The organism is Streptomyces sp. NPDC041191 (assembly GCF_055591945.1).
This window is the reverse complement of sequence record NZ_JBVIZC010000004.1, coordinates 112,382-170,052: the sequence shown is the minus strand read 5'-3', so window position 1 is coordinate 170,052 and position 57,671 is coordinate 112,382. Positions and strand designations below refer to the sequence as shown.

Annotated in this window: 41 protein-coding genes (2 of these 41 running past the window's edge); 20 read left to right on the top strand and 21 right to left on the bottom strand. The window is 75.3% G+C overall.

The window, feature by feature from the left end:
• A protein-coding gene (locus tag ACZ6AQ_RS09550; protein ID WP_468758753.1) for a SpoIIE family protein phosphatase crosses the window boundary here: on the bottom strand, positions 1 to 995 show its 5' portion. 1,351 nt of this gene lie to the left of the window's left edge; 995 of the gene's 2,346 nt are visible here — the first part of the coding sequence; the start codon lies at positions 993 to 995; its stop codon lies off the left edge, out of view.
• 357 nt (positions 996 to 1,352) lie between these two features.
• Here ACZ6AQ_RS09550 and ACZ6AQ_RS09545 point away from each other — a divergent pair, with 357 nt between their 5' ends.
• Positions 1,353 to 2,198: a maleylpyruvate isomerase N-terminal domain-containing protein gene (locus ACZ6AQ_RS09545; protein ID WP_468758751.1), complete on the top strand. Its 846-nt coding sequence runs from the start codon at positions 1,353 to 1,355 to the stop codon at positions 2,196 to 2,198.
• Between the two features lie 68 nt (positions 2,199 to 2,266).
• Here the strand turns inward: ACZ6AQ_RS09545 and ACZ6AQ_RS09540 are convergent, their stop codons facing one another.
• From ACZ6AQ_RS09540 to ACZ6AQ_RS09530, 3 genes are all read right to left on the bottom strand, one after another.
• Positions 2,267 to 2,779 (bottom strand): DUF2267 domain-containing protein, encoded by a 513-nt coding sequence (locus tag ACZ6AQ_RS09540; RefSeq protein ID WP_468758749.1) that lies wholly within the window; start codon positions 2,777 to 2,779, stop codon positions 2,267 to 2,269.
• 76 nt (positions 2,780 to 2,855) lie between these two features.
• Positions 2,856 to 3,254 (bottom strand): DUF2267 domain-containing protein, encoded by a 399-nt coding sequence (locus ACZ6AQ_RS09535; RefSeq protein ID WP_468758747.1) that lies wholly within the window; start codon positions 3,252 to 3,254, stop codon positions 2,856 to 2,858.
• 95 nt (positions 3,255 to 3,349) lie between these two features.
• Positions 3,350 to 3,784, bottom strand: coding sequence for an Hsp20/alpha crystallin family protein (locus ACZ6AQ_RS09530; protein WP_468758745.1), 435 nt, complete (start codon positions 3,782 to 3,784; stop codon positions 3,350 to 3,352).
• 157 nt (positions 3,785 to 3,941) lie between these two features.
• Here ACZ6AQ_RS09530 and ACZ6AQ_RS09525 point away from each other — a divergent pair, with 157 nt between their 5' ends.
• On the top strand, positions 3,942 to 4,592 hold the full coding sequence (locus ACZ6AQ_RS09525; RefSeq protein ID WP_468758743.1) for a type III effector protein: 651 nt from the start codon (positions 3,942 to 3,944) through the stop codon (positions 4,590 to 4,592).
• Between the two features lie 150 nt (positions 4,593 to 4,742).
• On the opposite strand, the gene ACZ6AQ_RS09520 is transcribed toward ACZ6AQ_RS09525, so the two are convergent.
• A complete protein-coding gene (locus tag ACZ6AQ_RS09520; RefSeq protein WP_468759253.1) occupies positions 4,743 to 5,411 on the bottom strand; it encodes a VanZ family protein in 669 nt (222 codons plus the stop codon).
• Between the two features lie 241 nt (positions 5,412 to 5,652).
• On the opposite strand from ACZ6AQ_RS09520, the gene ACZ6AQ_RS09515 reads away from it, so the two are divergent.
• Both ACZ6AQ_RS09515 and ACZ6AQ_RS09510 read left to right on the top strand, forming a co-directional pair.
• Positions 5,653 to 6,336 (top strand): DUF4230 domain-containing protein, encoded by a 684-nt coding sequence (locus tag ACZ6AQ_RS09515; protein ID WP_468758741.1) that lies wholly within the window; start codon positions 5,653 to 5,655, stop codon positions 6,334 to 6,336.
• 231 nt (positions 6,337 to 6,567) lie between these two features.
• Entirely contained in the window at positions 6,568 to 7,665 is a 1,098-nt protein-coding gene (locus ACZ6AQ_RS09510; RefSeq protein WP_468758739.1) for a glutamate--cysteine ligase, read from the top strand.
• A gap of 198 nt (positions 7,666 to 7,863) precedes the next feature.
• Here ACZ6AQ_RS09510 and ACZ6AQ_RS09505 read toward each other — a convergent pair whose 3' ends face one another.
• The 3 genes from ACZ6AQ_RS09505 to ACZ6AQ_RS09495 all read right to left on the bottom strand — a co-directional run bounded on the left by ACZ6AQ_RS09505 (position 7,864) and on the right by ACZ6AQ_RS09495 (position 9,839).
• Positions 7,864 to 8,130 (bottom strand): DUF4235 domain-containing protein, encoded by a 267-nt coding sequence (locus ACZ6AQ_RS09505; RefSeq protein WP_388689424.1) that lies wholly within the window; start codon positions 8,128 to 8,130, stop codon positions 7,864 to 7,866.
• Positions 8,131 to 8,258: 128 nt separating this feature from the next.
• Positions 8,259 to 8,786 carry an NUDIX hydrolase family protein gene (locus ACZ6AQ_RS09500; RefSeq protein WP_388689985.1) on the bottom strand — a complete coding sequence of 176 codons (528 nt, stop codon included), beginning with the start codon at positions 8,784 to 8,786 and terminating at the stop codon, positions 8,259 to 8,261.
• A 156-nt stretch (positions 8,787 to 8,942) separates the two neighbouring features.
• On the bottom strand, positions 8,943 to 9,839 hold the full coding sequence (locus ACZ6AQ_RS09495) for an NAD-dependent protein deacetylase (protein WP_468758738.1): 897 nt from the start codon (positions 9,837 to 9,839) through the stop codon (positions 8,943 to 8,945).
• A 353-nt stretch (positions 9,840 to 10,192) separates the two neighbouring features.
• Here ACZ6AQ_RS09495 and ACZ6AQ_RS09490 point away from each other — a divergent pair, with 353 nt between their 5' ends.
• The gene (locus ACZ6AQ_RS09490; RefSeq protein WP_468758737.1) at positions 10,193 to 11,578 is read left to right on the top strand and encodes a cytochrome P450; all 1,386 of its coding nucleotides are present in this window, start codon (positions 10,193 to 10,195) and stop codon (positions 11,576 to 11,578) included.
• Between the two features lie 44 nt (positions 11,579 to 11,622).
• Here the strand turns inward: ACZ6AQ_RS09490 and ACZ6AQ_RS09485 are convergent, their stop codons facing one another.
• Positions 11,623 to 11,871, bottom strand: coding sequence for a hypothetical protein (locus ACZ6AQ_RS09485; RefSeq protein ID WP_468758736.1), 249 nt, complete (start codon positions 11,869 to 11,871; stop codon positions 11,623 to 11,625).
• 53 nt (positions 11,872 to 11,924) lie between these two features.
• The gene (locus ACZ6AQ_RS09480) at positions 11,925 to 12,332 is read right to left on the bottom strand and encodes a VOC family protein (protein ID WP_468758735.1); all 408 of its coding nucleotides are present in this window, start codon (positions 12,330 to 12,332) and stop codon (positions 11,925 to 11,927) included.
• A 327-nt stretch (positions 12,333 to 12,659) separates the two neighbouring features.
• On the opposite strand from ACZ6AQ_RS09480, the gene ACZ6AQ_RS09475 reads away from it, so the two are divergent.
• The 3 genes from ACZ6AQ_RS09475 (at position 12,660) to ACZ6AQ_RS09465 (ending at position 14,721) form a co-directional block, all read left to right on the top strand.
• Positions 12,660 to 14,042: a serine/threonine-protein kinase gene (locus ACZ6AQ_RS09475; protein WP_468758733.1), complete on the top strand. Its 1,383-nt coding sequence runs from the start codon at positions 12,660 to 12,662 to the stop codon at positions 14,040 to 14,042.
• A 127-nt stretch (positions 14,043 to 14,169) separates the two neighbouring features.
• The gene (locus ACZ6AQ_RS09470; protein ID WP_468758732.1) at positions 14,170 to 14,520 is read left to right on the top strand and encodes a PRC-barrel domain containing protein; all 351 of its coding nucleotides are present in this window, start codon (positions 14,170 to 14,172) and stop codon (positions 14,518 to 14,520) included.
• A 54-nt stretch (positions 14,521 to 14,574) separates the two neighbouring features.
• Positions 14,575 to 14,721 (top strand): hypothetical protein, encoded by a 147-nt coding sequence (locus ACZ6AQ_RS09465; protein ID WP_388689410.1) that lies wholly within the window; start codon positions 14,575 to 14,577, stop codon positions 14,719 to 14,721.
• A gap of 181 nt (positions 14,722 to 14,902) precedes the next feature.
• On the opposite strand, the gene ACZ6AQ_RS09460 is transcribed toward ACZ6AQ_RS09465, so the two are convergent.
• Positions 14,903 to 15,325 (bottom strand): SsgA family sporulation/cell division regulator, encoded by a 423-nt coding sequence (locus ACZ6AQ_RS09460; protein ID WP_468758730.1) that lies wholly within the window; start codon positions 15,323 to 15,325, stop codon positions 14,903 to 14,905.
• A gap of 354 nt (positions 15,326 to 15,679) precedes the next feature.
• Here ACZ6AQ_RS09460 and ACZ6AQ_RS09455 point away from each other — a divergent pair, with 354 nt between their 5' ends.
• Positions 15,680 to 16,876 carry a phospholipase D-like domain-containing protein gene (locus ACZ6AQ_RS09455; protein ID WP_468759251.1) on the top strand — a complete coding sequence of 399 codons (1,197 nt, stop codon included), beginning with the start codon at positions 15,680 to 15,682 and terminating at the stop codon, positions 16,874 to 16,876.
• Between the two features lie 174 nt (positions 16,877 to 17,050).
• On the opposite strand, the gene ACZ6AQ_RS09450 is transcribed toward ACZ6AQ_RS09455, so the two are convergent.
• The 3 genes from ACZ6AQ_RS09450 to ACZ6AQ_RS09440 form a co-directional block, all read right to left on the bottom strand.
• Positions 17,051 to 17,980: an anti-sigma factor RsbA family regulatory protein gene (locus ACZ6AQ_RS09450; RefSeq protein ID WP_468758728.1), complete on the bottom strand. Its 930-nt coding sequence runs from the start codon at positions 17,978 to 17,980 to the stop codon at positions 17,051 to 17,053.
• Positions 17,977 to 18,315 (bottom strand): STAS domain-containing protein, encoded by a 339-nt coding sequence (locus ACZ6AQ_RS09445; protein ID WP_468759249.1) that lies wholly within the window; start codon positions 18,313 to 18,315, stop codon positions 17,977 to 17,979. The genes ACZ6AQ_RS09450 and ACZ6AQ_RS09445 overlap by 4 nt, the downstream gene beginning before the upstream one ends.
• Before the next feature lie 251 nt (positions 18,316 to 18,566).
• The gene (locus tag ACZ6AQ_RS09440) at positions 18,567 to 18,824 is read right to left on the bottom strand and encodes a hypothetical protein (RefSeq protein WP_468758727.1); all 258 of its coding nucleotides are present in this window, start codon (positions 18,822 to 18,824) and stop codon (positions 18,567 to 18,569) included.
• Between the two features lie 950 nt (positions 18,825 to 19,774).
• On the opposite strand from ACZ6AQ_RS09440, the gene ACZ6AQ_RS09435 reads away from it, so the two are divergent.
• From ACZ6AQ_RS09435 to ACZ6AQ_RS09425, 3 genes are all read left to right on the top strand, one after another.
• Positions 19,775 to 19,993: an MbtH family protein gene (locus ACZ6AQ_RS09435; RefSeq protein WP_468758726.1), complete on the top strand. Its 219-nt coding sequence runs from the start codon at positions 19,775 to 19,777 to the stop codon at positions 19,991 to 19,993.
• Positions 19,994 to 20,384: 391 nt separating this feature from the next.
• Positions 20,385 to 34,913, top strand: coding sequence for an amino acid adenylation domain-containing protein (locus tag ACZ6AQ_RS09430; protein WP_468758724.1), 14,529 nt, complete (start codon positions 20,385 to 20,387; stop codon positions 34,911 to 34,913).
• Positions 34,910 to 42,526, top strand: coding sequence for an amino acid adenylation domain-containing protein (locus ACZ6AQ_RS09425; RefSeq protein WP_468758723.1), 7,617 nt, complete (start codon positions 34,910 to 34,912; stop codon positions 42,524 to 42,526). The genes ACZ6AQ_RS09430 and ACZ6AQ_RS09425 overlap by 4 nt, the downstream gene beginning before the upstream one ends.
• Positions 42,527 to 42,585: 59 nt before the next feature.
• Here the strand turns inward: ACZ6AQ_RS09425 and ACZ6AQ_RS09420 are convergent, their stop codons facing one another.
• Entirely contained in the window at positions 42,586 to 43,335 is a 750-nt protein-coding gene (locus tag ACZ6AQ_RS09420) for a ZIP family metal transporter (protein WP_468758721.1), read from the bottom strand.
• A 56-nt stretch (positions 43,336 to 43,391) separates the two neighbouring features.
• The gene (locus ACZ6AQ_RS09415; protein WP_468758719.1) at positions 43,392 to 44,675 is read right to left on the bottom strand and encodes a PP2C family protein-serine/threonine phosphatase; all 1,284 of its coding nucleotides are present in this window, start codon (positions 44,673 to 44,675) and stop codon (positions 43,392 to 43,394) included.
• 349 nt (positions 44,676 to 45,024) lie between these two features.
• On the opposite strand from ACZ6AQ_RS09415, the gene ACZ6AQ_RS09410 reads away from it, so the two are divergent.
• Positions 45,025 to 45,399 (top strand): PRC-barrel domain-containing protein, encoded by a 375-nt coding sequence (locus ACZ6AQ_RS09410; protein ID WP_468758717.1) that lies wholly within the window; start codon positions 45,025 to 45,027, stop codon positions 45,397 to 45,399.
• A 101-nt stretch (positions 45,400 to 45,500) separates the two neighbouring features.
• Here the strand turns inward: ACZ6AQ_RS09410 and ACZ6AQ_RS09405 are convergent, their stop codons facing one another.
• The gene (locus ACZ6AQ_RS09405; RefSeq protein ID WP_468758716.1) at positions 45,501 to 45,794 is read right to left on the bottom strand and encodes a YkvA family protein; all 294 of its coding nucleotides are present in this window, start codon (positions 45,792 to 45,794) and stop codon (positions 45,501 to 45,503) included.
• A 78-nt stretch (positions 45,795 to 45,872) separates the two neighbouring features.
• A complete protein-coding gene (locus ACZ6AQ_RS09400; protein ID WP_468758714.1) occupies positions 45,873 to 46,625 on the bottom strand; it encodes a D-Ala-D-Ala carboxypeptidase family metallohydrolase in 753 nt (250 codons plus the stop codon).
• A gap of 396 nt (positions 46,626 to 47,021) precedes the next feature.
• Between ACZ6AQ_RS09400 and ACZ6AQ_RS09395 the strand changes: the two genes are divergently transcribed.
• From ACZ6AQ_RS09395 to ACZ6AQ_RS09370, 6 genes are all read left to right on the top strand, one after another.
• Positions 47,022 to 47,777, top strand: a complete 756-nt coding sequence (locus tag ACZ6AQ_RS09395; RefSeq protein WP_468758713.1) for an alpha/beta fold hydrolase — start codon at positions 47,022 to 47,024, stop codon at positions 47,775 to 47,777.
• Positions 47,774 to 48,400 (top strand): hypothetical protein, encoded by a 627-nt coding sequence (locus ACZ6AQ_RS09390; RefSeq protein ID WP_468758711.1) that lies wholly within the window; start codon positions 47,774 to 47,776, stop codon positions 48,398 to 48,400. The genes ACZ6AQ_RS09395 and ACZ6AQ_RS09390 overlap by 4 nt, the downstream gene beginning before the upstream one ends.
• Positions 48,401 to 48,601: 201 nt before the next feature.
• Positions 48,602 to 50,302 (top strand): glycoside hydrolase family 13 protein, encoded by a 1,701-nt coding sequence (locus ACZ6AQ_RS09385; protein ID WP_468758710.1) that lies wholly within the window; start codon positions 48,602 to 48,604, stop codon positions 50,300 to 50,302.
• An 83-nt stretch (positions 50,303 to 50,385) separates the two neighbouring features.
• Positions 50,386 to 51,384, top strand: coding sequence for a TIGR03885 family FMN-dependent LLM class oxidoreductase (locus ACZ6AQ_RS09380; RefSeq protein ID WP_468758708.1), 999 nt, complete (start codon positions 50,386 to 50,388; stop codon positions 51,382 to 51,384).
• Positions 51,381 to 53,111 (top strand): alpha-amylase family protein, encoded by a 1,731-nt coding sequence (locus ACZ6AQ_RS09375; protein WP_468758706.1) that lies wholly within the window; start codon positions 51,381 to 51,383, stop codon positions 53,109 to 53,111. Before ACZ6AQ_RS09380 ends, ACZ6AQ_RS09375 begins: the two co-directional genes overlap by 4 nt.
• A gap of 77 nt (positions 53,112 to 53,188) precedes the next feature.
• Positions 53,189 to 53,410, top strand: a complete 222-nt coding sequence (locus tag ACZ6AQ_RS09370) for a hypothetical protein (protein WP_468758705.1) — start codon at positions 53,189 to 53,191, stop codon at positions 53,408 to 53,410.
• Positions 53,411 to 53,481: 71 nt separating this feature from the next.
• Here the strand turns inward: ACZ6AQ_RS09370 and ACZ6AQ_RS09365 are convergent, their stop codons facing one another.
• From ACZ6AQ_RS09365 to ACZ6AQ_RS09355, 3 genes are all read right to left on the bottom strand, one after another.
• Positions 53,482 to 54,294 carry a phosphatase PAP2 family protein gene (locus ACZ6AQ_RS09365; protein WP_468758703.1) on the bottom strand — a complete coding sequence of 271 codons (813 nt, stop codon included), beginning with the start codon at positions 54,292 to 54,294 and terminating at the stop codon, positions 53,482 to 53,484.
• Positions 54,295 to 54,391: 97 nt separating this feature from the next.
• Positions 54,392 to 55,369 carry a YihY/virulence factor BrkB family protein gene (locus tag ACZ6AQ_RS09360; protein ID WP_468758701.1) on the bottom strand — a complete coding sequence of 326 codons (978 nt, stop codon included), beginning with the start codon at positions 55,367 to 55,369 and terminating at the stop codon, positions 54,392 to 54,394.
• Complete coding sequence (locus ACZ6AQ_RS09355; RefSeq protein ID WP_468758699.1) at positions 55,335 to 57,068, bottom strand: bifunctional phosphatase PAP2/diacylglycerol kinase family protein; 1,734 nt, start codon at positions 57,066 to 57,068, stop codon at positions 55,335 to 55,337. The genes ACZ6AQ_RS09360 and ACZ6AQ_RS09355 overlap by 35 nt, the downstream gene beginning before the upstream one ends.
• Before the next feature lie 159 nt (positions 57,069 to 57,227).
• Between ACZ6AQ_RS09355 and ppk2 the strand changes: the two genes are divergently transcribed.
• On the top strand, positions 57,228 to 57,671 hold the beginning of the coding sequence (gene ppk2 / locus ACZ6AQ_RS09350; RefSeq protein WP_388700153.1) for a polyphosphate kinase 2. The gene runs 552 nt beyond the window's last position; only the first 444 of its 996 coding nucleotides appear in the window; the start codon lies at positions 57,228 to 57,230; its stop codon lies beyond the right edge, outside the window.

The window sequence follows — 57,671 nt, the reverse complement described above, 5'->3', positions numbered from 1 at the left end:
GGGGCGCCGGGTTCGGCCGGAGCCTCCGCGGCCGCGCGCCCCGCGACGGCGGTACGGCGCAGGGGCATGCCGCCGTCCGGGGCGGGGTCGGGCTCCTCCCCGGTGAACACCGCCTCCGCGATCTCCACCACGGCCAGGTCGGCCACCGCGGGCACGAGCGCCGACGCCAGGTCCTCGGCGGTGCCGGCGACCGACAGCGAACCGCCCACGGCCGCGGTCACGCGGTGCAGCACGGACAGGCGCTCACCGGTGCGGCGCAGTTCGGTGACGTCCGTGAACAGCGCGGTCACGCCGAACACCTGCCCGTCGGGTGCCTGCAGCCGGAACGCCGAGACGGCCATCACCGCTCCGCCCCCCGACTCCCGGAGGGTGCGGACCGTCTCCTCCGCCCGCACCAGCGGCAGCCCCGTCCGCAGCACCTCGCGCAGGTGCCGTTCGAGCACCGCCGCGTCCTCGGCGCGCAGGAAGTCCGTCAGCCGGTGGCCGAGCAGGTCCGGCCCGAGCCCGGTGTACGGAAGGAGGTGCGTGTTGGTCCTGACCAGTCGCAGTTCCGTGTCGAACACGGCCAGGCCCAGCCGGTCCTGGAGGAACAGCTCGGTGGTGAACGCCTGGTCCTGTCTCCAGCGGGCCGCCGTTCCCGCGGGGGCCGCGAGGACGAAGTACCGCCCCGGTCCCGCGCCGTCCCCGGCGTCCGCGAGCGGCAGGACCTGGAAGTCGACCCTCACCTCCTCGCCCCCGCCCGTGCGCACCACGGCCTCGCCGGACCAGGCTTCCGTGCGCCGTCCGGGTGACGGCGCGGGGCGGGGGCCCGCGTCCCCGAGCAGTTCCCGGATGTGACGTCCGCAGACCCGGTCGGCGGGCAGGGAGAGCAGCTTCTCCGCCGCGGGCGTCCAGCCGACGATCCTGCCTCCCGCGTCGAGCAGGGCCCCGGCGGCCTCGCCGGCGAAGGGCAGTCCGCGGTGCTGCGGCGCGAAGGGCGGGATCTCGTCGTCCACCTCGTGCTCTGCCTCCCTCGCGCGTCACGGCGTCCCGGCACGGACTCACCCGGGCGTTTCCCTCACGTCGCGTCCGGCCTCCCACCACGTGGGGCCGGACCCCTCCATCATCCTCCGGCGCGTCCCGCCCGCCAGTCGGGCGGGACGCGCCGGGGAACCGGGGGCGCCCGCGCGCACCGGCCCCTTTCCGGGGGAGGGCCGTCCGTGTCCGGTGGCCCCGGTCGCGTACGGCGCGGGCCGGAGGCGCGCGGAGGGACCCGCGGCCGCCGGGGCGGGGGAGGGCTCTGTCGCAGTTGTGCTACTCGGGGGTAACCTGCGAGCCCATCAGCGATCAGGGGGAGTGCCGTGGGAACCGTCATGACGTTCGATCCCGTCACCGAGCACGAGAAGACCCGTGCCGCGCTGGCCGCCGCGATCCCGCGACTGGTCCGGCTGCTCCGCGCCGTGCCCGACCCGGACGCGGCCTCCGGCGTCCCGGTGTGGTCGGTCGGTGACGTCGGCGCGCACCTGGCGGCCGTCTACCTCGCGTACACCTCCGTCGCCTCTCCCGGCGAGCCGGTGGAGTGGGACGGTGTCCTGCCCCCGGCCGGAGGGACGTTCACCGAGCGGATCACCGCTCTGAACGCCCGGTCGGTCACCCTGTTCGGCGCCGGGGAGGGCGTCCGCCCGGCCGATTTCGTCGCCGAGCGGGGCGAGACGTTCCTGCGCGTCACCCGGGGCCTCGCCCCCGACACCCCCCTCGACGCGCCCTGGTACGGGGGGCTGCCGCTCACCCTGGCGACGGTGACCGGCCTGATGCTGAGCGAGACCCTCGTCCACGGCCTGGACATCGCGCGGGGCGCCGGTCTGCCGTGGTCCGTCGGCCCGGACGAGGCGCGCCTCGTCCTCGGCCAGTCGATGCCCACGATGATGGCGGCGGCCCTGGACGGGGAGAAGGCGCGGGGGGTCCGCATCGCGTTCGACCTCGTGATCAAGGGGGGCCTCCGGCTGGCGGCCGTCGTCGAGGACGGGACCATGACGGTCACCCGTGACGCGCCACCACGGGTCTACGACTGCCGGATCACGGCGGAGCCGTCCACGTTCCTGCTGGTCTCCTTCCGGCGCGTCCCGATCTGGAAGGCCGTCGCCCTCGGCCGGATGCGGGCCGGCGGCCGCAGGCCGTGGCTGGCCACGCGGCTCGGCGGTCTCGTCGCCACCCCCTGAACCGTTCCGTCCGGGAAGGCGCCCGGTGCTCCGGCCGGGCGCCTTCCCGGACGGGCGCGCGGAGGGGCTCAGGCGTCCGTCCGGCGTCCGGCGGCGCTCCGGCCGGTGAGGGAGCGGGCGGTGCGGTCCGGACGGTGGGGCGACGGGAGTTCGACCCTGCCGAAGAGGAGCGCGTAACCGGGAGGAAGCTGGTCGACGATGCGGTCGACCAGGTCGGTCCCGGCCAGCTGGGCGACGGGGGCGAGGACGGCGCCGACGTCCCAGCGGGTGGTGGCGGGACTGCCGCCGGTGCGCCGGGCGAGGTCCTTGACGAACTCCCAGCCGGTGAGGGGGGTGGTGGCGGGCACCTCGGCGGTGAGGGCCAGGGCCGCCTCGACGGGAAGACGGGCGGCGAGATCGACCCGTTCCTCGCCCACGAGCTGCCGGCCCAGGGCGGCCAGCACGGAGCGCACGGACTGCTCGGCGCGTTCGCGGGTGGGGTAGGCACCCTCGTAGCAGACGCGTTCGAGCAGGCTGACGTAGGACGTTCCGCCACGGGCCGGTGCGGGGGCGGAGGGCGTGGTCTCGGTCTGGAGGGTCATGGTGACGGGATCGCCGTTCTCTTCGGGCCCGGTCCGGCCGGGCGGGACGAACAGGTTTCGACGGGACGGGCCGGCGCTACCGGGACGGGTGGGGCCGGCCGAACAGGAGGTCGTAGCCGGGAGGGAGCTGGAGGAGCATCCGGTCGGTGAGTTCCTCTCCGGCGGCGTCGGCGGCGACGCTGAGGACGGCGCTGACGTCCCAGGCCGCGGTCCGTTCGGTGGCCCCTTCGATCCAGGCGGCCGTCGCGCGCACGAAGCGTTCCGGCGAGAGCGGTTCGGCGGCCTGGAGGGGGTTGAGCAGGACGACGGCGAAGGTCTCGGGGAGGCGGGCGGCGAGCGCGGCCCGCACGTCACCGACCAGGTGGGCGCCGAGCAGCGCCAGGACGACGCGGGCGGCGCGTTCGGCTTCCCGGGGCGTGCCGTAGTCACCGCGTTCCCGCACGCGGTCGAGGAACGCGTGCCATCGCAGTCTCATCACGGCCCCTTCCTTCGGGTGGGGGAGGTGGACGGCGGGGAGCGGAGGAGGAAGGGACGGGCTCCCGCCCTCGTCCGCTCCCCGCCCCGGGCGGATCAGCCGCCGATCTGCTTGCGGTCGTCGCTCCGGCCGATGGCGACCTTGCGCGGCTTCGCGCGCTCGGCGATCGGAATGCGCAGCGTGAGGACGCCCGCCTCGTAGTCGGCCGTGATCTTCTCGGTGTCGAGCGTGTCGGCCAGCATCAGCTGCCGGGAGAAGACACCCAGGGGCCGCTCGGACAGCTCCATCTGGACGTCGTCGGACTTCGCGACGGGGCGCCGCTCGGCCTTGACCGTCAGCATGTTCCGTTCGACGTCGATGTCGATGGCGTCCGTCGACACGCCGGGGAGGTCCATGACGATCACGTACGCGTCACCCTCGCGGTAGGCGTCCATCGGGACCGCGGAGGGACGGGACCACGTGCCGTTCGTCCCCAGCATCTGCTGCGTGAGCCGGTCGAGTTCGCGGAACGGATCGGTGCGCATCAACATCGCGAAACACCTCCAGTCGGGTCGGGCAGTGACTGCCAATGCGCTTCACCTGACTCCGTTGTAACATGTCAACGGATGGACGACAACTCCAGAAGCAACGGATGGACGACATCAGCTTTGTCAATGTTTGGACGACAGATGGAGAGGGCGTGATCGCATGACAGGAGCCGGCCACCCCGTCACCTTCCACGCGGCCCTCACGGCCCTCGCCGCGATGAACGAGACCGTGCGGAAGGCCCGGTCCGCTCCGGACGCGCCCCCGGACACGCGTCCCGACACGTCCTCCGAGGAAGCGCTCACGGCCCTCCTGCTCCTGCGCGAACTGCGCGAACAGCTCGCCGGGTGGGAGCCCGGCCTCATCGAGGCCGCCCGCGACGCGGGCGCCAGCTGGGCCGAACTCGCCCACCCCCTGGGCGTCACCAGCCGCCAGGCGGCCGAACGCCGCTACCTGCGGGTGCGCCCCGGCAACCCCGGCACCACCGGGGAACAGCGCGTCCAGGCCACCCGCGACCGCCGCGCGGCCGACCGCACGGTCACCGCCTGGGCGCGGGACAACGCGTTCGACCTGCGCCAGCTCGCCGGACAGATCACCGCCCTCGACACCCTCCCCGCCGCCCTCCGGAACGACCTCGGCGAAGCCCTCGCGGACAGCGACCCCGCACTCCTCCTGAAACCCCTCGCCCGCACCCGGCGCCACCTCGCCCCCCGCCACCCGGACCTGGCCGAGCGCGTCGACACGCTCACCCGGCACACCGAGATCCTCCGCGACGAGAGCGATCAGCGCCGCTCCGGTGTCCCGCAGCCCTGACGGAGCGGGGAGCCGGCGCCGCCGGACCGGTGCCCGATGACCGGCGGACGAAGCGGATGAAGCGGCCGGGGCGGCCGGTCGGCGGACGGGCGGGGCACGCGCGCCCGGAGCGCGTGCCCCGCCCGTCCGCCGGAGTGCCGTTCCGCGCGGTCACCGCGCCGGACGGGGAGCGCGCCGCGACCACCACCGGCGCCGGACGCGCGGGTGCACCGCGCGCCCCAGGCGCCGGCCGACGAGCAGATAGCCGAGCAGGGCGCCGGTCGTGTTCAGCAGGACGTCGTCGATGTCGAAGGCGCGCCCCGTGATGAGGGCGCCCTGCACCAGCTCCACGAGCAGCATCGTCACGACCGTGAGCAGGGCCACGCGCACCAGGCCGCGGGTCTTGGGGGAGAGCAGGGGCAGCAGGACGCCGAACGGCACGCCGAGCAGCACGTTGCCGCCCACCTGCTTCACCGTCTCCAGGAAGACGGGCTGCCCCAGGTACGCGCGGAGGGAGCTGCCCGGCGTCAGGTTGCTGTGGGTGAGGGCGGCGGACGCCGGGGACGCGTTCAGGGTGAGCCGGGCCAGGACGATCGCGAAGGCCACCATGCCCACGAGGGCGGTCAGGGCCACCAGCACCCGCACCACCGGGCCCGGTCCGGGCCGCGCCGCTCCCTCCTCCGCCGGAGCGGGCCGGGGCGGCCGGGGCGACCGCGACCAACGCGCCCACCGCGACGGTTCGGACGGCCGGAGCGGCGGAGGGGGCGGGGGAGGCGGTACGGAAGGCGCGCCGCCGCCCGTCTTCGCCACCTCGTCCCCGTTCCGGCCGCGTCTCCACATCTTCATGTGCCGCCCCCCATCGTCGGGTCTCTTCGGACGAGAAGCACCAGGACTTCTCCGAGGAGGTGCGGCTACCCGGGAAGCGCCGGGACAACCCGGAGCCGGGGCGCCGGCGCGGACGGGCCGGACCGCCCCGGGAGCGGTCGGCGCGACAGGGGGCCCATCTGTCGCGTGCGCTCCAACGCCCGCCTCCGGGAAGGGAGTTCCGAATGACCGGAGGTGTCGCGGGCACGAGACGCGCATGACGGATGACACGGAGAACAGACCCACGCGGGAGAAGCGGCGCCGCGAACGGGCCCCCGGCAGGTGGCCCCTCGCCCTCGCCCTCGTCCTCGCACTGATCCTCGCGCTGGTCCTGGGAGGCCGGTTCTTCCGGCTGCCCGTCCTGGGCGACTTCTTCGGGACGGAGACCAAGGACCGTTCCGGCCCCGTCCTCCTGAAGTCGATCCAGGACATGAACCGCCACGAGGGGGCCGTCGGCACCTATCAGGTCGTGGTCGACCTGGAGAAGGACGCCCGGTTCCTGCCCGACGCGATCCGCGGCACCCGCACCCTGTACTTGGCCGCCGGGACCGTCGGCGCCCACGTCGACCTCGCGGGCCTCGGCCGGGACGCCGTCACCGTCGACGAGGAACGCACCACGGCCACCCTCCGCCTGCCGCACGCGCGGCTCGGCGAACCGTCCCTCGACCCCGAGCGGTCCTACGCCGTGTCCAAACAGCGGGGGCTCCTCGACCGGCTGGGCGACCTCTTCTCCGACAACCCCGGCAGCGAACGCGCCGTCCACGTCCTCGCCGCCCAGCACATCGGACGGGCCGCCGGGGAGAGCGACCTCGCCGCCCGCGCGGAACGCAACACCACCGCCATGCTCCAGGGCCTCCTGCGCGCCCTCGGATTCGAGCGGGTCACCGTCACCTACGGCTGAGGCTCCGCCGGGCCTCCGGTCCGCCGCCGGACGCGGTCGCCGCGTCCGGCGGCGGACCGGGAACACGAGGGCGCCCCGTCAGCGACGAGCCGGAGAGCTTTTAACCCACATCCGGATGCTTCGCAAGCGCGGAACCGGGCATACGCGTGAAAGTTCTGGTCCCGCCCCGTCCGTCTCCTCCTCCCGGAGGACGCCGGAGCGGCGGGGCATTCGCTGAAGCAGGGAGAGTCGATGCGCACGGTAGGAGTCGAGGAAGAGCTGATGCTCGTCAACGCCAGGACGGGCGAGCCGTTCGCCGTGTCGTCGGCGGTACTGGCGTCGGCCGCCCTGCGCGGTGACGAAGCGGGAGAGGTCTTCGAGAAGGAGCTGCACCAGGAGCAGCTGGAGTTCTCCACCCGGCCGCTGACGGAGATGGGGGAGCTGCACAAGGAGATCGTGCGCTGGCGCGGCGAGGCGCTGCGGTACGCCCGGGAGTCCGACGCGGTCGTCGCCGCCCTGGCGACCTCGCCCGTCCCCGTCGAACCGTCCCGGCACCTGGGCGCGAGGTACCGGTGGATGGCGGAACAGTTCGCCCTCACCACCAAGGAGCAGCTGACCTGCGGCTGCCACGTCCACGTGGCCGTGGAGTCCGACGAGGAGGGGGTCGCCGTCCTCGACCGGATCCGCCCCTGGCTCTACCTCCTGAACGCGCTCAGCGGGAACTCGCCGTTCTGGCAGGGGGAGGACAGCGGTTACAGCAGCTACCGCAGCCGGGTGTGGAACCGCTGGCCGTCGGCCGGCCCGTACGAACTGTTCGGCACCCCGGACAGGTACCACGAGCAGGTCGACGCCATGGTGGAGACCGGTGTCCTGCGGGACCCCGGCATGATCTACTTCGACGCCCGCCTCTCCGCCAACTATCCGACCGTCGAGATCAGGGTCGCCGACGTCTGTCTGGAACCCGCCACGACGGTGCTGATCGCCACCCTCGCCCGCGGTCTCGTGGAGACCGCCGCCCGCGCCTGGCGCGACGGGGAGCCCCCGGCCCCCGTCTCCGCCGGGCTCCTGCGGCTGGCTTCCTGGCGCGCCGCCCGGTCGGGGCTCAAGGGGCCGCTCCTGCATCCGGTGACCCTGCGGGAGACCTCCGCCGAGGCGGCCTTCGAGGCCCTGCTCGACCACGTCGGGGAGGCCCTCGACGACATCGGCGACCTCGCCGAGGCGCGGAAGGGGATCGCCGCCCATCTGGCCCACGGCGGCGGGGCGGACCGCCAGCGGGCCCTGCGCGACGAGGGCATGGACCTCCACGAGGTCGTACGGGCCTGCGCCCGGATCACCACCGGCGGCGAGTGAGCCCCCGGAACTGAGCACCGGACGGGAGGTGCGGCGCCCGCGCGACGACCGGCGGGCGCCGCACCTCCTTCTGCCGTACCGGCCGCACTTCCTTCTGCCGTACCGGTCTCGCCGTACGGCCCCGGTCCCGCACCACGCGAAGCGCCGCCCCGCGGACGGGGCGGCGCTTCGTGGCCGGAAGCGGCGGACGGGGCGGGGTCAGGCGGGCCAGGCGCCCGTCACCCGGCGCACCGCCGTCGCCCCGCCGCGGTCGACCGCGGCCTTCACCAGGGCGAAGATCGCGCCGTGCAGGGCCGCGGCGAGCAGGACCTCGCGCCACCCCCGGTCCTCGTCGGTGGCGTCGGGGGCGTCGTCGTCGTGCCCCAGGACCTGCCACGCCTTCTTGAACGCGGCTCCCGCGAGCACGCCGGTCCCGGCGCTCAGGACGAGCGAGATCGGTTTGAACACGAGGCGTGACGGTTTCATGATGTCTTCCTTTCCCTCCGCACACCGCCCCGGCTACCCCGCCGCCCGGACCGCATGCGTCCGGCCCGCCCCGGAAGCCCCGGGCCCGCTCCAGCCGTCCGGGGGACGCCCGTCCGCGCGGGGAGGCTTCAGTAGGTGTGGCCCACGTGCGCGAGGGCCTGCTTGAGCAGCATCCCCCGGCCGCCCGGCATCTCGTTCTGCACGGCCGGGGAGGCCGCCTCCTGCGGGCTGAACCAGACGAGGTCGAGCGCGTCCTGGCGGGGACGGCAGTCGCCGGTCACCGGCACGATGTACGCGAGGGCCACCGCGTGCTGGCGCGGGTCGTGGTACGGGGTGATGCCCGCCGTGGGGAAGTACTCGGCGACGGTGAAGGGCTGGAGGGAGGCGGGGACGCGGGGCAGGGCCACCGGACCGAGGTCCTTCTCCAGGTGGCGGAGCAGCGCGTCCCGGACCCGCTCGTGGTGCATGACGCGCCCGGACACCAGGGTGCGGCTGATCGTGCCGTCCGCGCCGATCCGCAGGAGCAGCCCGACGCTGGTGACTTCGCCGCTGTCGTCCACCCGGACGGGCACGGCCTCGACGTACAGGATCGGCATCCGGGCCCTGGCGCTGTCCAGTTCGTCCGTGGACAGCCAGCCGGGCGTGGTCTCGGTCATGTCAGACATCGCTTGATCATACTTTCCCGGGCGTGCTTCGGCCCAGAGAACATGTGTTTGCCGGGTGGAGCCGGACGGGCGGGGCGGGCCGGACGGGCGGGCGGGGACCGCCCGGCGCACCGGGGGAGGGAGCGGGGGAGACCCGGACCGGCCGGGTCACCGCCCGGCGTCGCCCACGGGGACGGCCAGCAGACCGGCCACGGAGGTGAGGGCCGTCCCCAGGGGGAGCGCGACCCGCGTGAGGGCGTACCGGTCGCCCCGCGTCGGGTCCCGGTTGACGATCAGCACGGGCTTTCCGGCCTGGGCCGCCTGGCGGACGAAGCGCAGCCCGGACATCACGGTCAGCGAGGAGCCCAGGACCAGCAGCGAGTCCGCCTCCCGGACCAGCTCGCGGCAGTGCTCGACCCGCCGCGGCGGAACGGCCTCCCCGAAGAACACCACGTCCGGTTTGAGGACGCCGCCGCAGAGCGCGCAGGGCACCACGCGGAAGTCCCCGACCTGTTCGTCGGTGAGGTCGGCGTCGCCGTCCGGGTTGATGCCCGCGGCCACCGGCTCGAAGTCCGGGTTCGCCTCCTCCAGCCGTTCGGCGAGCTCGCGGCGCGGGCCGAGGGCGCCGCAGGAGAGGCAGACGACCCGGTCCAGGCTCCCGTGCAGCTCCACGACGTCCTCGCTGCCGGCGGCCTGGTGCAGACCGTCGACGTTCTGGGTGATCACACCCGTGAGCAGGCCGTGCCGCCCGAAGGCGGCCACGGACCGGTGCCCCGCGTTGGGCAGGGCGCGGCCGAAGGCGCGCCAGCCGAGGTGGCTGCGCGCCCAGTACCGGCGCCGGGCGCGGGCGCTGCCGGTGAACTCCTGGTAGGTCATCGGGGTGTGCCGGCTCAGGCTCCCGCCCTCGCCCCGGTAGTCGGGGATGCCCGACTCCGTGGAGAGGCCCGCCCCGCTGAGCACCAGCACACCGCCGGCGTCCAGCGCGTCGACGACCGGCCGCAGGTCCGTGGTGGCCGGTGGCAGGTCCTCGGTGGGGGTCCAGGTCAGAGTGGGACGCATGCGCATGCCGCCCAGGGTACGGAACGCGCCCGGCCCCCGCCCGGGACCGCCGGGGCGGCCCCGGGGAACGGACCCGTCCGCCTCCGGGGACGGGGACGCGGCGCGGGGCCTCCCGCCGGAAGGCCACGGGGGCGACGGAGCCCGCGCGGTCGGTGGCCGGTCGCGGGGATCGTCGCGGGGTGCCCGCCGCGCTCCGGGCGCGCGGTCCGGCCCGTGGAGGGGCCTTCCGGGCGCCACGGACCACCGGTGCGCCGCACCGGTCGGCGGAGCGGACGCGGAAAGCCGGCGGAACGTCCCTACCCGTGAGTCACCTCCTGGGGGACAATCGGCCCGCAGGTGACGATCGAGGGGGACCCTTCATGGCCATCACCACCGGTGCCGAAGCACCCGAACTCGCGGGGTTTCCCCTGCTCGGTTCGTTGTTCGACCTCAAGAACGACTCCCTGGGAACCTTCCTGCGCGCCCGGCGCGAACACGGGGACGTCGTGCGGATCACCGCCGGGCCGCCCGGCCTGCGCACCACCGTCTACGGCGTCTTCTCCGCCGAGGGGGCACAGCGGATCCTGGCGGGCGACTCTGCCAACTTCCGCAAGGACAACACCTTCTACCAGGAGCTCCGGGAGTCCTTCGGCAACGGCCTCCTCACCAGCCAGGACGAGGACTACCTCCGCCAGCGCCGGCTCGTGCAGCCCCTGTTCACCCGCCGCCGCGTCGACGGCTACGCCGCGGCCGTCGCCGCCGAGGTCGGCGTCCTCGCCGGGGAATGGCGGGACGGCGGCGCCGAAACCGTCGACGTCCTCCAGGAGATGGCCCGGCTCGCGCTGCGCGCCGTCGCCCGCATCCTCTTCGGCACCGACGTCGACGCGGCCGTGGAGATCGTCGAGAGCAGCTTCCCCGAACTCGGCGCCTACGTGCTGCGCCGCGGCTACTCCCCGGTCAACGTGCCCCGCACCTGGCCCACCCCCGGAAACCGCCGCGCCGCCGCCGTCCACCGGGCGCTGTACGAGGTCTGCGACCGGATCATCGCCGAGCGGCGGGAGGCCGGGCGGGCCCCGGACGCGGGCGACGACCTCCTCACCCTCCTCGTCGGGGCCGGCAGCGCCGAGGACGGCGGCTTCGACGCCACCGAACTGCGCGAACAGGTCCTCGTCTTCCTGCTCGCCGGCCACGAGACCACCGCCACGTCCCTGGGCTTCGCCCTCCATCTGCTCGGCCGCCACCCGGAGGCGCAGGAACGGGCCCGGGAGGAGGTCGACCGGGTCCTCGCCGGCCGTACCCCCGGCGCCGCCGACCTCGACGCGCTCCCCTACGTCACCCGGGTCCTCAAGGAGGCCATGCGCCTCTTCCCGGCGGCTCCCGTGATCGGCCGCCGCGCCGTCGCCGCCACCGAGGTGGGGGGCGTCGCCATTCCGGCGGGCGCGGACGTCATCGTGTCCCCCTGGGTCACCCACCGGCACCCGGACCTCTGGGAGGACCCGGAGCGCTTCGACCCCGACCGCTTCACGCCCGAGGCGGAGGCCGCCCGGCCCCGGTACGCCTGGTTCCCCTTCGGCGGCGGTCCGCGTGCCTGCATCGGTCAGCACTTCTCGATGCTGGAGTCGGTGATCGCCCTGGCGATGCTCCTCCAGCGCCACGGCTTCGAGGCCGTCGACACCGAGGTGCCGGTCACCTCGGCGATCACTCTCCAGGCGGCGGGTCCGGCCCGCTGCCGGCTGGTTCCCAGGGAGGCGCGGCCGGCGGGGTGACGGAGCCGCCGCTGCCGTCACCCCGCCGGCCGCGCGCGGACCCGTCAGCCCTCCTCGGCCCCGGCCCCGCCCCTCCGCCCGTGCGGACGTCGCTGCTCCTCGCGGCCCGGGCCGGGGGCGCGGCGCTTGGCGGTCATGCCGCCCTCGTCGTCCGCGCCCCCGCCACGGCGCTCCCGCGACGCTTCCGCCTCCCGGCGGGCCTCGACGTCACCGCTCTCGCCGACGGACTCCCGGGGCGCGGTCCGCGGCGGGGCGTCCGCCGGCAGGGTGCGCCGGCGCTCGTGACGGCTCATGATCGTCCTCCTCTGCGGTGCGGACGGGCACGTGGGGCGGCTGCCCCCGGGCATCACACCGAAACGTTCCGCGCGGGGGCGAGCACGAAGGCGTGACCCGCCGGGTCCGTGTAGCGGCGGGTGTCGGTGCGCCGGTCCAGCCGGGTGCCGTTCTGGTCGGCGGACACGGGGCGCGCGCCCAGGGACACGGCTTCCCGTTCGGCCTCGTCGAGGTCGTCGGGGGCCACGAGGACGAGCAGGTGGGCCTGTTGGGAGTCGTCCGGCCGGGGCCAGCTCGGCGGCGCCTGGCCGGGGTCGCGGCGGATGCCCAGGACGACACCGGCGGAACCGGAGAGCAGCAGCAGGTCGGGGTCGCCGTCGCTCGGCTCGACGGTGGCGTCGAGCAGGGCGGCGTAGAAGCGGGCGAGGGGCTCGGGGTCGGTGCTGTCGAGGACGAGGACACCGGTCTTGGGAACGGTCATGGGGTACGTGTGCCCCGTCGGAGGGTTCGCAGACGCCCGCCAACGAGCTTGTGGGGAAAGGGAGTCGGCGCGCTCCGGCCCGACGGGGACGCGTCCCCGCCGCGGTCCGGGGCGGCCCTCCCGCCGGGTCTTCCGGTCACCGCGCGGATGTTTCGGCGCGGGGAGGGCACCCGTAGTCCCGTGCCCGGACACGGGAGCCCGCGACGGGACCGTACGGAACCGGCGCGACGGCGCGGGGAACCCGCGCGCACGTGACCGGGGTACGGAGAGCCGGCGTACGTGGACGGGCGGACGGCGGAAGGCGACAACGGGACACAGGGAGCACCGATGAAGGTCCGTTCGTGGTCGGTCCGACCGGATCTCCGGCTCACGGCCCACGCGGTCGCCGGCCGGTACCGGCTCGACGACCTGCTGGGGCGCGGCGGCGCGGCCGATGTGTACGAGGGTCTGGATCTGCGGCTGCGGCGGCCGGTGGCGGTCAAGCTCTTCCGGCCGGGCGGCGACTCCCTGATGGAGGAGCGTTTCGGCGGTGAGGGCCGTCTGCTGGCCAGGATGCGGCACCCGGGCCTCGTGACCGTGTACGACACCGGCAGGGAGGAGGGCCGTCCCTACCTGGTGATGCAGCTCGTCAGGGGAACCACCCTGCGGCGGCGCATCGCCGAGGCTCCCCTGACGCCCGGTGAGGCCGTCCGCACCGGAGCCGCCCTGGCCTCGGCGCTGGCCCATGTGCACGCGGCCGGGGTCGTGCACCGCGACGTCAAACCGTCGAACATCCTCCTGGACGAGACGGGCGCCCCGCACCTGGCCGACTTCGGCATCTCCCGGTCCCTCGACACCACCCGCGCGGACACCGGACCCCTCGTGGGAACCGCGGCGTACCTGGCGCCGGAACAGGTGCTGGGCAGGGGCGCGGGACCGGCCGCGGACGTCTACAGCCTCGGGCTGGTCCTCCTGGAATCCCTGAAGGGCGAGCTGGAGTACGCGGGCGCGCCCCTGGAGGCCGCGCTGGCACGACTGCACCGGCCCCCGGTCGTCCCCCCGGACTTCCCCGCGGACCTCGCCGAACTGGTGGAGGCCATGACGGACGCGGACGAGACCGGGCGCCCCGACGCCGACACCTGCTTCCGGACCCTGACCGCCCTGGGGGACGGGTACCGGGCCTCACCGCCCCCGCACGGTCCCGGCCTTCCGGAGAGGACCCGGAGGAGCGGCGAGCCGTCGCGCGTGACGGCACCGGTCGTGGGCGTCCGGTCTCCGGCTCCTTCCTCCTCCGCTCCCCGCCGGCCCGGCCGCGCCCTCGCCGCCGGTGCGACGCTGGCCGTGCTCGGAGCCGCGCTGACCGGCTCGATCGGCGGGCCGGCCGGCGCCGACGGGGGAGACGTCCCCCGGGCACCGCGCCAGAACGTCGCCGAGCCCCCGGCCGCCCGGCAGGACCGTACCGCCGGATCTCCGCCGGTCCCGACGGCCCGTCAGGAACCGGTCTCGTCTCCGGCCGCGGCCCCCGCCTTCCCTACGCGGACGGCACCCTCGCCCGCCGCCGGGGAAACCGCCGCACGGCCGGGCCCGGCGACCGGCGCGTCCGCGCGGCCCCGTCCCGGAGCCGGGGGAAAGGACGCCGGGCCCCGGAAGGGGGTCGCCCGCGGCCACGGGCGCGACGGGTCCGGCCGCCCGGCCGGGGCCGGACCGCCGGCGAAGCACCGCGGGCGCTGACGACGGGCCGGCCGGCGGCACGCGTACTTCCCGGCCGGCCGTGTGAACGGGCCGCGCCGGGCAACAAGCGGGAGAACAGCACGGGACGCGCGTCACGACCGTCCCGGCAGAGAGGAAGTGGGCAGGCATGCACCCCGACATCTGGTCCTTCTCCGGGACCGCGTCCCACGCGGCCGGTACGGATCTGACCGGATACGCGGTCGAGGCCACGGACGGCGGCATCGGAAAGGTCGACAAGCACTCGGCCGAGGTCGGCCGGGGGCACCTGGTCGTGGACACCGGTCCGTGGACCCTCGGCCGGCAGGTCGTGATCCCGGCCGGCATCGTCACCGCCGTGGACCGGGCGACGGAGACGGTCTTCGTCGGCCGTACCAGGGAACAGATCAAGAACGCCCCGGAATTCGTGCCCGGGCAGGACGACGCGGACGGGCACCACCGCATGACGCTCACGGACTACTACCTGGCGTTCTTCCGGTAGGCATCACCCGCAGGACACGACGAGCATCGAGTGGAACGAGTACGAGGAGGCCCCATGTCCGCACTGCTGAGCCGCATCAGGAGCTTCGGCCGCAGCCCTCAGGGGCAGCGGGCGATCGCGTCGGTACGACGAGCCGCCGCCGACCCCCGGAAACGGGCACAGGCCCGGGGGTTCCTCGCCCGGCTGAGAGGGCGCCGCTGAGAAGTCCCGCACCGACGGACGCCTTCGTGGGCCCGGTTCCGGCCGGGCCCGCGAAGGCGCCCGTGCGAGAGGACCCGCCGTGCCGCACGCCCCCCGGCGGCGCGCCCGCGAGGGCACCGGGAACCGTGGGGCGGCCGGTGACGCGCCGGTCCGGGGCCGGGGCCCGCGCTCCCGGGCGGAGTCAGCCGGCGAGGACGTCGAGGAACGGCTGCCAGTCGATGTGGGAGCTCTCGGTGCCGACGGGCACCATGCTGTGCGAGGTGTTCACCCAGCGCAGGACGTGATGGCGGTCGAGGCTGATCAGAGCGGCGTGGGAGGGGTCCCCCAGACGCAGCACGACCTGCTCGTAGGGGGCGGGCCGGATGTGCACCTCGCCGAGGCCGGTGGGCGCCTCGGTGCCCGCGAGGAGCATGTCGCGGTCCAGCCTCCAGACCACCTCGCCCGAAGGGGTGTGGAGGGCCAGCTCGATGACGAAGGGCGAGCGGGACCGGTAGTGGACGGTGGCGCCGAGGGGGACGTGGCAGGCGTCGGTGATCAGGCGGGCGGTGGTGTTCCACCTGATCTCGCGGCGGGGCGGCGGGACGGGGGAACCGGCTCGGTGCATGGGGGCTCCAGCTTCGGGCGCCGCCCCGGGACGGCGGCGCTTTGCTGTTCGGGTACCCCCTGAGCCGGAATCACACCTCGGAAGGGTGCGGTTGCGGAGAGGAAGATGCGGGGGATTCATGGAAGCCGTCAACCCTCGGTGCCGGGTCATTCCTTCCGGTGATGTGTGACGGCACTCACTCCGGCGCCCGGCCCGGGAATGAGTCCCCGGCCCCATCGGGGTTACATTCCCCGGTGCACCTCATGAGGGTGGTCGCCACCGGACCGGGTGCGCGTGGACCCGCACGTTCCCTCGTGGACGGCTCGAAAAGCTCGAAAAGCTCGAAAGGGGAGAAAGGTGACCGGCACAGAGGACATATCGGGGTCCGCCGACCACGAGGAGGGCGGCAGATCCACGACCGAACGCGCGGCACGCATACGCCGGCGCCTGGAGCGCCTGATCGGCATCGCCGCCACCGAGGGCAACGCCCTGGTCCCCCTGCGCAACGGGGACGAGATCTTCCCCGCCATGCTGGAGAGCATCCGCTCCGCCGAGCACACGGTGGACATGATGACCTTCGTCTACTGGAAGGGCGACATCGCCCGGGAATTCGCCCGGACGCTCGCGGAGCGGGCCCGGGACGGCCTCCGGGTGCGGCTGCTCCTCGACGGCTTCGGCAGCCGGCTGATCGACAAGGAACTCCTGACGGAGATGGAGCGGTCGGGCGTCCAGGTGGCCTGGTTCCGCCGGCCGCTGTACCTCTCGCCGCTCAAGCAGAACCACCGCTGCCACCGGAAGGTGCTGGTCGTGGACGAGCAGGTCGCCTTCACCGGTGGCGTGGGCATCGCCGAGGAGTGGTGCGGCGACGCCCGCAACCCCCGCGAGTGGCGGGACACGCACGTCAAGGTGCTCGGACCCGCCGTGGACGGCATCGCGGCGGCGTTCGCGCAGAACTGGGCCGAGTGCCACGACGAGCTCTTCGACGACCGGGACCGGTTCGCGGACCACCGCCCCCAGGGCGACGCGGTGGTGCAGGTGGTGCGCGGTTCGGCCAGTTTCGGCTGGCAGGACATGCAGACCCTGATCCGGGTCATGATCGAGTCGGCCGAGGAGCGGTTCCGGCTGGCCACCGCCTACTTCTCCCCGGACGCCTACTTCATCGAGCTGCTGTGCGCCGCCGCGCGGCGCGGGGTGGAGGTGGAGATCCTGCTGCCCGGACCGCACACCGACAAGCGGGTCTGCCAGCTCGCCGGGCAGCACTTCTACGAGGACCTGCTCGCCTGCGGCGTGAAGATCCACCAGTACCAGCCGACCATGATGCACGCCAAGGTCATCACCGTGGACCGCATCGCCGCCCTCGTCGGGTCGACCAACTTCAACCGGCGCTCCCTCGACCACGACGAAGAGGTCATGCTCGCGGTCCTGGACGAGGAGTTCACCGCCACCCTGGACTCCCACTTCGACGCCGACATCGAGGCGAGTTCGCTCGTCCGGGCCGGGCGCTGGAAGAGGCGTTCCACGCTGCAACGCGCCCGGGAACTCGCCGTCCAGCCGATCCGCCGCTATCTGTGACGGTCTATCTGTGACGGTCCTCTGGGCGGACCGCCGACGCCGGGCGGGGCGGGGCGCCGCCCCCGTGGAGGGCGCCCTCCGCCGGGACCGTCCGCCCATCGGGCCGGTGGGCGGGCCGCCGTTCAGGGGCGACCGGGCAGCCGTCCCCGGTCCCTGGCCGCCGCCCGGCTCCCCTCACAGGGCGAGGTAGAAACGCACGGTCGTGCCCTCGTCCCCGGTGTGCACGCGCACCAGGTCGGAGACGTAGTGGACCAGCATCAGGCCCCGGCCGCCGAGCTGTCCCCGGAGCGGCGGCCTGCGGCCGGCCAGCGGATCGGTCAGCCGTCCGGCGTCACGGACCTCGAAGACGGCCCGGCCGTCCTCGCTCCACACCGCCAGCGTCCCGCGCCCGCCGCCGTGCACGACGCTGTTCGTCGTCAGCTCCGCGACCGCCAGTTCCGCGTCCTGCAGCCGTTCCCCGGCGATGCCCAGCCGCACGGCCCGGTCGACGGCGAAACGGCGGGCCGCCGGAAGTTCCTCGGCTCCGTAGGGGAAGAGCTCGGCCCCGGAGACCGGCGGCAGCACCTCGTTGTGCCGGGAGACGACCGCCTCCCAGTCGTAGGCGTCGCTGATCTCCTCACGGCCGCCCGAGATGACGGTGGGGTGGGTGGCACGCGCTTCGGCCAGCACCGCCCGGTCCAGCCGGGACTCGTCGTACGGGCACAGGATCGTCACCGCGCGGCCCTCGAAGGCCGGGTTGATCAGCGCCTCGTGCTGCGCGCAGGCCGGGTACTCCACCGCGCTGCGGCCCGCCCAGATCGGCTCCCCGATGATCCGCACCCGCCCCTCCGGGTGGGCGTCGGCGAACCGCTTGAGCACACCGGGGATGATCCGGCCCGGATTGCGCCCGGCCTCGGTCATGTCCAGCAGCGTCAGGCCCTCGGCATCCGGCCCCAGTCCCGCCCTGATCAGTTCCAGGTTGGGGCCGGGGACGGCCACCGCCACCGGCTCGCCGGCGGCCAGGCCCCGGCGCACGAACGCCACGGTCTGCTCGGTGTACTCCCGCGCGGAGCCGTAGAACAACGCCGGGTGCTCGAACATCTCGTCGGTGGTCACCGTACTCATCGCGACGCCACCTCGATCCGGCACTGGCCGGGCCAGAACATCTCCAGAACGCGGGGCAGCTGCGGCGGCGGGTGCTCCACCACCATCCGGCCGTCGGGCAGGGTCATGGCGGTGACCGCGAGCGCCGTCACCCCCGCCACGTCCACGAATGCCACGTCCGACAGTTCCACGTACGACACGTCCACGTGCCGACGGGCCAGTTCGGACAAGGCTTCCTCCCATGCGGGACGGGTGGCCTCGCTGATCTCACCACTGGCTCGTATCCCAGGGCGACCGGGCAACGGGCTCACCTCCAAAGCGACGTGCCCGGACACCGCCGGGTCGGGCACGCCCACCGCATGCGGGGCATCCACGCTCGAACTCCTTCGATGTCCGGCAGCCGGGAGATGCGGTCGTCGCGGCCCAGCACCGGGGAAGGACGCTCCTTCCGGCAGTGGAGTCTAACGCGGCGCGTGCCCCCCGCCGGCGGGCTTCGTGCCGGGAGGACCCCGTCCGCGCGTGGGCCGGAGGGAGGCGTACCGGGGAGAACACGGCGTCCACGAGGACGGCCGGGGACGAGGGCGTCGGCGAGAGGGGCACGCGTGGATCAGCGGACGGTGACGCGCAGGACGTAGGGGCGGCCCGCGCTGATGGCCTCGGCCTGCTCGGCGAGGTCCGTGCCCGTGAACCCCAGGGACGCGGCGTCGGCGGCCGCGCGGAGCAGCGGCACGATCTCGGCGGCGTCCCGGCCCCGGTGCGAGAGGGCTATCTCGCCGAAGGCCCGCTGGTACGGGGCGGAGTACGCACTCGAACTGTCCTTCAGCAGACGGTCCATGTCCTCGGCGCGGACCGTGATCTCACCCATGCTCTGCCCCCGTGGAGCCGTGGTCCGGCCGGTCCGGACCCTCACGAACGACGCTACGAGCAGGGTCTGACATCGGTACGGCCGTCCCGCGGGCGTGCCGGGAGGTGTCCGCGCCGGGGGCCGACGGTTCCTCGCGTCTCCGGACGGCCGGTCACCGCCTCTTCCGCGCACGCGAGTACCAGGCCACGACGAGGCCGATGACCACCAGGACGATCAGTATCTTCATGACCCCCTCCTGCCCGGGATCGGACGTCCGACGCCTGTGCGGCGCCCCGGGACGGAACGGGGCGCCGCACAGGCGTCGGACGGGGGCGGCTTCCGGCCACGCGCGGCGGGCCGGAGCGGCGGGAGCGGGGCTCCGGGACGTGGCCGGTCGGCCACCGGCCGGTCGTCGGTCGGCCACCGACCGGTCCTGGCCGGCCGGTCCGGACCGATTTTTCTGGCGTGAGGTTGCCTCCTCGGCGGGGCGCATACCCGGCGCATGGGAGCGCGGCGTGCTCATGAGAGCGCGGAGTGGAGAAAATGTGGGCGCGCTGGGCGGATAGCCGAAAAGGCGGGGGTGATAAGCCAGTAAATGCGGTCGAAACGGACTCGCTGTGGCCGGATATGTAAGGCGATGCGGGGATCGGCATATGCCGGGGACCCTTCCCGGTCTTGCCGGCCGATGAATTACCGACCAGTAACGACGCGGTCCGCATACGTGAACGAGCCGAATCCTTTAATGTGATTGGCGTGAGTTCGGTTTCGGGGGGAAGTCTTGGCCGGGAGGCGCTCGTCGCGCCCTGTCGGGGCAGGACCGATCGCCGGCTTCCGTGATCGGAATGGCGCTCCCCCGGGAGGGGTGACGCATGATCCGAGCGGTTGCGGAAAAAGCCGTCCCGCCTCCCGGAACGTCCGGGTGAACCACGTGTGAAAAGCGACAGACCAAAGAACCGAGAACGGGTGGGAACGTGAGCAACCCCTTCGATGACGAGTCGGGACGCTTCGTCGTGCTGGTGAACCACGAAGCTCAGTACTCCCTCTGGCCCGCGCACCTCGACGTCCCCGGTGGCTGGGAGCGCGAGGGGACCGAGGGATCGCGCCAGGAGTGCCTGGAGCGGATCGAGAACGTCTGGACCGACATGCGTCCCGCCAGTCTGGTGGCGGCGATGGAGGCCGGCACCGGCTGACACGGTCACGGGGCACGGGGAGTTCCGCGCAGGTCAGGCGGGGCCTCCCGTGGCCCGGGTGCCGGTTTCGTTCATCCGATGAGCACGTTCGTTCAAGGACAGTGCCCAATCGGTCATATTCGGCTGACGAGTGCTCGCGATGCCCTCCGATGCCTCCCCCGAGCCGCGAGTGAGACGCCTCGCGGCCCCTCCTCCTCGCGCGCGGACCGCGCGGTCCGTACGAGGCGAAGGCCGCGCGCGAGATTCCCGCGGCATCCGGCGGGAAACCGGCCGGTGTTTCCCGCGCGCGCCCGCCGGACGGGAAATGACGTCCCCGGCCCCGTCGTGCCGGAATACCCGCCGCGGGTTCCGCCGTACCCCACTGAAAAACTCCTCGAAGGTGTCGATCGGCATGCCTGAAGACCGCTTCTCCCCGTCGGACGAGTCCACTCCCGAATTCCTCGAACTGACTATGGCGCAGCAGGGCGTGTGGTATGGCCAGCTGGTCGACCCGGACAGTCCCAAATACAACATCGGGGAATGCCTGGAGATCCGCGGGGAGCTCGACGAGGGGTTATTCGCCGCCGCCCTCAACCGAGCGGTCCACCTCTGCGACAGCCTGAACGTCGCGTTCGTCACCGAGGACGGCTCCGTCCGCCAGCGCGTCGTCCGCCCCGTGGCCGAAAACGACCGCCTGCGCCGTGTCGACCTCACCGGTGCCCAGGACCCCGTCGCGGCGGCGGAGCGGTACATGGCCGACGACATGGCCACCGTCGACCGGCTCGAAGCCCCGCACCACCACTTCGCCCTGCTGAGGCTCGGCCCGCGGCTCCACCACTGGTACGTCCGCTACCACCACATCGCCGTGGACGGCCTGGGCGGCGCCCTCTTCGCCCGGACCGTGGCCGACCTCTACACCCGCGCGGCGCGCGGCGAGGACCTCGCGACGGCGGAACCGCCCACCGGCCCCCTGCGCGCCCTCGTCGCCGACGAGGCCGACTACCGCGCCTCCGGCCGGTTCGAGGCGGACCGCGCCTACTGGACCGGCAGGTTCTCCGACCGGGCCGCGCACGGGACCGGACCGGCGGACGCGGACGGCCGCGGGGACGACGGCGCCGGCGGGGCGCCCCTGCTCAGAAGACGGACCGACCGGCCCGGCCGGGACGAGCCCGCGGACTCCGGCGGCGTCGCCCTCCACACCGGCGAGACCCTGCCCGTCCCCGTGTTCGACGGCCTGCGCCGGCTCGCCGCCGACAACCGCACCACGTGGAGCGCGGTCCTCGTCGCCGCGGTCGCCGCCTACGCGGGCCGGGTCACCGGGCGCCGGGAGATATGCGTGGGCCTGGCCTCCCACGGGCGCCACGGCGCGCTGCGGCACGTCGTCGGGATGACCTCCACCGTCCTGCCCCTGCGGCTGGCCCTCGCCCCCGGCACGACGGTCGGAGACCTCGTCCGGAGCGTCGCGGCCGAGATGCGCGGCGCCCTGCGGCACCGCCGCTTCTCGCGCGAGCAGCTGGCCCGCGAGCTGAACCTGGCCGGCGGGGCGTCCCGCCTGACCGACCTCGTCGTGAACGTCATGGGCTACGACTACGACCTGGACTTCGCCGGCAGCCCCGCCTCCTCCCGGCTGCTCTCCATAGGCCCCGTGGACGACGTGTCCCTGTTCGTCTCCGAACGGGCCGAGGGGACCGGTCCGTTGATCGGCTTCGACACCAACCCGGCCCTGTACCACCCCGACGACGTCCGGCTGCACCAGCAGGCCGTCGTCGGCTTCCTCACCGCGCTCGCCGGCGCGGAGTCCGGCACCCCGGTGCGCGACCTCCCGCTGCTCGACGAGGAGACCACCGGCGCGCTGCTCGACCGGGGACGGGGCGCCGCCCTGCCGGCCGGGACCACCGCCACGAGCCTCCCGGAGGCGTTCGCGGCGCGCGTGCGCAGCGCCCCCGACGCCCCCGCCGTGGTGGACGGCGCCGTCACGCTCTCGTACCGCGAACTGGCGCGGACCGCCACGGACCTGGCCCGCGCCCTGACCGGATGGGGGATCGGCGCCGAGGACGGCGTCGGCGTCCTCGTGAGCCGCTCGGCGGCCGTCGTGACCGCCACGCTCGGCGCGGTGGGCGCGGGGGCCGCGTACGTCCCGATGGACACCGCCTGGCCGGCCGAACGGCTGGACCGCGTCACCGGGACCGCCCGGGTGCGGGCCCTCGTCGTGGACGAACAGGCCGCGGGCCAGGACTGGGTGAAGGGGGCGGCCACGAGGCTCCCGGTGGTCGTGGTCGACGGACGGGGCGCCGTCCTCCGGGGCGGACCCGGACGGCCGGGCCCGCTGCCGCGCGCGACGCGCGGCGACCGGCTCGCGTACGTCATGTTCACCTCGGGCTCCACCGGGCTCCCCAAGGGCGTCGGCGTGAGCCACGCCGACGTCCTCGCCCTGGCCGCCGACTCCGCCTGGCACGGGGGCGCCTCCGACGCGGTCCTGATGCACTCGGCGTACGTCTTCGACGCGTCCACGTTCGAGATCTGGGCACCGCTGCTCAACGGCGGACGGGTCGTCGTCGCCCCTCCGGGCCTCCTGGACGCGCGGACGCTCAGGGAGGTGACGGCCCGGTCCGGCGTGACCTCGGCGTTCCTGACCACCGCGCTGTACAACGTCATCGCCGAGACGGACCCGGCCGCGTTCGCGGGGCTGCGCCTGGTCGCCGCCGGCGGCGAGGCCGCCGCCCCCGGCCTGATGCGGCGGACGGCCGCCGCCGCGCCCCGCACCAGGGTCCTGCACGTGTACGGCCCCACCGAGACCACCACGTTCGCCTCCCGCCACACCGTCCGCGCCGGCGTCCCCGGCGTCCCGCCCATCGGCCGGCCCCTCGACGGGACGCGCCTGTACGTGCTCGACGACTCCCTCCGCCCCGTGCCGCCCGGCGTCGTGGGCGAGCTGTACGTGGGCGGCGCCGGCGTCGCCCGCGGATACCTGGGCCGCCCCGGGCCGACCGCCGCCCGCTTCGTCGCCGACCCGTACGGCACCGGCGGCGCCCGGATGTACCGCACCGGCGACCTGGCCCGCTGGACGGCGCACGGGGACGTCGAGTACGTCGCGCGGGCCGACGGACAGATCAAGCTCCGCGGCTTCCGGATCGAGCCGGCCGAGATCGAGAACGCCCTGCTCGCCGACCCCGCCGTCCGGGACGCCCGCGTCCTGGTGCGCGAGGACGCGCCGGGCGACCGCCGGCTCGTCGCCTACGTCGTACCGGCCCCCGGGACGCGCCCGGACGGCCCCGCCCTCGCCCACGGCCTCGGCCGCGTCCTGCCGGGGTACATGGTGCCCTCCGCGTTCGTCCTCCTCGACGCCCTGCCGCTGAACGCCAACGGCAAGGTCGACCGGCGCGCCCTGCCCGCGCCCCAGGCACCCGCCGCCGGGGCGACCGCCCCGCGCACCCCGCACGAGGAAGTGCTGGCGGGTCTGTTCGCCGACGTCCTCGGGGTGCCGTCCGTGGGCGTGGACGACGACTTCTTCTCCCTGGGCGGCCATTCGCTGCTCGCCACCCGGCTCGTCGCACGGGTGCGGGCCGCGACGGGCGCGGAGATCGAGCTGCGGGAACTCTTCGAGCACCCCACGGTCGCCTCCCTCGCCACCGCCCTCGGCAGGGCCGGGACGGCCCGTCCCGCCCTCGCCCCCCGCCACCGGCCCGACCCGCTCCCGCTGTCCTTCGCGCAGCGGCGGCTGTGGTTCCTCAACCGCGCCGAGGGCTCCGGGGACACCTACAACGTGCCGCTCGTCCTCGACCTCGAAGGACCGCTGGACACGGAGGCGCTGAGCGGCGCCCTGGGCGACGTGGTCGCCCGGCACGAGAGCCTGCGGACCGTGCTCGCCACGCACGACGGCACGGCCCGCCAGGTCGTGTCCGACGCGCGCGCCGCCGCGTCCCTGGTCCCCCTCGCCGTCGAGACGCCCCCCGGGGACGCGCGGGCGGAGGACTGGGCCGACCGCGCGGTACGGCGGCTGGCCTCGGCGCCCTTCGACCTCTCCACCGACCTCCCCGTCCGCGCCGGGCTGTTCGCCACCGGACCGGACCGGCACGTCCTGGCGGTCGTGCTCCACCACGTCGGCGCGGACGGCTGGTCACTGGCCCCGTTCTGCCGGGACCTCGGCGCCGCCTACCGCGCCCGGACCACGGGCGGCACGCCCGACTGGCCCGCACTGCGCGTCCAGTACGCCGACTACACCCTGTGGCAGCGGGAACTGCTCGGTGACGACGACGACCCGGAGAGCCTGGCGGCGCGGCAGCTCGCCTTCTGGCGCGACGCCCTGCGCGGCGCCCCCGACCTGCTGCGACTGCCCCTGGACCGGACCCGCCCGGCGGTGCCCGGACACCGGGGCGACGCGGTGCCGTTCGAACTGCCCGCCGCCGTGTACGCGCGGCTCGGCCGGCTCGCCCGCGAGACCGGCTGCACGCCCTTCATGGTCCTCCAGGCGGCACTCGCGGTGACCCTCCACGCCCACGGCGCGGGCACCGACATCCCGCTGGGCACCGCGGTGGCCGGCCGGACCGACGAGGCCCTGGACGACCTGGTGGGCTTCTTCGTCAACACCGTCGTCCTGCGCACGGACCTGACGGGCGACCCGACCTTCCGGGACCTGCTGCGCCGGGTCGCGGAGTTCGACCTCGCGGCCTTCGACCACGCCGACCTGCCGTTCGAGCGGCTGGTCGAGGAGCTCAACCCGGACCGGTCCGGCGGCCACCACCCGCTCTTCCAGACCATGCTGGTCCTCCAGAACCAGGGGCGGGCGGAGCTCGACCTGCCCGGCGTCACCGTGCGGGACCGGTCCCGGCACACCGGGATCAGCAAGTTCGACCTGACGTTCTCCCTGATCGAGACCCCGGAGGACCCGGACCTCCCGGAGGGCGGCGCCGGCGCCGTCCGGCTCGGCGGCCACCTCGAGTACGCCACGGACCTCTTCGACCGCGACACGGCCCGCGCGCTCGCCGACCGCTTCGCCCGCGTCCTCACCCACGCCGTGACCGACCCCGGGCGGACCGTGGCGGACCTCGACCCGCTCGCGCCCGGCGAGCGCGCGGAGATCCTGGAGCGGGGGCGCGGCGAGCGCTCCCCGCTGCCGGCCCGCACCGCGCCCGAGGCGGTGGGGGAGTGGGCCGCCCGCACCCCGGACGCCCCCGCCGTGCGCGACGCCCGCACCCGCCTCACGTACGCCGAACTCCACGCCCGCGCCGACTCCCTCGCCCGCGTGCTGCGCGAACACGGCGCCGGCCGCGACACCCTGGTGGCGCTCGCGGTCCCGGCGTCCGTGGACACCGTGGTGGCCATGCTGGCCGTCCTGCGGGCCGGAGCCGCCTACGTGCCCGTCGATCCCGGCTACCCCCCCGCCCGCATCCGGCAGACGCTGGACGACGCGCGGCCCGTCCTGCTGCTCACCGGCGCGGACGCCCCGGACGTCACGGCGGCGGACGGCGTCCCCCGCCTCTCCCTCGGCTCCCCCGGTGGTTCGGCCCCGCGTCCCGCCGACCCGGCCGCGCCCCTCCCGGCCCCGCCCCTCCCGGGGGACGCCGCCTACGTCATCTACACCTCCGGATCGACCGGCCGCCCCAAGGGCGTGGTCGTCCCCCACGGGGCCCTCGCCAACCACATGGACTGGATGGCGCGCCACCTGGACCTGACCCGCGACGACCGGGTCCTCGCCCGCACCTCCACCAGCTTCGACGCCTCCGTGTGGGAGCTGTGGCTGCCGCTCACCCACGGCGCGGAGGTCTGCGTGGCACCCGCCGAGGCCAACCGGGACCCGCGCGAACTCGTCTCCTGGATGCGGCGGTTCGACGTCACCGTGGCCCAGTTCGTCCCCTCGCACCTCGCGCGCGTCCTCGCCGACGCCCCGGACGACGAGCCGCCGCCCCGCCCGCGGGCCGTCCTCTGCGGCGGCGAACCCCTCCCGCGCGCCCTCGCCGACGCCGTCGCCGCCCGGTGGCACGCCGAGCCGCACAACCTGTACGGACCGACCGAGACGACCATCGACGCCACCGCCCACCGGGTGACCGCACCGGAGTCCGCCCCGGCCGGGCCCGGCGGGACCGTGCCCATCGGGCGGCCCGTCGACACGATGCGCGCCTACGTCCTCGACGACCGGCTCCGCCCCGTACCGCCGGGCGTCACCGGAGAGCTGTACCTGTCGGGCCCCAACCTCGCCCGCGGCTACCTGGACCGCCCGGGGCTCACCGCCGCCCGGTTCGTGGCCGACCCGTTCGACGCCCCCGGGACGCGCATGTACCGGACCGGCGACCTGGTGCGGTGGAACCGCGACGGGCTGCTCGACTTCGTGGCCCGCGCCGACGACCAGGTCAAACTGCGCGGCTTCCGCATCGAACCCGGCGAGGTGGCCGCCGCGCTGCGGGCCCTGCCCGGCGTCACGTCCTCCTGCGCCGTGGTCCGCGAGGACGTCCCCGGACACCCCCGGCTCGTCGCGTACGCCGTCACCGCCGCCCCGGCGCCGGGCCCCACCGCCCTGCGGGACGCGCTCGCCGGGACGCTGCCGCACCACATGGTGCCCGAGGCGGTCGTCGTCCTCGACGCGCTGCCGCTGCTGCCCAACGGCAAGATCGACCGGGCCGCCCTGCCCGTTCCCGACGGGGCCGCCGCGCGGACCGGCACCGACGAGGGACCGCGCACCCCCCGGGAGGAACTGGTCGCGGGCATCCTCGCCGACGTCCTGGAACGCCCGGAGGTCGGGCCGCACGACAGCTTCTTCGACCTCGGCGGGCACTCGCTCCTCGCCATGCGCGTCGTCAGCCGCGTCCGTGCCGTGCTCGGCACCGACCTCGCCGTGCGCACCCTCTTCGAGCACCCGACGCCCGCCGCCCTCGCGCGCGTGCTGGACCCGGCGGGACCGCGGCGGCCCGCGGTGGTCCCCGCCCGGCGGCCCGACCCGCTGCCGCTGTCCTTCGCGCAGAGCCGGCTCTGGTTCCTCAACCGGATGGAGGGCCCCAGCTCCACCTACAACGTCCCCCTCGTCCTGGAGCTGCGCGGCGAACTGGACGCGGACGCCCTGCGCGACGCCCTGCGCGACGTCGTGGAGCGGCACGAGTCGCTGCGCACCGTCTTCCCCGAACGGGACGGCGTGCCCCACCAGACCGTCCTCCCCGCCGACGCCGCCGCGCCCCGGCCGCCCGTCGAGAGCACGGCCCCGGCGGACCTGGAGGCGGCCGTCCTCGCCGCCGTGCGCGAACCGTTCGACGTGCTCACCGACCCGCCGCTGCGGGCCCGGCTGCTGCGCGCCGCCCCCGGACACCACGTCCTGGTCCTGGTCCTCCACCACATCGCCGGCGACGGCTGGTCCCTGGGCCCGCTGACCCGGGACCTGGGCGACGCCTACCGGGCCCGGCTGGCCGGCGAGGCCCCCGCGCCCGCGGCGGGCGGCACCCCGCTCCAGTACGCCGACTACACCCTCTGGCAGCACGACCTCCTCCGCGAGGACGGCGACGTGCTGCGGCGGCAGCTCGACCACTGGCACGGCGCGCTCGCGGGCCTGCCCGGACTGGTCGAACTGCCCCTCGACCGTCCCCGCCCCGCCACCGCGGACCCCCGCGGCGCCGTGGTGCCCTTCGACGTGCCGCCCGGCCTGCACGCCGCGCTCCTCGGCCTGGCCCGCGCCTCGGGCAGCACCCTGTTCATGGTGCTCCAGGCCGCCGTGGCCACCCTGCTGCGGCAGCACGGCGCGGGTGACGACATCCCCCTCGGCTCGCCGGTCGCCGGCCGCACGGACGAGGCCCTGGAGGACCTGGTCGGCTTCTTCGTCAACACGCTGGTGCTGCGCACCGATCTGTCCGGCGACCCGACCTTCCGCGAACTCCTGGAGCGCGTCAGGGAGTTCGACCTCGCGGCCTACGCCCACCAGGACGTGCCGTTCGAACGGCTCGTGGAGAGCGTCAACCCCGTCCGGGCGCGCGACCACCACCCGCTCTTCCAGACCATGCTGGTCCTGCAGAACCAGCGGGCCGTCCGCCCCGACCTGCCCGGCCTCACCGTCGAACACCGCCTCGTCCACAACGGACTGAGCAAGTTCGACCTCACCTTCGCGTTCGGCGAGGACGAGGAGGGCGGCCTGGCGGCGGGCATCGAGTACGCCACCGCCCTGTTCGACCGCGCCACCGTCGAAGCGTTCGCGGCCCGGCTCGTCCGGCTGCTCGGACAGGTGGCCGCCGCACCGGACCTGCGCCTGTCCGGGCACGATCCCCTCACCCCGGACGAGCACGTCCGCCTCGCCCGCTGGGGCACCGGCCGGGACCTCCCCGCCGGCGCGGCGGACGGCACCCTGCCCGCGCTGTTCGCCCGTCAGGCACGCCGCACCCCCGGCGCGGTGGCCGTCACCGACGGCGCGAACACCCTCTCCTACGCGGAACTCGACCGGATCTCCGCCGAACTCGCCGGCGTCCTCGCCGGCCTCGGCACCGGCCCCGAGGACTCCGTCGGCGTGTTCCTGGGCCGCTCGCCCGCCGTGGTCGCGGTCTCCCTCGGCACGGTCCGCGCGGCCGCCGCCTACGTACCGCTGGACGCGCGCTGGCCCGCCGAACGGCTCGACCAGGTCGCCTCCGTCGCACGGCCGCGCGTCCTGGTCGTGGACGAGGACACCGCCGCCTCCCCCTGGGTGACCGCGCGCGCGGGCCGCCTGCCGGTCGTCGTCGTGGACCGGACCGGCCGGGTCCTGCGGGGCGCGCCGGACCGGCCGGGCACCCCGGCGGTCGTGCCCGGTCCCGACGCCCTCGCCTACACCATGTTCACCTCCGGCTCCACCGGACTGCCCAAGGGCGTCGCCGTCGCCCACGCGGACGTCGCCGGGCTCGCGCGGGACTCGGCGTGGGCGGACGGCGCCGCCGACGCCGTCCTGATGCACTCCGCGTACGTCTTCGACGCGTCCACGTTCGAGATCTGGGTCCCCCTCCTGAACGGCGGCCGGGTCGTCGTGGCGCCGGAGGGCCTCCTGGAGGCCCGCACCCTCGACCACGCCGTCCACGAGCACGGGGTGACGGCCGTGTTCCTGACGACCGCCCTGTTCAACGTCGTCGCCGAGACCGACCCGGGAGCCTTCGCGGGCCTGCGGGTGGTGTGCGCGGGCGGCGAACTCGCCTCCCCCGACGCGATGCAGCGGGTCGCCGCCACCGCGCCGGACACCCGGGTCCTGCACGTCTACGGCCCCACCGAGACCACCACCTTCGCCACCCGGTACGACGTCACGGCCGACCTCCCGTCCGGGCCGCCGCCCATCGGCCGCCCCCTGGACGGCATGCGGCTCCACGTCCTGGACGACGCGCTCCGCCCGGTCCCGCCGGGGGTCGTGGGCGAGCTGTACCTCGCGGGACGCGGAGTGGCGCGCGGCTACACCGGACGCCCCGGCCCGACCGCCACGCGGTTCGTCGCCGACCCCTTCGCGGCCGACGGCGGCCGCATGTACCGCACCGGCGACCTCGTGCGCTGGACCCCGGACGGGCACATCGCCTACGTCACCCGCGCCGACGGCCAGGTCAAACTGCGCGGCCACCGCGTCGAACTCGGCGAGGTCGAGGCCGTCCTCGCCGGCCTCCCCGGGGTGGCCGACGCGTTCGCGCTGGTCCGCGAGGACGCGCCGGGCGACCGCAGGCTCGTCGCCTACGTCGTGCCGGCGGCCGGCGCGGACCCCGACCCCGCCGGACTCGCCCGCGAGGTCGGCCGCGTCCTGCCCGGCTACATGGTGCCCGCCGCGATCGTCCCCCTCGACGCGCTCCCGCTGAACCCCAACGGGAAGGTGGACCGCGCCGCCCTGCCGGCCCCCGTCCACGGGGCGCCCGTCCGGGGCCGGGCCCCGCGCACCGTCCGCGAGGAGGTCGTCTGCGGGCTCTTCGCCGACCTCCTCGGCCTGCGGACCGTGGGCGCCGACGACGACTTCTTCGCCCTGGGCGGCCACTCCCTGCTCGCCACCCGCCTCGCCGCCCGGCTGCGCACCGTGCTCGACGTGGAGGTCGAGGTCAGGACCGTCTTCGACCACCCGACGCCCGCCGCGCTCGCGGCCGTCCTGCCCGGCGCGGGGACGGCCCGGACCCGCCTGGAACGGGCCGCGCGCCGCCCCGACCCCATGCCGCTGTCGTACGCGCAACAGCGCCTGTGGTTCCTCCACCGGTTCGAGGGCCCCGGCGCCACGTACAACGTGCCCCTGGTGCTGCGCCTGGACGGCCCGCTGGACGCGGACGCCCTCACCGGCGCCCTCACGGACGTGGTCGAGCGCCACGAGACCCTGCGCACCGTCTTCCCCGACACCGGGGGCGTGCCGGGCCAGCTGGTGCTCGACGCGGCGGGCGCCGACATCGACCTCACCCCCCGCGACGTCGCGCCGGAGCTGCTGGACGCGGTGCTGAGCGCCGAGACCGCCCACGCCTTCGACGTGAGCGCCGAACGGCCGGTACGGGCCCGGATGCTCCGCCTCGGAGCCGAGTCCCACGTCCTGGTGCTCCTCGTCCACCACATCGCCGGGGACGGCTGGTCCCTCGCACCGCTCGCCCGCGACCTCGGCACGGCCTACCGCGCCCGTACGGCGGGCGGGGAACCCTCCTGGGCCGAACTGCCCGTCCAGTACGCCGACTACACCCTCTGGCAGCGGGAACTCCTCGGCGACGAGGAGGACCCCTCCGGCACGGCCGCCCGGCAGCTCGCGTTCTGGCGCACCGCGCTCGCCGGCCTGCCCGACCTCCTCGACCTGCCGCTCGACCGGCCGCGTCCGGCCGTCGCCACCCACCGCGGCGACGCGTTCGCCTTCCCGGTGGACGCCGCGACGCACCGGGCCCTCACCGACCTCGCCCGGTCCCGGGGGTGCAGCCTCTTCATGGTGCTCCAGGCCGCCCTCTCCGTCCTGCTCCACGCGCACGGCGCCGGGGAGGACATCCCGCTGGGCACCCCCGTCGCGGGCCGCACCGACGAAGCCCTCGACGACCTCGTCGGCTTCTTCGTCAACACGCTGGTCCTGCGCACCGACCTGACCGGGAACCCCACGTTCGAACAGGTCCTCGACCGGGTGCGGGAGTTCGACCTCGCGGCCTACGCCCACCAGGACGTGCCGTTCGAACGGCTCGTGGACGCGCTGGACCCGGAACGGGCCCAGAACCGCCACCCGCTGTTCCAGACCATGCTCGTCCTCCAGAACCACGCCGCGGCGGACATGGAACTGCCGGGCCTGACGGTGACGGAGCAGCCGGTGCGCACCGGCATCAGCAAGTTCGACCTGACGTTCACCTTCACCGAGCGCCACGACGGGGACGGCGGGCCGGCGGGGCTCGACGGCACCCTCGAATTCGCCACCGACCTCTTCGCGCACCCCACCGCGCACGCCCTGGCCGACCGGCTGACCCTGCTCCTCGGCACGCTCGCCGCCGACCCCCGCCGGCGCGTCCGGGCGGTGGACGTCCTGACGCCGGAGGAGCGGACCGCGCTGGTGCGGACCGGCCACGGCCCGGCCCGGGAGGTGCGGGAGCGGACCGTGCCCGCGGCGTTCCGCGCCCAGCGCGACCGCACCCCGGAGGCGGTCGCCGTACGGGGCGCCGGCCGGGACCTGACGTTCGCCGAACTCGACGCCCTCTCCGACGACACGGCACGGCTCCTGCGGGGACGCGGGGTCGGACGCGGCGACCTGGTGGCGCTGGCGCTGCCCGGCACCGCGCACCAGGTGGTGGCGATGCTGGCCGTCGCCAAGGCGGGCGCCGCGTGGCTGCCGGTCGACCCGGAGTACCCCGCCGCGCGGATCGGCCACATGGTCGACGACGCCCGGCCCGTCCTCCTGGTGACCTCGGCGGCGAACCGGACGGCGCTGCCGGAACTGCCGGTGCCGGTCCTCGTGCTCGACGGACCGGAGGACGCGCCGGGGACCGCCCGCGCCGACGGCCCGGCGGCCGTACCGGAAGCGGGTCCGGCGACCGGTCCGGACCCGCTGGACGCCGCCTACGTCATCCACACCTCCGGATCGACCGGCCGCCCCAAGGGCGTCGTCGTCACCCACGCCGCGCTCACCAACCACATGGCCTGGATGGCGGACCACCTGTCCCTCACCGGCGACGACCGGATCCTCGCCCGCACCTCGCCGAGCTTCGACGCCTCGGTGTGGGAGACCTGGCTCCCCCTGCTGCACGGCGGCTCCACCTGCCCGGTGCCGCCGGCGCTCAACCACGATCCGGCCGGACTGCTGGCCCGGATGCGCGGGACGGGGGTGACCGTCGCGCAGTTCGTGCCCTCGCTCCTGGCCCTCGTCCTCGACGAGACCGGACGCGAGGAACCGCCCGCCACCCTGCGGGCCGTCCTGTGCGGCGGCGAGCCGCTGACCGCGTCCCTGGCCCGGCGCGCCGCACGGGCCTGGTCCGCCGGGGTCCACAACCTGTACGGCCCCACCGAGGCGACCATCGACGCCACCGCCCACCACCACCGCCCCGCCGACGGGACCGCGTCCCGCACGGAGGGCACGGTGCCCCTGGGCCGGCCCGTCGACAACACCCGCGCGTACGTCCTCGACGCGGGCCTGCGCCCGGTCCCCCCGGGCGTCACGGGCGAGCTGTACCTCGCGGGCGAGGGCCTGGCCCGCGGCTACCTGGGGCGCCCCGGCCTGACCGCCGCCCGGTTCGTCGCCGACCCGTTCGGCCCCGGCGGGGCGCGGATGTACCGCACGGGCGACTTCGTCCGCCGCGACGCGGACGGCACCCTCACCCACGTGGGCCGCGCCGACGACCAGGTCAAGCTGCACGGCCTGCGCATCGAGCCCGGCGAGATCGAGGCCGCCCTCACCGCGCTCGACGGTGTCGGCACCGCCCTCGTCCTCGTCCGCGAGGACCGGCCCGGCGAGCAGCGCCTCGTCGCCTACGCCGTCCCCGAACCCGGCGGCGCCCTCCCGGACGCCCGCGCCCTGCGGGAACGGCTGGCCCCCCTCCTCCCGCCGTACATGATCCCCGCCGACTTCGTCCCCCTGGACGCGCTGCCGCTGCTGCCCAACGGCAAGACCGACCGGCGGGCGCTGCCCGCCCCCGAGCGCCCCGCCGCCGGGGCCGGACGGAAGGACGGGGGCGAGCCGCGCACCCCGCGCGAACGCGTCCTGTGCGACGTGTTCGCCTCCGTGCTCCGGGTGCCCGGGGTCCGCGCCGACGACGACTTCTTCGCCCTGGGCGGCGACAGCATCCTCTCCATCCAGCTGGTCAGCCGCGCCCGCGAGGCCCGGCTCTCCCTCACCCCCCGCGACGTCTTCCTGCACCGCACGCCCGCGGGCATCGCGGCGGTCGCCACCGAACAGGACGGGCGGACGGGCGCCCCGGCCGACGACGGCGTGGGCACGATGCCGCTCACGCCCATCGCGGCCTGGTTCCTCGACCGGCCCGGCCCCACGGACGGCTACAACCAGTCCGCGGTGGTACGGACCCCCGCCGGCGCCGACGGGGAACGCCTGACCGCCGCGCTCCAGCTCCTGGTCGACCACCACGACATGCTGCGGGTACGGGTCACCCGCACCGCCGGGGGCGAGGCGGCCCTGGAGACCCTGCCGCGGGGGACCGTGCCGGTCCGCCCCCGCCTCACCCGGATCGACGGCGGGGGGCTGAGCGAGGACGGAATGCGCGCCGCGCTCGCCGCGGCGGGGGAGGAGGCCAGGCGCCGGCTGCGGCCCGCGCACGGCGAGGTGTTCGAGGCGGTGTGGTGCGACGCCGGACCGCGGGCGCGCGGACGGCTGCTGCTCGTCGTGCACCACCTGGCGGTCGACGCGGTGTCCTGGCGCGTCCTCGCCGAGGACCTGGCCACCGCCTGGCACGCCGTGTCCGGCGACACCGGCCCGGCCGGCGGGAACCCCGCCCACGACGGCGCCGCGCCCGCCGCCGGGAACCCCGCCTCCGGCGCCCCCGCGCCCCGGACCCCGGTCCTGCCCCCCGTCACCACCTCCTACCGGGCCTGGGCGCGCCTCCTCGCCGCGCAGGCCCGGGAGGGCACGCGGACGGCGGAACTCCCGCTGTGGGAGCGGACGCTGCGGGCGGCCGGCCCGCCCCTGGGCCACCGGCCCCTCGACCCCGCCCGGGACACGGCGGGCCGGACCCGGACCCTGACCACCCGCCCGGCGGGCTCCCGCACGGAGGCCCTGCTCACCACCGCCCCCGCCGCCTTCCACGCGGGCGTGGACGACGTCCTCCTCGCGGCGCTCGCCCTCGCCGTCCGCTCCTGGTGGGCCGGGCGCGCCGGACGGGCCGGTGCCGCGCCGGACCCGGACGGCACCGGCGTACTGATCGACCTGGAGAGCCACGGCCGCGAGCAGATCACCGAGGACCTCGACCTGTCCCGCACGGTCGGCTGGTTCACCAGCCTCTACCCGGTCCTGCTCGACCCCGGCCCCCTCGACCCGCGCGACCCCGACCGCTTCGACGCGGGACTCGTGGACCGGGCCGTCAAGCGCGTCAAGGAACAACTGCGCGCCGTCCCCGACCACGGCATCGGCTACGGCGTGCTGCGCCGGCTCGCCTCCGACACGCGGGCCCGCCTGGAGGGCGCGGCCGAACCCCGGATCGGCTTCAACTACCTGGGCCGGTACGCGGTCGCGGACCCGGCGGACGGCCCGGACGGCGGGGGCGGCGACTGGGAGGTGCTGCTCGACGGCGGCGGCCCGGCCGCCCAGGACCCGGACATGCCGGTCCACCACGTCCTGGACATCAACGCCCACACCGAGGACGGGCCCGGAGGACCGCGCCTGGTGACGCGCTGGACCTGGCCCGCCGGCCTGCTCGCCGAGACGGACGTGACGGCGCTCGCCGACGCCTTCGACCGGGCCCTGCGGGCGATCGCCGAACACGCCGGACGGCCCGACACGGGCGGCTGGACGCCGTCCGACCTTCCCCTGGTCTCCCTCGACCAGTCCCAGCTCGACCGACTGCAGAACAAGTGGGGTGGACGCAAGTGACCGGTTTCCAGTTGGAAGACGTACTGCCGCTGACGCCGTTGCAGGCAGGCATGCTCTTCCACGCGCTGTACGACTCCGACGCCGTGGACGTCTACACCGCGCAGTTCGTCTTCGAACTGGAGGGGCACGTCGACGCGACCGCGCTGCGCGCCGCCGTCGGCACGCTGCTGAGGCGGCACGCCAACCTCCGCGTGGGCTTCCTCCACGAGGACCTGGACGAGCCGGTGCAGGCCGTGGCCGCCGACGTGCCGGTCCCCCTGGAGCAGCACGACCTCACGCGGGGGGACGGCACGACGGGGGAGCGCGTCCGGGCCTTCCTCGCCGCGGACCGCACCCGCCGCTTCGACCTCACCACCCCGCCGCTGATGCGGTTCGCCCTGCTGCGCACCGGCCCCTCCCACCACCGCCTGGTGATGACGAGCCACCACATCCTCCTCGACGGCTGGTCGATGCCGCTGCTCGTGCGCGAACTGTTCGAGCTGTACGCCCACCGGGGCGACGACGCCACCCTGCCGCGCGTCACCCCGTACCGCACCTACCTGGCCTGGCTGGCCGGACAGGACCGGCACGCCGCCCTCGACGCCTGGCGCGCCGCGCTGGCGGGCGTCGAGGCGCCGACGCTGCTCGCCGGACGCGGCGGGACGGAGGCGGCGGGCTCCGGCGACCTGCCCGAGACCCTGGTCCTCGAACTCGACACGGCGACCAGCGAGCGGCTGAGGGCGACCGCCCGCGCCCACCGGCTCACCCTCAACACCCTGGTCCAGGGCGCCTGGGGACTGCTGCTCTCCCGGCTCACCGGCCGTTCCGACGTCCTGTTCGGGACGACCGTGTCCGGCCGCCCGCCGGAACTGCCCGGCGTCGAGTCGATGATCGGCCTGTTCATCAACACCGTGCCGGTGCGGCTCGCCCCCCGTCCGGGCGAGACCCTCGCCGGCCTCCTGACCCGCCTCCAGGACGAGCAGGGCCGCCTCCTCGGCAGCCAGCACGTGGGACTGACCGAGATACGCGGGGTCACCGGCCTCGACACCCTCTTCGACACGCTGGCCGTGTTCGAGAACTACCCGCTGGACGAGGAGACCCTGCGCACCGCCCGGCAGGGCCTTCCCGGCCTGACCGTCACCGGGTTCTCGGGCACGGACGCCGCGCACTACCCGCTCACCCTCACCGTCGCCCCCGGCGACGCGCTGCGCGTCACCTTCGGCTTCCGTGCCGCCGTCCTGGACCGGGACGAGGTGGCCCGCACGGTCGCCCGGATGAGGAACCTCCTGACGATCCTCGCCGAGGGCCTCGACCGGCGGGTCGACGCCGTGTCCGTCCTCCTCGACGGAGAACGGGAGGAGCTGCTCGCCCGGGGGGCGGGCGCCGCGCTCCCGTCCGCCGCGTCCGCCACGAGCCTCCCGGACGCCGTCGCCCGGCACGCCGCCGCCCGCCCGGACGCGGTGGCGGTCACCGGAGCGGACGCGCGCCTGACGTACGGAGAGCTGTGCGCCCTCGCCGACGTCCTGGCGGGCGCCCTGACCGGGCTCGGCGCGGCCCCGGAGGAGGGCGTCGGCCTCCTCCTGGGCCGCTCGCCCGCCCAGGTCACCGCCGCCCTCGGGGTCCTGCGGGCCGGGGCCTCCTACGTGCCCCTGGACCCGCGCTGGCCCGGGGACCGGCTCTCCCGGGTCACCGGGGCCGCCGCCCCGCGCCTCCTGGTCGTCGACACCGGCACCCGGGAACACCCGTGGGTGCGCTCCCTCGGTCCCGGGACGCGGGTGGTGACCGTGGACGCCCTCGGCCGCGTACGGGACGGAGCCCCGGCCGCCCCCGGCCCGCTGCCCGCCGTCACCGGCGGCGCCCGCCTCGCGTACACCATGTTCACGTCGGGCTCCACCGGCCTGCCGAAGGCCGTCGGCGTCACCCACGCCGACGTCGCGGCGCTCGCGGCCGACCGGACCTGGGACGGCACGACCGACGTGGTCCTGATGCACTCGGCCTACGTCTTCGACGCGGCCACCTTCGAGATCTGGGTGCCCCTGCTGCGCGGCGGCCGGATCGTGACGGCGCCGGAGGGCGTCCTCCAGCCCGCCCGGCTGCGGGAGGCCGTCACCCGGGACGGGGTGACCGCCGCCTTCCTCACCACGGCCCTCTTCAACGTGTTCGCCGAGACCGACCCGGACGCCCTGGGCCTGCTCCGGCTGGCCGCCGCCGGAGGGGAGGCCGCCGCGCCCGGAGTGCTCCAGCGGCTCGCCGCCGCCCACCCCGGCACGGTGGTCCTCAACGCGTACGGACCCACCGAGGCGACCACCTTCGCCCTGCTGCACCGGGTCGGCGCCCACGACGCCCCGGGCGGCACGCCGCCCGTCGGCCGCCCGCTCGACGGGGTGCGCGCCCTCGTCCTGGACGCCTCGCTGCGTCCCGTGCCGGACGGCGCCGAGGGCGAGCTGTACCTGGCGGGTCCGGGCGTCGCGCGCGGCTACCTCGGACGTCCGGGCCTGACGGCCACCCGGTTCGTCGCCGACCCCTCGGACCCGGCGGGCGGCCGCATGTACCGCACCGGCGACCTCGTGCGCCGCACCCCGGACGGGGACGTCGTCTACACGGGCCGCGCCGACCAGCAGGTCAAACTGCGCGGCCACCGCATCGAGCCCGGCGAGATCGAGGCCGCGCTGCGCGCCCATCCCTCGGTGCGCGCCGCGTGCGTCGTCGTCCGCGAGGACCTGCCGGGCGACCGCGCCCTCACGGCCTACGTCGTCCCGGCCCCGGACCGCACGGCCGACCCGGCCGTCCTCACCGCCCACGTGGGCCGGTCCCTGCCCGCCTACATGGTGCCCTCGGCCGTGCTCCTCCTGGACGAACTGCCGATGACGCCCAACGGCAAGCTGGACCGGGCGGCGCTGCCGGTCCCGGCCCTCCCGGCGGGCCCGGCGGGCCGTGCGCCGCGCGGTGCGCGCGAGGAGATCCTCGCGGGGCTGTTCGCGGACGTGCTCGGCGTGCCGCGGGTCTCCGCCGACGACAACTTCTTCGCCCTGGGCGGCCATTCGCTCCTCGCCACCCTGCTCGTGGGCCGGATGCGCACGGCCCTGGACACCGAGACCGAGATCCGCACGCTCTTCGAGCACCCCACCGTCGCCTCGCTCGCCGCGGCCCTCGAGGACGCCGGACGCCCGCCCCGCCCCGCCCTGGTCCCGCGGCGGCGGCCCGCCGCCCTCCCCCTGTCGTACGCCCAGCGCCGGCTGTGGTTCCTCCACCGCCTCGAAGGCCCCTCGGCCACGTACAACGTCCCCTTCGTCGTGCGCCTGGACGGCGGGCTCGACGCGGACGCCCTGCGCCGGGCCCTCCACGACGTCGTCGCCCGGCACTCGTCCCTGCGCACGGTCTTCCCCGCGTACGGGGACGGTTCGGAGCACGGGGACGGCCCGGAGCACGGGGACGGCCCGGCGTCCGGACGCCCCCCGGTCCAGCACGTGGTCGCCCCGGAGGACGTACGGCTGCCGTTCGCCCACGAAGCCGTCGACGAGGGCAAGGCCGCGGACCGGATCGGCGCGGCCGTGGCCGAACCGATCGACATCGAACGCGAACTCCCCCTGCGCGCCACCCTGCTGCGCATCGCGGACGACTCCCACGTCCTGGTCCTCGTGATCCACCACATCGCCGCGGACGGCTCGTCCCTGGCCCCCCTCGTCCGCGACCTCGGCACCGCCTACCGCGCCCGCCTCGCGGGAGCGGCCCCGGCGTGGGCCCCGCCGCCCGTCGACTACGGCGACTACACGCTGTGGCAGCGGGAGATCCTCGGCGACGCGGAGGACCCCGACAGCCTGCTCTCGGGGCAACTCGCCTTCTGGCGGGAGGCCCTGGCCGGACTGCCCGAACGCGTCGACCTGCCCTGCGACCGCCCGCGTCCCCCCGTGCCCCGGCACGAGGGCGCCACCCACCACTTCACCGTCGATCCCGCCACGGCCCGCCGGATCGCCGAACTCGCCCGCGCGCACGGATGCAGCGCCTTCATGGTGCTCCAGGCCGCCCTGGCGCTCCTCCTCTCCCGGCACGGCGCCGGCGAGGACGTCCCGCTCGGCACGGCCGTCGCCGGCCGCACCGACGAGGCGACCGCCGACCTCATCGGCTTCTTCGTGAACACGCTGGTCCTGCGCACGGACCTGAGCGGCGACCCGACCTTCCGCGAACTCCTCGGACGCGTCAAGGAGTTCGACCTGGCCGCCTACGCGCACCAGGACGTCCCCTTCGAACGCCTCGTGGAACTGCTCAACCCGGCGCGCTCGCACCACCACCCGCTGTTCCAGACGATGCTGGTGCTCCAGAACCACGCCCCCGCCGCCCCCGCCGGCCTCCCCGGCCTCACCGCCCGCGCGGTCCCGGTGGACCTGGGGGCCAGCAAGTTCGACCTGGCGTTCACCTTCGTGGAGACGCCCGGCGACGACGACGCGCCCGGCGGCATGAGGGCCTCCGTCGACTACGCCACCGAACTCTTCGACGCGGACACGGTGCGCGGCCTCGCCGACCGGCTCGTCCGCCTCCTCACCGCCGTCACCGACGACCCGGAACTGCCTCTGCACGCCTACGACGTGCTCGGCGGCGCCGACCACGCGCGCCTCGCCCGGTGGGGGACCGGACCGGTCCGCGACCTGCCGGGGGCGACGGTCCCCGAACTCTTCGCCCCCTGGGTGCGCCGGGCCCCGGACGCCCCGGCGGTCCGCGACGCGCACACCACCCTGACCTACCGCGAACTCGACGCGCGCGCCGAAGCCCTCGCCCGGCGGCTCGCCGCACGGGGCGTCGGACCCGAGGACCGGGTGGCCGTGGCCCTGCCCCGGAGTGCCGACCTCGTCGTCGCGCTGCTCGGCGTGCTCAAGGCCGGCGCGGCCTACCTGCCCCTCGACACCGCCTACCCGGCCGCCCGGCTCGCGCACATGCTCGACGACGCGTCCCCCCGGCTGCTGCTCACCACCCCCGACCTGCACCGGGAACTCCCGCCGACGACGGTCCCGCACCTGTACGCGGAGGACGACACACCGCTCCCGGACCCGACCGCGCCCCTGCCGGTCCCGCTCCCCGCGCACCCGGCGTACGTCATCCACACCTCCGGGTCGACCGGCCGCCCCAAGGGCGTGGTCGTCACCCACCGGGGCGTCGGCGCGATGGCCGCGACCCAGCGGGAACGGCTGCGCCTCACCCCCGGCAGCCGCGTCCTGCACCTGGCGTCGGTGAGCTTCGACGCCGCCTTCTGGGAGCTGTGCATGGCCCTGCTCTCCGGGGCCTGCCTGGAGATCGACGCCCGTGAGGCCCTGCTCCCCGGCCCCGCCCTGGCCGCCCGGGTCCGCGAGCACGGCGTCACCCACCTCACCCTCCCGCCGGCCGCCCTCGCGGTGATGCCGCCGGACTCGCTCCCCGCCGGCACCACGATCGTCCTGGCCGGCGAGGCGTGCCCGCCCGCCCTCGTGCGCGCCTGGGCGCGGGGACGGCACCTCGTCAACGCCTACGGCCCCACGGAGACCACCGTCTGCGCCACCATGAGCGGCTTCCAGCACGCCGACGGGCCGCTCGCCCCGGACCGCACGGTCCCGATCGGCGTCCCCGTCGACGGCACCCGGGTACGGGTCCTGGACGACCGTCTGGCCCCCGTACCGCCCGGCGTGGTGGGGGAGTTGTACGTGTCCGGCGAGGGCCTGGCCCGCGGGTACCACGACCGTCCCGGGCTCACCGCGACCCGGTTCGTGGCCGACCCGTTCGACCGGGACGGGGGCCGCATGTACCGGACCGGCGACCTCGCGCGGTGGAACGCCCGGGGACAGCTCGAATACGCCGGGCGCGTGGACGACCAGGTCAAGCTGCGCGGCTTCCGGATCGAACTCGGCGAGGTCGAGGCGGCGCTCGCCGCGCTGCCCGGGGTCGCCGCCGCCTGCGCCGCCGTACGGGAGGACCGGCCGGGCGACCGCCGCCTCGTCGCCTACACCGTGCCCGCCGAGGGAGCGACGGGACCGGACGGGACGGAGGTGCGGGCCCGTCTCGCGGCCGTCCTGCCGGACCACATGGTGCCCTCCGCCCACGTACGGCTCGACGCCCTGCCGCTCACGCCCAACGGCAAGACCGACCGGCGCGCCCTCCCGGCGCCCGAAGGCCCGCGCGCCGGCGGGCGCGGGCCCCGGACGGACCGGGAACGCGCGCTGTGCGAGGTGTTCGCGGAGACGCTCGGGGTGCCGGAGATCGGCGTCACGGACGACTTCTTCGCCCACGGCGGGCACTCCCTGCTCGCCGTGGCGCTGGCCCGGCGGATCGAGGAGCGGTGCGGCCGGCGCCTGTCGCTGCGCGCCCTGTTCGCCGCCCCGACCGTCGAGGGCGTCGACCGCCTGCTGGGAGGGGCGGAGCCGGACGGCGGCGCGCCGGCCGGGGACGAGAAGGTGGACTGGGCCGCCGAGGTCCGGCTCGCGGACGACGTCACGGGCGCCGGACGGACCCCGGAGGCGCGTGCGGCGGCCCGGCCGGACGGAGGAGGACGGCGGGGCGGCGCCCGGCCTTCGCCCAGGCCGTTCCTGACGGGCGCCTCCGGCTTCCTCGGCGCGTTCCTGCTGCGCGACCTGATCGAGACGACCGGCGGACCGGTCGACTGCCTGGTGCGGGCCCGGGACGAGCGGGACGGGGCGGACCGGCTGCGGGAGAACCTGCGGCGGTACGGCCTGTGGCGCGACCGCTACCGGGACCTGATCCACCCCGTGCCCGGCGACCTCGCCGCTCCGGGCCTCGGCCTCGCGCCGGAGGTCCGGGCCGCGCTGGTGCGGCGGCTCGGACCGGTGTTCCACAACGGGGCGCGGGTCAACTTCGCGGCGGGCTACGGCGACCTGCGCGCCGCGAACGTCGCCGGGACCGGGGAACTGCTGCGCATGCTGGCCGAATCGGACTCGCCCGGCATGCACTACGTGTCCACGACCGGTGTCCACGCCCCGGCCCGGGGCCCGGTGACGGTCACGGAGTCCACGCCGACGGGTCCGGCCGGGGACCTGCCCGACGGCTACGCGCGGAGCAAGTGGGTGGCCGAGGGCCTGATCGGCCTGGCGCGCGAGCGCGGCCTCCCGGTCACCGTCTACCGGCCGGGCCGCATCAGCGGCGACACCGCCACCGGCGCCTGCCAGGACCGCGACCTCCTGTGGCAGCTCATCAAGGGATGCCTCCAGGCGGGGGCGGTGCCCGACCTGCCGCACGGAACGACCGGCTGGGTCCCCGTGGACTACGTCGGCGCGGCGGTCGTGGCGCTCGCGTCGGCCGGACGCACCGGCACGGAGACCTTCCACCTCACCCACCCCTACCCGCCGGACCTGGAGCGGGTGTTCGCCGTCGCCGAGTCGGTCGGTTACGAACTCCGCAAGGTGCCCGCCGAGGAGTGGAGGTCCCTCGTCGCGGCGTGCCCCGACAACGCCGCCCAGCTCTTCCTCGGCGAAGGACAGGACGCCGGGGAGGTGGTGGACGGGCGCCGCTTCGACTCCCGCCGCACCGCGGGGGCGGCGGCGGAGCTCGGCGTACGGCTCCCGGCCCTGACCGAGGAGGTCCTCGTGCGCTACCTGGCGTACTTCCGGGAGACGGGCTTCCTCCCGGCCCCGGGCGGGGTGCGGGCCGGGGCGTGACCGGACCCGCCGGGCGCCCGCGACGCGGTCGCGGGCGCCCGGCGGGAACCCCACCCTCCTCAGACGTGCGAGAGGGCGAACGCCGACAGGAACCCGACCACGGTGACGAGCCCGGTCATCAGGTGCACCCTGCTGTACGCCTCGGGGATCATCGTGTCCGCGATCATCGCCAGGATCGCCCCGCCGGCCACGGCCGTGATCGCCGCCAGCACCGTCTCCGGCGCGCCGCCCAGCAGCGTGTACCCGGCCAGCGCGGCCAGGCCCCCGGCCAGGGCGATGCCTCCCCACAGGGTGAACACGTACCGGCGGCCGCGCCCGGCGGCGCGCATCCCGGCGGAACTGGCCAGCCCCTCGGGGAGGTTGCTGACGAACACCGCCCCGACCGTCGCCACGCCCAGATGCCCGCCCCCCAGCAGGCCGGTGCCGATGACGACGGACTCCGGTATCCCGTCCAGGAGCGCCCCCAGCGCGATGGCGTTCCCCGAGCCGGGCTGCTCGGCCTCGGACGGCTGCTGTTCCCCGGAGCGCTTGCGGTGCCGGGCGCCCCGGCGGGCCAGCAGGGCGTTGGCCCCCGAGTAGACGACCGCTCCGCCGACCGCCCCGCCGACCACCGGCGCCATGCCGGAACGCTCGTACGCCTCGGCGAACAGCTCGAACGACACCGCCGACATCAGCACGCCGCTGCCGAAGGCCATGACGAGGGCGATCAGCCGGGGAGGGACCCGTACCAGCGAGCCGACGGCCGCCCCCACCAGCAGGGCCGCCCCCGCGAACAGACCCCACGCTCCCGCGATCAACGCTCCGGTCACAACCGCCCCTTTCCCCACCGTCCACGGGGGCACCGTGCCCACCGGACGCACCACGCCTACCCGGGGAACGGGGGACCATCGGTGCGCGGGGGCACGTGGACGGCCAGGACGGCGGTGTCGTCGTCCACGCCGGTGCCGAAGGTGCCGAGCAGGTCGCGGACCGCGTCGACGGCGCCCGGCGCCGTGGTGGGGGCCAGCGCGCGGCCGAAGTCGAGGAGGGCGTCGTCGCCGTACCGGTCCTCGCCGCCGCCGGCGGTACGGGCCTCGGTGAGGCCGTCGGTGTACAGCAACAGGGTGTCGCCGGGAAGCAGATGGACCGTGGTGGTGGCGATGTGGACGTCGGGGAGGACGCCGATGAGCTGCCCGCCGGGGGTGGGGAGGTAGTCGGCGGTGCCGTCGGCGCGCATCAGCAGGGCCGGGGGATGCCCGCCGGCGGCCAGGGTGATGCGGAAGCCGCCCCGCTCCCGGTCCGGGGTGAGCAGGCCGAAGAGGACGGTGCAGAACCGGGGGTCGTCGCCGTTGTACTCGTGGTTCAGGACCGTGTTGAGGTTGTCGAGGACGGCGGCCGGATCGGGGTCGTAGACGGCGGCGGCGCGCAGGGTGTAGCGGGTCAGGGAGGTGAGGGCCGCCGCCTCGGCCCCCTTGCCGCACACGTCGCCCAGGAACAGCCCCCAGGTGCCGGCGGACAGGGGGAACAGGTCGTAGAAGTCGCCGCCCACCTCGTCGGTGGAGGCGATGTGGTAGTACGCGGCGACGTCCAGGCCCGCCACGTTCGCCAGCGCCGGGGGCAGCAGGGTCTTCTGCAGGGTGGTGGCCAGGTCCTGGAGGCGGTCGCGTTCCCGGTCGGCCCTCCTGCGGGCGCGCAGCAGTTCCGCCTCGTAGGCGCGGCGGTCCCGGGCGTCGAGGACGACGGTGCGGATCAGCGACGGCTCTCCGTCGTCACCGGTCCTCACCGCCGAGGTGGCGATGACCGGCAGACGGGAGCCGTCGGCGGTCTTCAGCTCCAGGGCGATGCCGTTGAGCCGGCCCTGCATCCTGAGCAGGGGGGCGTAGTGGGTCTCGTGGTAGAGCCGGCCGCCGACGGTGAGCAGGTCGGAGAAGCGCGCGCGGCCCACGAGGTCGTCCCGCGCGTGGCCGAGCCACTCCAGCAGGGTGGTGTTGATCCGCACGATCCGGCCGTCGGGAAGGGTGGACAGATAACCGCAGGGAGCGTGTTCGTACAGGTCCTCGGCGCTCTCCTCCAGGAGGGGGAACCGCTCCCGCCCGTCCGCCGGTTCCCGGGCCGCGCCCCCGTCCCCGCGTCCGTCCCCGCGTCCGTCCTCGCCGGTTCCGCGCGTCACCGGGGGACCTCCGTGGACACGGCGACGCCCGCGGCGGTCTTCCCGGGGGCGACGGGTCCGGACCCGCGCGCCGGCGTCACCGCGGGCCCGGGGGCTCGCCGGGTCACGGTCACGCGGTTCCCGCGGCGCACGTCCATGCGCCCATTTTCGCAGACGGCTTCCGTTCACCCGGTCGCCGAGGCGGGAGGAACGGGCCGGACCGCGGCCCGGGGAGCGGGTTGTCCACCCCGTCTCCCGTCCGGCCGTACGGGTGTGGCGCGCGGCCCCCGGGGCAGACGGGCCCCCGGGACCGCGGCGGGTGCGCGGGGCGCGGTCCGGCAGGACGTCCGAGAACGGAGGAGGGACCGGCATGGCGGAGAACGTGTGGAGCTACGGGCAGGCATTCGCCCATCTGGTGGGCACCGATCTGGCCGGATGGAGGGTCGAGGCGACCGACGGACACGTCGGGAAGGTCGACAAGCACTCCGAGGAGGCCGGTGACGCCTATCTGGTCGTCGACACCGGCGGGTGGATCTTCGGCAAGGAGGTGCTGCTCCCGGCGAGCACGGTGACGCGGATCGACCTGGAGGGGAAGAGCGTCCACGTCGGCCTGACCAGGGACCGGATCAAGGGGGCGCCGGAGTTCCGTGCCGACGCACACCTCGCGGACCGGCAGCACCGGGAGGAGATCGCGGTGTACTACGGGGAGGGCAGGGCATCCGGGGGCAGGCCGGGCGCGCTTTGAGGGCCCGCAGGCAGACGGAAGGGGCGGCTCCCGCGTACGGCGCGGGAACCGCCCCTCCGCGTGCGGGGACGGCGCGTGGAGCGCGGCTGACGCCGGGCCGTTCAGCCCGACAGCTTCTCGCGGTCCGTCCCGCTCCCGGAGACCGCGGAGTGCAGGGCCCGCAGGGCCACCAGGAGGACGCCGATGTCGTCCAGGTAGACGGGATCGGGGATCAGGTCGACCGGGGACACCGTGTAGATCACGGCCGTCCAGAAGAGGGCCTTGGACCGCAGGGGGACGCCGGCGTCCGTCAGCAGCTTGCGGGTCCGCAGGACGCGGACGAAGAGGACGGCCGCGCATCCCGCCGTCACGAGCACGAGAACCGCGGCCACCACGAACCAGAGGGAGCTGTCCATGGGGCTCTCCTACCCCGTCTCCCGGACCCCACCGGCCGGACCGTCCCCCGTGGACCCCCTGGGGGACGGCCCGCCGGGTCAGATGCCGCAGCCGGAGGCGGACCAGAAGCGGCCGGCCCGGTGATCGACGTGGGTGTGGTCGCCGTGGCCCGGGTAGCCGGGGCCGAGGATGCCGTTGAAGCCGTGGTTGCGCGCCTGCTGGGCGAGCCGGCACAGCGAGTGGGGCCCGGCGCCGAGGTCGGCCGCGTCGCCGTACAGATGACGGCTGGAGGAGGCGCCGCCGACCGCGCTGTTGCACGCCTGGCTCCGGAAGCCGCTGGTGACGCGGAGGGGTTGGTCACCGAGGGCGTGCCGGAGGGCTTCCAGCTTCCACATGGTGCGCAGGGCGTTGGACTTGGCGGTGGCCGCGCTCACCGCGCCGCCCGCCCAGGTGCTGTTGCAGGTGTTCAGCTCCGCGTAGGTGAAGTGGAGGGGCGTGCAGTCGTCGTCCTGGAGCGCGTAGATCTTGTTGAACGTCGCGGGTCCCGCGATGCCGTCGGCGACCAGTCCGTAGGCGGCCTGGAAGCGCTTGACGGCGGCGGCGGTCCCCGGTCCGTAGACGCCGTCGACGGCGAGCACTCCGCCGTAGCCGGGATAACCGGCCACGCGGATCTGAAGCGCCGTGACGTCGGCGCCGGACGCGCCCTGGGAGAGCGTGCGCGACCAGGTGAGGCAGCCGTCGGCCCGCGCGGTGCCCGCGGTGGCGGCCACTCCGGCCGATGTTAAGGCCATGGTCATGACAAATGAGAGGAAGAGGCGCAGGGAGAGGGAGCGTGCGGTGCGGCGGGCCATCGAGCCTCCGTCGTCGTGCGGATGGGTGCGATCCGTGAGTACGGCACCCCGAGACTGGCGGGCCCGCCGGTGCCCGTCAACACCGCCGTCGCCGTCGCCGTTGCCGCCGTCGTCGTCACCGCCGTCATGGGGTCGCCCCGTGGCGGCGGATGGCCGGTTCCGCACGGTGACGTGGCTCCCGGCGGACGGCCCGCGCGAAGCGGCGCGGCCGGTACGCGGCGGCCGGCGGCGGCGCTGCGGCCGGTCCGGGAGCGGCACGCCGACCGGAAGGGCCCGCACGCACCGGGCCCAGGCCCGGTCGGCCCACGCCGTGACCTGCGCCGTTCGCGTCGAGAGCGCCGCCCTCCAGCCCCGGGCCGAGCGTGTACGGGCTCTCGGACGGGTGATAGTGGACGGATGGAACAGCGCGTTCAGGCCGGTCTCTTCACCCGTTCCTTCGGGCCTCCGCCCCGCGCGGGCGCGCCGACGGCGGTGCTGGTGCACGGGCTCGGGCTGTCGGGCCGTTACTTCGTGCCGCTGGCGCGGCGGCTGGCGGCGGACGGGGCCGCCGTGCTCGTACCCGACCTGCCGGGCAACGCGCGGTCGCGGCCCGCCGCGCGCCGGATGCCCGACGTGGTGCGGACCGCCGACGCCCTCGCCCGCTGGCACCGGCGGCTCGTGCCGGGACCGAGCCTGCTGGTCGCCAACTCGGTCGGCTGCCAGGTGGTCGCGGCCCTCGCCGCCCGCCATCCGTGCCTGGTCCGCGGACTCGTCCTGCTCGGCCCGGCGCTCACCCCGGGGGCGTCCGCAGGGCGCCAGGGCGGCCGGCTGCTCGCGGACGCGTTCCGCGAACCGCCCTCCCTGGTCGGGGTGGCCGTGGCGGACTACCTGTCCACCGGTCCCTTCCGTTTCGCCGCGTCCCTGCGCCACGCCCTGCGGGACGCCGCCGGGGCGTTCGAGGGGCATCTGGCGCGGATCGACGCGCCGACGCTCGTCGTGCGCGGGAGCGGTGACACCATCGCCTCCGGTGCATGGGTCCGGCGGGTGGCACGGCTGGCCGCCGACGGGCGCGCGACCGAGGTGCCGGGCGCCGCGCACGCCGCGCACTACAGCGCGCCGGACGCCGTGGCCGGACTGATCCAGAGATTCGCGGCAGGAGAAGAGAAGGCATGAAGGCACCGGACCCGTCCGACCCGACCGGCTCGTCCGACCCGACCGGCTCGTCCGATCCATCGGGCCCGACCGACCCGTCCGACCCGTCCGGTACGCCAGGTGCGTCCGGGGCGTCCGGCCGTCCCCCGTCCCCCCACGCGGCCCACCGCCTGCCGTCCACCCGCACGGACCACCGGTCCACGTGGCTGCGCCTGCTGCCCGGGATCTCCTCGGAACGCCGGGGCTTCGTCCTGGCGTGGTGGGGGTTCGCCCTCACCTTCGGCTGCATGCGCCTGCTCACCTGGCTGATCCACATCGACGTGGCCGGGGTGGGGGACGTGCAGGCCGGCGACGTGCACATCCACCACTACGTGTGGGGCATCCTGCTGCTCGCCGTGGTGGGGGCGGCGGGCCTCGTGAAGCGCTCGGCACGCGCGCGGGCCTGGATGGGACTCGCCTACGGCGTCGGCCTGGCCCTGATCGTCGACGAGGCGGCGCTGCTGATCAGCCTGGAGGACGTGTACTGGGACACCGAGGGCTGGGTCAGCATCGCCCTGGCCGTCGCGCTGATCGCCGTCGTGGGAGGCGTGCTCGCGGTGACGCGCGGGCGGTCCGGCCCGGCCGGGAAGCGGGACGACGGCTGAGCGGGGGCGGGAGACGGCCCCGGCCGACCGCTCCGGCGGGCGCCGGACGACGGGCCCCGGGAACGGAGGCGGGCCCGTGGACAGGAACGGACGCGGACGCCGGGACGGCCGCGGAGACGCGGCCCGGCCGGGCCGGTTCGTCCGCCGCGTACGGGAAAGGGAATCCATGTCCCGTGACCCGACGCCCGGAGGAGAACGCCGATGACGCCCGGCAGCGCGACGCAGGAGGACGACCCGTGGTGGAAGTCCGCGGTCGTCTACCAGATCTACCCCCGCAGCTTCGCCGACTCCGACGGCGACGGCATCGGCGACCTGGACGGCATCACCGCACGCCTGGACCACCTCGCGGACCTCGGAGTGGACGTCCTGTGGCTCTCGCCCGTCTACCCGTCGCCGCAGGACGACAACGGCTACGACATCAGCGACTACCAGGACGTCGACCCCGTCTTCGGCGACCTGGCGGCCTTCGACCGCCTCCTCGCGGCGGTGCACGGGCGCGGCATGAGACTGATCATGGACCTGGTCGTCAACCACACCTCCGACGAGCACCCGTGGTTCCGGGAGTCGCGCGACCCCGGCAGCCCCCGGCGCGACTGGTACTGGTGGCGCCCGCCCCGCGACGGCCGCGAGCCCAACAACTGGGGCTCCTTCTTCTCCGGTTCCGCCTGGACGCACGACCCCGCGAGCGACGCGTACTACCTCCACCTGTTCTCCCCGAAACAGCCCGACCTCAACTGGGAGAACCCGGAGGTCCGCCGGGCCGTGTACGCGATGATGCGGTGGTGGCTGGAGCGGGGCGTGGACGGCTTCCGGATGGACGTCGTCAACCTCCTCTCCAAGGACCCGGCCCTGCCCGACGGCGCACCGCGCGGCGACGGCCCGTACGGCGACGGGTCGCCCTCCTACGTCTGCGGGCCGCGCCTCCACGAGTACCTGCGGGAGATGCACCGCGAGGTCATGGCCCACCATCCCGGCCGGCTGCTCACGGTGGGGGAGATGCCCGGCGTGACCGTCGAACAGGCCCGGTTGTTCACCGACCCGCGCCGCGCCGAACTCGACATGGTCTTCCAGTTCGAGCACGTCGGACTCGACCACGGCGCCCACAAGTTCGACCCGCGCCCCCTGCGGCTCACCGACCTGAAGGCGTCCCTGGGCCGCTGGCAGACCGGCCTCGCGGACGTCGGCTGGAACAGCCTGTACTGGAACAACCACGACCAGCCCCGCGTCGTCTCCCGGTTCGGCGACGACGGCCCCCGCCACCGGACCCGGTCCGCGACCATGCTGGCCACCGTCCTGCACCTGCACCGGGGCACCCCCTACGTCTACCAGGGGGAGGAGCTGGGCATGGCCAACGCGCCCCTGCGCACCATCGAGGACTTCCGGGACATCGAATCCCTCAACCACTACGCGCAGGCGCTGCGCGCGGGGGCGGAACCCGAGGAGGTCCTGCCCGGACTGCGGGCGATGGGGCGGGACAACGCCCGTACCCCCATGCAGTGGGACGCCTCCCCGCAGGCCGGCTTCACCACCGGCACCCCCTGGCTCCCGGTCAACCCGGACCACACCGAGGTCAACGCCGCCGCCGCCCGCGCGGACCCCGGCTCCGTCTACCACCACTACCGGCGCCTGATCGCCCTGCGCCACGAGGAACCGGCCGTCGTGCACGGCGACTTCACCATGCTGCTGCCCGACGACGAACGGGTGTACGCCTTCACCCGGCACCACGCGGCGACCACGCTGCTGGTCCTCGGCAACTTCACCGGCGACACCGTGACCGTCGACCTCCCCGGCGGCTGGGAGGGCGCCGAACTCGTCCTGGGCAACGGGCCGTCCGCCCCGGTGGAACACGGACGCACGGTCCTCGCCCCCTGGGAGGCGAGGGTGCACCGGCGCACCGGGTGAGGCGCGGGGGACGCGCGGGCGGGAGGCACCGCGCGCCGCCCCGCGCCGCCGATGATCCCCGCACCGCGGGGTAGGCGCGCCCCATGACCGTCTACGGATTCCACGCCTCGCACGAACAGGTCCCGCCCGCCGACCTCCTGGCCGCCGTCGTCCGCGCGGAGGAAGCCGGCTTCGGCGCCGCCATGTGCTCGGACCACTTCTCGCCCTGGAGCGTCCGCCAGGGCGAGTCCGGCTTCGCGTGGTCCTGGCTCGGCGCCGCCCTCCAGGCCACCGACCGCATTCCCTTCGGCGTCGTCAACGCCCCCGGACAGCGCTACCACCCCGCGATCGTCGCCCAGGCCGTCGGGACCCTCGCCGCCATGTACCCGGGCCGCTTCTGGGCGGCCCTGGGCAGCGGCGAGGCGTCCAACGAGCACATCACCGGCGACCGGTGGCCGCGCAAGGACGTCCGCAACGCGCGGCTGCGCGAGTGCGTCGACGTCATCCGGGCCCTGCTGCGCGGCGAGGAGGTCAGCCACGACGGACTGGTGACCGTGGACCGGGCCCGGCTGTGGACCCGCCCCGACACCGTTCCGCCGCTGATCGGCGCCGCGTGCAGCGAGGCCACCGCGGGCTGGTGCGCCGAGTGGGCCGACGGACTCGTCACCGTCAACGCCCCGCGCGAACGGCTGCGCCGGATCGCGGACGCCTACCGCTCCGCCGGCGGCACCGGCCCCCTGTACCTCCAGGTCCACCTCAGCTGGGACCCCGACCCGGACACCGCCCTCGCCGTCGCCCACGACCAGTGGCGCACCAACGTGCACGGCCCGCCCGCGAGCTGGGACCTCGACACGCCCGAACTGTTCGACTCCGTCAGCGAGCACGTCACCCCGGAGCGGGTCACCGGGAGCGTCAACGTCTCGGCCGACCTCGGACAGCACGCCGCCTGGCTCCAGGAGTACGCCGACCTCGGCTTCGACACGGTCATGCTCCACCACGTCGGGCGCGAACAGAGCGCCTTCGTCGACGCGTTCGGCGACAAGGTGCTGCCCCGGCTCGACGCGACCCCGGCCGCTCCCGCGTACGCGGAGGACGCCCGATGAGACTGACCCGGACCTCCGACCTGTGGTGGAAGAACGCGGTCGTCTACTGCCTGGACGTGGAGACCTACCAGGACGGCGACGGCGACGGCATCGGGGACTTCGCGGGCCTGACCCAGCGGATCGACCACCTCGTCCGCCTCGGCGTCACCTGCGTGTGGCTGATGCCGTTCTACCCGACCCGGGAACGGGACGACGGATACGACATCACCGACTTCTACGCCGTCGACCCCCGCCTGGGCACCCTCGGGGACTTCACCGAGTTCGTGCGGACCGCCCGCGACCGGGGCATCCGGGTCATCGCCGACCTGGTCGTCAACCACACCTCCGACCAGCACCCCTGGTTCCGCGAGGCCCGCTCCAGCCGCACGTCCCCCCGCCGCGACTGGTACGTCTGGTGCGACGAACCGCCCGAGGACGGTCCCCGCGGCATCGTCTTCCCCGACGCCGAGAAGAGCCTCTGGGAGTACGACGAGAAGACCGGCCAGTACTACCTGCACCGCTTCTACCGGCAGCAGCCCGACCTCAACGTGGCCAACCCGGCGGTACGGGACGAGATAGCCCGCATCATCGGCTTCTGGACGCAGCTGGGCCTGTCCGGCTTCCGCGTCGACGCGGTCCCCTTCCTCCTGGAGACCGACGGCCAGGACGACGCCGACCGACTGCCCGACCCGCACGCGTACCTGGCCGACCTGCGGGCCTTCCTCGGGCGCCGCAACGGAGAGGCGGTCCTTCTGGGCGAGGTCAACCTGCCCTACCCCGACACCATGAAGTTCTTCGGCGACCCGGAGTCCGGCCGGGGCGACGAACTGACCATGTGCTTCGACTTCATCGGCATGCAGAAGATGTACCTCTCCTTCGCGCGCGGGGAGGCCGGGCCGCTCGCGGAGGCCCTGCGGGAACGCCCGGAAGCCCCGCGCGACGGCCACTGGGCGACCTTCGTCCGCAACCACGACGAGCTGACGCTCGACAAGCTCGACGACGCCGAACGCGCCGAGGTGTTCGCCGCCTTCGGCCCCGACGAGGACATGCGGCTCTACGGCAGGGGACTGCGCCGCAGGCTGCCGCCCATGGTCGGCGGCGACCGCCGGCGCGTGGAGCTGGCCCACAGCCTCCTCTTCACCCTGCCCGGCACGCCCGTCCTCTTCTACGGCGAGGAGATCGGCATGGGCGAGAACCTCGCCGCGGAGGGCCGGCAGGCCGTCCGCACCCCCATGCAGTGGACGGCGGACAGGGGCGCCGGGTTCTCCACCGCCGGGAGCGACGCCTTCCCCAACCCGATGCCCCGGGGCGCGTACGGGCCGAAGCGGGTCAACGTCCGGGACCAGGCCCACGACCCGGACTCGCTGCTCACCCGCGTACGGACCCTGATCGAGCGCTACCGCGAAGCACCCGAACTGGCCTGGGGCCGCACCGAGGTGCTCGACGTGGACGACCCCGGAGTGCTGGCCCACGTCGCCTCGCTGCCGGAAGGAGCGGTCCTCGCCCTGCACAACTTCTCCGACCGGCGGACCGGCGCGACCACGGCCGTGCCCGGACTGCAGGGCGGCCGTCTCCTCACCGACCTGTTCACCGGCGACACCGTCAGGGCGGCGGCCGGCGGCCGGGTGGGCGTCGACCTGGAACCGTACGGCTACCGCTGGCTGCGGGTGAACACCCCGCTGGACGACCCGGAGCGCACCGCCGCCGTCCGGCCGGGCCCCGAGAACGCCCGCCGCCCCGGAGCGTGAAGCCCGCGGCACGGGGTAGCGGCACGCGTACGAAAGGGACGTACGCGACAGAGGGAAGCAGAGGAAAGAGGAGACGCATGGCGCACCACCACCCCACCGGGAAGAACGCGGACCGTCCGCGCACCGCCGCCGAGGAGGTCCTGGCGGAGTTCGAGGAGGCCGAGACGGACGTACGGGACGACGCCCGCTCCGGCGACGGCGAAGCCGCCGACGCCCTCACGCCCAGCCGGAGCGCCCAGGAGGACGCCCGGCGGCGCGCGGAAGACCACCGGACGCACCGCCCGGAGGGAGAAGCCTGACGGCCGGCCCCCGGAGACCGGGCCGCGCGACGGCCCGGTGACGCCCCGGACCCCGGTGACGCCGCCCCGCGTCACCGGGGTCCGGGGCGTTCGGCCGGCTCCGGCTCCGGGGTGTCCGTCGTGAGCTCGGGCTCCAGCCCCTCGGCCGGCGTGGTGCGGGGACGCCCCACGTCGCCGCGCCACGCCTCGAAGGCGAACGCGGTCGCGGTGACCACCGCCGCCCCGAGCAGCCAGCCCCCGACCACGTCGCTCACCCAGTGCACGCCCAGCGCGACCCGCGTGTAGCCCACGCCGAGCACCGCCACCGCCGCCAGGACCCACGGCAGCGGCCGCCACGAGCGCGGGACCAGCGGGAGCAGGACGAGCAGCAGCACGGCACAGGAGGTGACGGCCGTCATGGCGTGCCCGGAGGGGAAGGAGAAGCCGGGCGCGTGGGAGACCGGGTCCGGCAGGTGCGGCCGGGCGCGCTCGACCGCGTTCTTCACCAGCAGCCCCACCAGCCCGCCGGCCGTCGCGGTGACGGCCGCCCAGGCGGCCAGCCGGACGGCCCGCCGCCACAGGAGCCACACCACCACCGCGGCCACCAGGAGCCGCATGGTCAGCGGCCCCCACGCGACGTGCGTGAGGAAGTCCAGCACCCGCACCCAGGCGGGATGCTCCAGCGCGGAACGGTGCAGCCGCTCGGCCACCCCCTGGTCGAGGCGGTGCAGCGGGGCCCAGTGCGACTCCACCAGCACCAGCGCGAGGGAGAACGGGACGGCCGCCAGGGCGGTGAGGGCGGTGCCCGCCAGCAGCCGCGCGCCGAACCGGGCGTCGGGCCCGCCGTGCCCGGCGGCGAGCCGCACGAGACGACGCCACCGGGGCCGGGGGGAACGCTCTGTCATGGTCGTACGGTTCCTTTCCGATGCGGGGGAGGGGAGGGACGGCAGGGGCGGGGGCCGGGGCGGACCTCCCGGCCCGGGGAGACGCGGGCGCCCCGGCTCACACCCCGGGGTCCTCGGTGACCGGCGAGGCCACCCCCGCCCGCACGGCCTCCAGCTGGGCCGCGAAGGACAGCCCCAGGAAGAGCGCGAGCGAGGTGAGGTAGGACCACAGCAGCAGTGCCATGAACGCGCTCAGCGGCCCGTACACGGTGGTGAAGGAGCCGCCCGAGCCCACGTACAGGCTCAGCGCCCACGTCGCCCCCAGCCACAGCACCAGATGGACGGTGGCGCCGAACGCGAGCCAGGTGTGGCCCGGCTGGGCGCGCCGGGGCGACCGGCGGAAGATGACGCTGGTGGCGATCACGGCCAGCAGGATCCCGACGGGCCAGCGCAGCACGTCCCAGGCGCGGTAGGTGCCCGGAGCCAGGTGGTAGACCTCGGTCAGGGCGCGGCTCAGGTCGGACCCGAGCACGGTGAGGCAGAAGCTCAGCCCGAGGGGCAGCCCGGCCAGGACCGCCATCAGGAGGCCCCGGACGTACTTGTGGAGGAACGGGCGGTCCCGCTCGACGCCGTAGATCCGGTTGGCCCCGCGCTCCACCTGGCACATGCCGGTGGTGACGTTGGAGACGGAGAACAGCAGGCCGAGCCAGAGGGCCGCCGCGCCGCCGTCCCCGGCGTGCCGGCGGCTCTCCCGCAGGGCGTCGTCCACGACGTCCTGGCTGGGGCCGCTGATCCGGCGCACCGTCAGCTCGACGATCCGGCCGATGTCCTCGGTGTGCAGCACGCCGGACAGCCCTATGACCGCGATCCCGAAGGGAAGTATCGCCAGGACGGTCTGCAGGGCCAGGGCGCGGGAGTGGCTGAACCCGTCGGCGTAGCGGAACCGGACGAAGGAGTCCCGGACGAGGGGCCAGCCCCCGTGACGGCGCAGCGCGGCCCACGCCTCCTCGCCGGACAGGGTCTCGCCCCGGAGGCGCAGCTCGGCCTCCAGGGCCTTGACCTCACTGCGCTGCGGTACGCGCGTCGCGGTGCCCATGCGCCTCCCCCTCCTTCTCGGCTCCGGCCGCCGGGCCGGTCAGCGCCGGCGCGGGCAGGCACACCCGCAGCGCCCCCGGTTCGACCTCCGCGGTCAGCCGGGTGCCCGCGGGGAAGACGTCGCCGTCCACCTCGCGCGGCTGGGGACGGGTGAACCGGAGGTCGACGCGGGCCGCCCCGAAGTACTCCAGCGCGCCGTGCGCGACGGGCCGCTCCCGGGCACCGGACGCGTGCGGCGCCCGCCCGCCCGGTACGCGGGTGACCAGGTACCCGGCGGCGGCGAGCCAGCCGGTCACCCCGCGCGGATCGAGCAGGACCACCTCCAGCCGGCCGCTGTCGGGCCGCGCCCCGGGCAGCAGCGGCAGCCCGCCCTGGAGGGTGCCGACGTTGCCGATGACGACCATGCGGGCGCGCCGCTCCAGCGGGGCGCCCCCGTCGAGCCGGATCGACAGCCGCATCCGGGGGTCCCGCAGGTGCCGCACGGCCGAGAGGGCGTACGCGGGCCACCCCAGGTTCTTCTTGAGCCGCGCCGAGGCGTCCTGCACCATGGCCGCGTCGAACCCGGCGCCCGCCATGACCGCGAACCGGGTCGGCACCAGCCCGTCGCCCTCGATCCGGCCCACGTCGAGCCCGGCGGTCCGCCCGGACAGGCCCTCGCGCAGGGCGGCCACGGGATCGGCCGGCAGCCGCAGGTTGCGGGCGAGGAGGTTCCCGGTGCCGCACGGGACGATCGCCAGGGGGATCCCGGTCCCGGCCAGCACGTCGGCGCAGGCGCGTACGGTGCCGTCCCCGCCGCAGGCCACGACCAGGACGGCGGGACCGGCGTCCGGCCCGTCGGTGCCGCTGCCGGTCAGGTGCGCGAGCAGGGCACCGGCCGGCGCCTCGGGCGTCGTCTCCGTCCACCGCTGCTCCGCGTACCCGTGGTGGAGCAGCACGGCCCGCACCCGGGCCGCGGTCTCGTCGCCGCACCCGTGCGGATGGCGCACCACCACGGCCCGCCCCGCCGCGCGGACGGCCGGGACCGGGACGCCGGCCTCGTCCCGGGAGCGCGGCGGCAGCAGCGCGATCGCCAGGAGCACCAGCGTGCAGGCGCCGTTCAGCAGCCCGGCCGCCACGTCGGAGGGGTGGTGCATGCCCCGGTACACCCGGGAGAACGCCACGGCCGGCGGGACCAGCAGGAGCAGCGCCACCACGACGTGCCGCCGGGTGCCGCGCAGGTTCCGGGCCGCGAGCACGGCCAGCCCCCCGAAGAGGGCCGTGGCGGCCCCGACGTGACCGGAGGGGAAGCTGGACGTGGGCGGCGCCCCGTCCAGGTGGGGCACACCGGGGCGGTCGCGGTTCACGACGAGGGTGACGAGGAGGAAGATGGCGGACTGCGCCGCCACGGACAGGGCCAGGAAGGCGGCCTCGCGCCAGCGGGGCCCCCTGGGCACCCACAGCAGGGCGACCGCGCACAGGAACGTCACCACGATCACGCTCTGGGTGTCGGCCAGCAGGGACAGCCAGTCGGTGAACGTGGTGGCGGCCGGGGTGCGGTGGGCGGCCAGGAACCGGTTGACGCCGTCCTCCTCCGACAAGGGCCGGAGATCCGCCAGCGGTCCGGTCACCAGCAGCCCCAGTCCGGCCACCACGGCCACCTGCACGGGCAGCAGCAGGAGCGGGAGGCCGGGTCTGCCCCCCGTGTCGTGTGCGTTCGTCATTGCGGCCGTGTTACCCGCCGGGAGCGAGTCATGCGCACACCGCCGCACGCCCGCCGCGACGGGCGCGGCCCGGCCCTGCCGGCGGCCCCGGACCGGTGAAAACGGCCGCAGCGGGTACAGGCGCAGGAGCGAACAGGACGACGAGCGGAACGGGGTGCCATGACCGACGTGGACAGGACCGGCGACGGGAGCGGAGAGCGGGACCCGGCCCCCTCCGGACCGGACCTGCTCGAAGGGCTCAGCGTGGACACCACCCGGCCCGAGCAGCCCGTTCTGCTCAGCGCCGCCGGCGAGCCCATCCGCACGTGGCGGGAGAACTACCCGTACACGCGGAAGGTGCGCCGCGCCGAGTACGAACGGCAGAAGCGCATCCTGCAGATCGAACTGCTCAAGCTGCAGCGCTGGGCCAAGGACACCGGTGCCCGGATCGTGGTGCTGTGCGAGGGCCGGGACGCCGCCGGCAAGGGCGGCACCATCCAGCGGTTCACCGAACGGCTCAACCCGCGCAGCGCCCGGATCGTCGCCCTGGACAAGCCGACCGAGCGCGAGGCCGGGCAGTGGTACTTCCAGCGCTACGTGGCCCACCTCCCGGGGCCCGGCGAG

Bases quoted from the DNA above. Each gene is read 5' to 3' on its own strand.
- ACZ6AQ_RS09365 (WP_468758703.1), bottom strand. From the start codon at position 54,294: ATGACAGAGCGTTCCCCCCGGCCCCGGTGGCGTCGTCTCGTGCGGCTC.
- ACZ6AQ_RS09405 (WP_468758716.1), bottom strand. From the start codon at position 45,794: ATGGACAGCTCCCTCTGGTTCGTGGTGGCCGCGGTTCTCGTGCTCGTG.
- ACZ6AQ_RS09505 (WP_388689424.1), bottom strand. From the start codon at position 8,130: ATGAAACCGTCACGCCTCGTGTTCAAACCGATCTCGCTCGTCCTGAGC.
- ACZ6AQ_RS09460 (WP_468758730.1), bottom strand. From the start codon at position 15,325: ATGCACCGAGCCGGTTCCCCCGTCCCGCCGCCCCGCCGCGAGATCAGG.
- ACZ6AQ_RS09470 (WP_468758732.1), top strand. From the start codon at position 14,170: ATGCACCCCGACATCTGGTCCTTCTCCGGGACCGCGTCCCACGCGGCC.
- ACZ6AQ_RS09540 (WP_468758749.1), bottom strand. From the start codon at position 2,779: ATGACCCTCCAGACCGAGACCACGCCCTCCGCCCCCGCACCGGCCCGT.
- ACZ6AQ_RS09490 (WP_468758737.1), top strand. From the start codon at position 10,193: ATGGCCATCACCACCGGTGCCGAAGCACCCGAACTCGCGGGGTTTCCC.
- ACZ6AQ_RS09450 (WP_468758728.1), bottom strand. From the start codon at position 17,980: ATGAGTACGGTGACCACCGACGAGATGTTCGAGCACCCGGCGTTGTTC.
- ACZ6AQ_RS09370 (WP_468758705.1), top strand. From the start codon at position 53,189: ATGGCGCACCACCACCCCACCGGGAAGAACGCGGACCGTCCGCGCACC.
- ACZ6AQ_RS09440 (WP_468758727.1), bottom strand. From the start codon at position 18,824: ATGGGTGAGATCACGGTCCGCGCCGAGGACATGGACCGTCTGCTGAAG.
- ACZ6AQ_RS09525 (WP_468758743.1), top strand. From the start codon at position 3,942: ATGACAGGAGCCGGCCACCCCGTCACCTTCCACGCGGCCCTCACGGCC.
- ACZ6AQ_RS09390 (WP_468758711.1), top strand. From the start codon at position 47,774: ATGAAGGCACCGGACCCGTCCGACCCGACCGGCTCGTCCGACCCGACC.
- ACZ6AQ_RS09430 (WP_468758724.1), top strand. From the start codon at position 20,385: ATGCCTGAAGACCGCTTCTCCCCGTCGGACGAGTCCACTCCCGAATTC.
- ACZ6AQ_RS09510 (WP_468758739.1), top strand. From the start codon at position 6,568: ATGCGCACGGTAGGAGTCGAGGAAGAGCTGATGCTCGTCAACGCCAGG.
- ACZ6AQ_RS09355 (WP_468758699.1), bottom strand. From the start codon at position 57,068: ATGACGAACGCACACGACACGGGGGGCAGACCCGGCCTCCCGCTCCTG.
- ACZ6AQ_RS09400 (WP_468758714.1), bottom strand. From the start codon at position 46,625: ATGGCCCGCCGCACCGCACGCTCCCTCTCCCTGCGCCTCTTCCTCTCA.
- ACZ6AQ_RS09480 (WP_468758735.1), bottom strand. From the start codon at position 12,332: ATGACCGTTCCCAAGACCGGTGTCCTCGTCCTCGACAGCACCGACCCC.
- ACZ6AQ_RS09385 (WP_468758710.1), top strand. From the start codon at position 48,602: ATGACGCCCGGCAGCGCGACGCAGGAGGACGACCCGTGGTGGAAGTCC.
- ACZ6AQ_RS09360 (WP_468758701.1), bottom strand. From the start codon at position 55,369: ATGGGCACCGCGACGCGCGTACCGCAGCGCAGTGAGGTCAAGGCCCTG.
- ACZ6AQ_RS09520 (WP_468759253.1), bottom strand. From the start codon at position 5,411: ATGTGGAGACGCGGCCGGAACGGGGACGAGGTGGCGAAGACGGGCGGC.
- ACZ6AQ_RS09395 (WP_468758713.1), top strand. From the start codon at position 47,022: ATGGAACAGCGCGTTCAGGCCGGTCTCTTCACCCGTTCCTTCGGGCCT.
- ACZ6AQ_RS09545 (WP_468758751.1), top strand. From the start codon at position 1,353: ATGACGTTCGATCCCGTCACCGAGCACGAGAAGACCCGTGCCGCGCTG.
- ACZ6AQ_RS09465 (WP_388689410.1), top strand. From the start codon at position 14,575: ATGTCCGCACTGCTGAGCCGCATCAGGAGCTTCGGCCGCAGCCCTCAG.
- ACZ6AQ_RS09535 (WP_468758747.1), bottom strand. From the start codon at position 3,254: ATGAGACTGCGATGGCACGCGTTCCTCGACCGCGTGCGGGAACGCGGT.
- ACZ6AQ_RS09375 (WP_468758706.1), top strand. From the start codon at position 51,381: ATGAGACTGACCCGGACCTCCGACCTGTGGTGGAAGAACGCGGTCGTC.
- ACZ6AQ_RS09515 (WP_468758741.1), top strand. From the start codon at position 5,653: ATGACGGATGACACGGAGAACAGACCCACGCGGGAGAAGCGGCGCCGC.
- ACZ6AQ_RS09475 (WP_468758733.1), top strand. From the start codon at position 12,660: ATGAAGGTCCGTTCGTGGTCGGTCCGACCGGATCTCCGGCTCACGGCC.
- ACZ6AQ_RS09500 (WP_388689985.1), bottom strand. From the start codon at position 8,786: ATGACCGAGACCACGCCCGGCTGGCTGTCCACGGACGAACTGGACAGC.
- ACZ6AQ_RS09530 (WP_468758745.1), bottom strand. From the start codon at position 3,784: ATGTTGATGCGCACCGATCCGTTCCGCGAACTCGACCGGCTCACGCAG.
- ACZ6AQ_RS09380 (WP_468758708.1), top strand. From the start codon at position 50,386: ATGACCGTCTACGGATTCCACGCCTCGCACGAACAGGTCCCGCCCGCC.
- ACZ6AQ_RS09410 (WP_468758717.1), top strand. From the start codon at position 45,025: ATGGCGGAGAACGTGTGGAGCTACGGGCAGGCATTCGCCCATCTGGTG.
- ACZ6AQ_RS09495 (WP_468758738.1), bottom strand. From the start codon at position 9,839: ATGCGCATGCGTCCCACTCTGACCTGGACCCCCACCGAGGACCTGCCA.
- ACZ6AQ_RS09485 (WP_468758736.1), bottom strand. From the start codon at position 11,871: ATGAGCCGTCACGAGCGCCGGCGCACCCTGCCGGCGGACGCCCCGCCG.